Origin of the sequence: Richelia intracellularis HH01, from assembly GCF_000350105.1 — a bacterium.
Lineage (GTDB): Bacteria > Cyanobacteriota > Cyanobacteriia > Cyanobacteriales > Nostocaceae > Richelia > Richelia intracellularis.
In genome coordinates this window covers 1-51301 of record NZ_CAIY01000081.1, presented here as the reverse complement: position 1 = coordinate 51301, position 51301 = coordinate 1, and the positions used below count along the sequence as shown (strand labels likewise).

The window sequence follows — 51301 nt, the reverse complement described above, 5'->3', positions numbered from 1 at the left end:
ACTTAATAAGTATCTCCACTATCTATCATGTTACTAACTATTTAAATATTTTACTGCCTATTTGTAAAGCCTGGATTTTTCTATGAATTACATCATTGTTTTTTTTCGATAATAAGCAATGATAGAAATCAAGTGATTATATTTGAATAATATCAAGAGCTGATCTGGTATTAAACCAATAATAGCTAATATAGTTAATGCCTAATTGATAATAGCATCATTAAGTGGTATTCTACAAACAATAAGTATATTTTATTTCAAATACTATACAAAATATTATTTACTAGTACTTTTATCTGATGTTGAAAGAGAATTACTGGATCAATATAAATGATAAGAGACTTAAGAAGTTTCTATTGGTAAGAAAATAGCATCGATAGGATAAAGATATGAAATTATATAATACTCTATTAAAGATTTTGACTAGATTAAGAAAGTTATAGTCGATTAAAATAAATTTCTTGTGGAAAACTCCTAAAAGGAATTATATTACTACATCAAATTATTTGAGGCTAGCCTCAAATAATTTAAAATAGGGAATACTCATGAAGAAAATTTGAGCAGACTAAAAGACATATTACCAATAATTATATCTGACATATTTTGATTAGAATAGATTATTTTTTGCAATTCAGGATAACCACCATTATATTATGATGCTACTATTGAGTTTTATAATAAGTCTAAGGCTAAAAGAAAGATCATAAAACATAGATTTTGATAAACAATATATATATTATGCAAATACTATTAATTGGATAATATACCATGCGGTAAATTTAGCATATTTAATCATTTAAAGTGGGAATTAGTTACTAAGATTTTTCACCTAATATTGCCTATATAATGGTATTTTTGTATGATAGGATAATAAAGTAAACTTTATATATAGATGATATTCTATCATTATAGTTTAGGCTTGATTCTTGATTTCAAATTAATATATAATGTACATTATTTGAATTTTGATATTTTACCAATTTGTACTCTCTTAATCTAAAATATAATTCCAAAGCAATGATAGATACGGAGTTATAGGGAGTCAAGAAGATTTTTAGATTATCAATTTTGAAATTTTATACCTCAATTCATTAATACCTCCTGATTTTATTAATTGAGTTCAATTGCTTAAATAGGGAATAATGTTCTGCTCAACTAAATGTAAAACATAGTATTTCTGAGGTATTAGCTACCAAAGTAAAGCTGAATTATGATAATCAAATGGGCTTAATTCTCTGGGCATTTTCCCACTTGAATTACTACATTTAAATCAAGCATTACCAGAGATTATTTTAGATAATAGATCTTAGTCTTATACCAAGTGTATGCCTATAAACGTAAAACTTTTATCTTTGAATATAGGTATTTCATCAATTAAATTAACATGAACTACCTATAGAATAGGTACTATAATACCATAGATTTGATAGTTTTCAGGCTTAGTCCCAAACATTATAATACTATAATTTGGCTATATTGCAATCATTTACTATGTTGGTTCATATTATTTGAGTAATTCTTGAATACCTATAATTTTATAATAAGTAACCATCCCAGTAATCACAATATCCACTTTGCTATCTATCTCTATTCAAATTTATTCGGCTGTATTTTGTCGGTCAATTTGGTAACTGGCAGGATTACATAATTTTGTAGTATATATATTTTATATTTACCACTATTTATTCTACTTTAACTATCATAATATTTAACTCCCTCATTACCTAATATCAAAACTCATGGTTTAACACTAGAAAGATAGTTTTTATTAGTTTATATAAACTATCTATTTCTACCTCTAAAAGTATATTTATTCGTATTCTATATTTAACTGAAGCTTCTGGCTCTATTCCCTATATATTAGCTATAATCTTGTCAAAAGTCCCTCTGATTCGAGAATTCTCTTCATTTTTACTCAAGGAATTTTACCAATTAATCCTGTTATATTATCAGTGGTTTATGTTGGCTAAGACTCAACAAATCTGTGAAAGTTGTTTGCAGTAATTACTCTTGAGTTATATGTTGATTCTAGGAGAATATTTACATAGCTATTTAAATTTATAATAGTGTTATCAAGATTAAACCAAATATTTTATTACACTTTTTATTGATAAATAATTAATAAATTTTAAGACTGCTAATTGGTATTTTTATTTGGATTAAATATAAAATATGCACTTGTGTACTGATTTTTACTTTGTTTTTAATATAGTTATCTAGGATTGAGTACAAGAATAATAGTTCCTTATATTGTTATTACCTAAACCTATGTCTTAAAATACTTGCTCCTTGTACCCCATAACTTTTTAGGATAATTCATAAATATATGATTATGCACACTTGAGTATAAGACCAATAAATTTAATAATCTCAATACAAGATGTATTCACTACTGTGTGATTTTGCTTTTGATATAAGAATTATAGGATTTACGCAGAGATTCCCCTCTACCCCCCTGGACTTCTAAGTGCAAGCTTGAAATTTAGGGGGGACTTCTTAGTTAAATTTTGTATAGATGTTTAGACAAAATGCCTTCAATTTAACAACGTCTTTGAAGATTTTTCTTTAATCCTCATATTCTAATTAGTTCCAAAGTTATTAAGCAGGAGCCAAGTACATCAATGAGATTAAAATTATTTAATTATCTGATAGTAGCTCTGGCTACTGTATTAGTACTTTATCCTGCGTTATTAGTATTAGGTATAGTGTGGCAAGAGCATCTACAAATAGTTCTGGGTAAACAAAATAATATTGCTAAATTGGTATGCTGGTTTTTGTTTAGTATTCCTATTCTTTTGGAGTTAATGCTTTTAGGATATGTTTTTTATAAAACATACCAAACTTATATTCTAAACAAGCAAGTAAGATTGTTGGAGAGAATATGGCATAAGACTTAAGTGAAATAGACTAGTATCAGTACACTCCCAGAAATCTTTTTCACTAGTATTCAAGCGATTCATAAATAAATACTAATCAATATGGCAGAACAACAAAAAATCGATCTTACAGAAGAACAACAAAACTTATACTTTAGTCTTATTGATGAACTGTTGAAATGTCCTAATGGTAAGGAACCAGAAATTTTGTCTGCAAAACCAGAATTGCTAGATGCAGGCTTTATACAGACTGTAGTTCAAGTAGCAACATCATTTGCACACCAGGGTAATTCTGATGGTGCAGAATTTTTAGTTCATATTGCTCGAGAATTATCCAAGGAGTTAGGACTTTATCCTTGATAATTTAGGCAGGATTATACAATGCAATATACTGTATTGTTACCAAGTAAAATATTCCAAAGAATAATTAAATATTGGCTGAGTATTATTTACAAATGTTATTTCTTAACTGCTTGGTAAAGCTTATTATCTCGTAGTAATAAACATGACTTGATTTATTTCTTGATGTATTTAGGTCTATTATACCTAATATATAAACCCAGAAATACTCCTAATTGATTAATTCCTGATGGTTGATAAGATTATAGACCTAGCAAATATTCATATACTAGCAATATACAAGATAAGTAAAATTTATAGTAACAATTCAGATCTAAATTTGAGGAGTTGACAACAATAGTATTCACAGTATATCTAATCACTATCTTAATAGATTAGTTAAAAACTAAATCACATAAAATTATTGATATTAATATTTACATATTTAGCTATACCTCAAAACTGCTACATCTATTGAGGGGAATATCATTAACTTGTTTTTTTAACTGCATAAATTAATGTTACTTAAGCTAAAATAATACTAATAATAACCTTCAAATATTCTGAATAACAGCACTAATATCAGGTTTTGCTTTGTGAGATTTATAGAGTTTTGCTGGTTCTTATTACAGTTTGAATCATCTATAATTACTTAGGCATTAATAAGATTTGAGTTTCTTTTATTATCAAATTAAACCTCCTAGAAAATAACTGAAGAGTTTAAAGTTAATAGCCTATTTGTTTATAAGCCTAGCTTCAAGGATATATAACAGCAAATCTGATTGATATATCAATCAGATTTGCTGTTATATATCCAGAGTTATGATTCTTTTCAATTAACTGTTCATATTTTTTTAATTGCTAAAAATAATAGATTCTTTCTTAGAAAGAATGTTTAAAAGCGTATATAATTGTGTTTACAATTTATATAAGAAAAATTTATTTTTTGTATTAATCAAAGTATAGCTGCGTTTAAATAATTTCGTTATTCTATTAAAATTGTATTCTGTAATACTATATATATCTTATAAAATTTTATACATTTATTTTTCTTGTTGATGGCTTGGTAAGACTTAACGAGAAATAACATTTACTTGTTAATTATTATATTGAGTGTTAGAAATGACATTTTTCTCAGCCTATTCAGAGGTATGGCTTAATAATAATTAATGTGAATTGAATTTATGCTTAGCATTGAAAAAAACAAAAATTAACAGTGATCGTAGTTCATAGATAAACATTTTACAAACATCCAAGTTGTTGATAGCTATATGGGCTCATTCCCGTTTGAAGATATTCTATAATCGATTGATTATACTAAATAAGGTATTATTGAAGCCCATTGGAAAGATTTACTCTTAATTTAAATTTGGGTAAATTTAAATTAAGAGTAAATCATTGATCCTTTGAAATTAAGCTCATTTAAATTGTAAACCTTAGTCTGGATCCCTAACCTTAAAATATATCTAATTTTGAGAATATGAACTAGAACTCCACTTATTATCATCCTAATTTTTATGTTGACAAGATTATCAATGATGAATTTGTTTTAAACTTGTAGTTCCTACCATTAGTTTTAAGAGGAATGGGGAATTACTAGTTTTTTTCGTCATGAAAACATGACATTTTCATGTTATAATATAAAAGCAAAGAGTTCTATCAAGAGATGTTTTGTGATGTTAACTGGAGACATCCTAGCTAAAGAATTCACCAGAATTGTTACTCAATATCATCCGAAAATTGGAGAGTTACTAAGTTGCTGTCATGTAAGGGTAATTTATAGTCAGTGGGGAAGACCACCAAAGCATCTCCAATATATAGGTGTTTATTGTTCTGAGGAAATAATGACCTATTTGCAAATTGATCAGAATTTGCTTAGGGAAATTGCAGAAAGCATGGGGTTAGTTCAGGTCGTGTTACTAAATGCAACAAGGCTTTTACGTGATCCAATGTCAAAATTGAAACAGGCTGACCCACGCTTATGGCTAGAACTACATTTACTGGCAGTATAATGGAAAATAGTGACTGACGGCCGTCAATGAAAACAGAAGTTTTTTGTTACTGTGCAAATTACCGTCAAAATATCCAAGTAGCTATCTTTGAACAAGTGACATAGGTAAAACACACAGGGCTCTTGCTTGAGAGAATTACGGTCGTAAAACAATACTTCAATCCAACAGCTCCATTTTGATTCACACTGATATTACTGCCTAATTTTGCCGGTTTTATTTGTATCACTTGTCTTTACCCGGCTGCTTTTTGTTTTGGTCAGTTTTTCGCAATCCCTAAGAATAGAAGAGTGGGCAATAACCTTAGATAATTCTTATGGGATAAAGATTAAACTTTAGGTATTGTAAGATGAGGTTGTTTTATCCTGGATCATAAATTTTTTGATACAAAGCGAAACATTTATTTACCAGGAATCTTGGAAGAGAGTAGACTAGGAAATCTTCGTTTACATTAGAAACATCATTTCAGGGGTAAAATGTTTTTATTATGGCCCATTAACGATGTATTCCTGATTGTTACAGAAATCCGTGTTAGTACATTTAATAACTGAGGAAAACTATAATATTAGACTTGCAGCAAAAAGTTTATTTGGTATAATGGGAAGTCACTACTCACTCTAGAGAGATTGAAAAGTAATGTTGCTAAATATCAGGTAAATAATAGTGACATTGTGTGTAGGATATTAACTTTTGTGCAAAAGAATAGAAATCAAATCAATGGTAGTCACTAGAAGTTATAGCCGTATTGCTCACCAAAATAATAGCGATTAATTCGGCTAGTTTTATAGTTGATTAAGACTATCTGCCAAAAACCTCTATCATTAAATAGTCTGGTTACTTTTCAGGACAAAATTTAAAAGCCACAAGGTAAATTAAACCTGGGTACACTAGTGCTCAAACCTCCGTTTCAACTTCCAAAAAAAGATTTGGAGAGTTTGAAGCCCTATAATCAAGAGGTGCAAACTTATGACTAAAAGAAAACCATTTCTTCCTCCTGATGACATGCCACCAGCAGAAAGAACTGAATTTGATGGTATATTACGTCAGGAACTAGAGCAATCTACTACAAGAAGATTTTATGAAGCTTGTGATCGTATTACACAAACTTTATTATCCATGTGCCAGTGGCACATAACAACGAATTTTGGTCCTTTAATGTTAATCATTCAGTGCCCTGATATGACAACTTTTTGGAATATTATGGGTGACATTTCTCAACTTGGTAGTAGACTGAAAAAATTTGCTAACTATTCTAAAATCCGTGTCTGCCCTCCTCCAGATAATGGTACACCATTTGAAATTAGGGTGAATGAGATTTCCTTGTATCGAGATTGGTTCTAATTCTGCCGACTGGAGTTTAGACTAAATTTTAGGGCTCGAATAAACTTATTCAACAATAATTAGGCCTTACAACCTATATTTCAGGATTCACGGAAAATTTTGGATGTTTAAAGGGGGCTTTAATTTTTCGTGTTCTCTGTTGAGTATGAGTGAGTCAATGATAAACCAAATTGTTTTAAATAGTTATGCAAAAGCAAAATTGTCTTATAGCAACGACCAAGGCAATTGTATTATGTATAGTTAGCTCCAGTTCCTATACAGAAATAGTTTCAATTGATTGAGTTAAGGCAGCAATCTATACTTAGTAAGCTTTTAGCAGTATTGAATTAGTCTAAATTCCAGTATTAATATAACTGCAAGCATTTGCTTTATGTCCTGAAACTCATGCAAATTTTACTACAAATAACAACACTCTGTATAATCCTCTGCTATTGCTGAGTCATTTTGTCGATTTTGCTGGAAGATTTAAGCACTTAATTGATTAATCAAGCTAATGGCTGATATTTTTTCTGAAAAAGGGTTATCTTTGTTTCACAAGCAAATATTCTTTAAAACTTTTATTAACCTAATCAATACTAGAATTTACAGTTGCAATAACATTTTTCTGTGAAATTAGACAAATACTCGATAATTTTAATAAAATTTAAACCCTTATCATATCAAGACAATTATTATTATGTAAATAAAGTTAAATAATAATAATTGTCTTAAGTGAAATTACTTCATTTTGATGCTTACTATGTTTTCTTGGTTAATTATTATTGTATTCATCTCAACTATATGATGTTAGGACTCCATTAGCTATTTTACTTTTAGCTAATCTTTTTTAGTAAGTATTTGATTACTATCATATACTACTTTAAATTTCAATGTATTTTTCTATACTTACTTAGTATATCTAACTTATTTGCAAGATCTATATTAATAATCCAGCTTATTTAAACTTCATGCAGATTTTTTATTTTAAAGTCACTTGACTACTTGCCTAAACTTTAGTATTATTTTTGACTATGTATATAAGTATATTACGCTAATCAACTTTTGCTAAATCTATATAATAAATCCTCTATCGTAAATTCACTGATGCGACACAGAAGTATATTTTATCTGCTTGGCCTGTTGTCTTTTTCATCAACTTTGGTGTTTGCTTGTAGCCTAATTTCTAATACCAACTCCTCTTCAATAAACCAGTCTACTAATTTAACTATATCTGCAGCAGCTAGTCTTAAAACTGCAATGGAAAAAATTCAGTATTTGTATGGCCATACAAAACCTAGGATTAAACTTATCTATAATTTTGGCAGTTCTGGTTCTTTACAAAAACAAATTGAACATGGTGCGCCGATTGATGTTTTTATATCAGCTGCAACTGATAAAATGGATGCTCTGGAAAAACAAGGTCTATTATTAGAAAATACTCGTAAAAACTTATTAAAAAATAATATAGTTTTAATTGTACCTAAAGAAAAAAGAATAGGAATTAAAAGTTTTCGAGATTTAAGCAGCCAATCCATCCGAAAAATTGCTATGGGAGAACCAAAAAGTGTCCCTATTGGGCATTATGCTCAGCAAGTATTAAAAAACCTGAAGATCTTTGAAAAAATCAAACCCAAAGTTGTTTTTGCCAGAGATGTACGTCAAGTTCTTTACTACGTTGAAACGGGTAATGTTGATGCAGGAATTGTTTATGCTTCTGACATGAAAGTCTCGAAAGGAGTGGAACTGGTTGCTGATGTACCAGTAAACAGCCACTCCCCAGTATTATATCCCGTTGCCGCAATTAAAAGTACAAAAAACGCTAAATTAGCCAGAGAGTTGATTGACTTTCTTTTTCAAGAAACGAGTGGAAGGATTTTTAAAAATTACGGATTTGAGTTGGCGGAGTAGATGATTATATAGCAAATAAAGTTAATATATAGAAACAGCCCTACACACATATTAAAAAATAAGAGATTTTACTATAATTTAACAGCGAGAGACGTAGTTACTCTTTTCTTTACATTCTATATATTAACATTGATTAAGAAATATTTTGAATTTCCTAATATTACTAGTTCATATTTATTGTTAATAAATAAGTTTTCTCAGCTTACCAGATTCATTATGTATTTTGATATATCCCCTTTATTCATATCTCTCAAAACAGCTTTGTTAGCAACATTTTTAACATTTTTTATAGGTGTCTGCACTGCCTATTTTATGTTTAAATACCGCGGAAAATTTAAATCATTAATTGAGGGACTATTTCTTTTACCTTTGATTTTACCTCCTACAGTTGTGGGATTTTTACTATTGCTATTATTTGGGAAAAATGGGTTTGTTGGTCGACTTGTCGAGCCGCTAGATATCAGCCTTGTTTTTACTTGGTATGGTGCTGTGATAGCAGCAGTAGTAGTATCATTCCCCATAATGTATAAAACAGCACTAGGAGCATTTACACAAATAGACATTCGATTGATCCAGGTAGCCAGAACTTTGGGGGCTTCTGAATGGAATAGTTTTTGGCGAATTACTATACCTTTGGCACTTCCAGGCATTTTTGCTGGAACTACTTTAGTTTTCACTCGTGCTTTGGGTGAATTTGGTGCAACTCTGATGCTAGCAGGTAATATACCTGGACAAACCCAGACAATCCCCATGGCAATCTATTTTGCAGTAGAATCAGGAGCAATGAATGAGGCTTGGTCTTGGTCACTAGTAATTATAGCCATATCTTTATCCAGTATAATATGGGTAGATTTATGGCAAGAATTATACAATCATCAGAGGAAAGGTAAACAAAAAAAGAATGGAAAACTTAATGAGTATGTTTTGATGAATGCCATTCATTTGCCTAGTAATAATGATGGATTGGTTGTAGATATTGAGAAAAGTTTACCAGGCTTCCACTTACAAGTTTGCTTTGCTACTAATAACCAAACCCTAGGTCTATTAGGAGGTTCTGGTGCCGGTAAAAGCATGGTTCTACGCTGCATTGCGGGAATTGAAACCCCAAGCAAAGGTCATATCATTTTGAACGGCAAAGTACTGTTTGATTCTAAACGGGGAATCAATTTACCCAGTCGTGATCGCTGTGTAGGATTACTAATGCAGAATTATGCTTTGTTTCCACACATGACGGTTAGACAAAATATCGCTTTTGGTTTACCTAAACAATTATCAAAGTTAGCTATTGAGAAAGAAATTACATCTCAATTAGCAACCATGCAATTGGAAGAATTAAGTGATCGTTATCCCCATGAGCTGTCTGGAGGACAGCAGCAACGGGTTGCTTTGAGTAGGGTTTTAGTCTCACAACCTAAAGCACTTTTATTAGATGAGCCTTTTTCTGCTATAGATAACCATTTGCGCAGCAAATTAGAACAGCAAATGATATCCATACTAAGTAATTACCAGGGTATTTCCTTATTTGTAACTCATGATATGGAAGAGGCTTACCGTATTTGCCCCAATCTGTTAGTTATGGAACAGGGGAAAGAAGCACATCATGGTTCCAGATATGAGGTATTCCAACACCCCAATACAGTTAGTGTTGCAAAGCTAACAGGCTGTAAAAACTTCTCCCGTGCTTTCATGACAGAACCACAAATAGTAAAAGCACTAGATTGGGATTGTGATTTACAAATTGGGCAACCAATTTCCAATCCATTTACCTATGTAGGTATTCGCGCCCATCAAATTGTATTAAATGCAACTTTAGATGAAGAAAATACCTTTCTCTGTTGGTTGGTGAGAACCAGCGAGACATTCCATAGGATGACTTTATTTCTTAAATTACATTCTCCCCCAAATAATTATCAGGACTATCACTTAGAAGCAGAAATATTTAAAGAGAAATGGGAGATTATTAGAGAGAAGTCTCTACCTTGGTGTATATCGTTAAAGCCGATGCGACTAATGCTAATGGCGTAATTTCAACATTCATCTTGACAAAATTTTTGTATTATAATATCCACGATAAATTGGAAATGTCATTCTATAAAAAATCTGAAACCCGAAAATCTTAAAATCATATATTTTTAGATGCGGATTGTAACTGTGATAGTAAAGATAAGCAAAAAGCAAGATGTAAAAAAATTATTAGCTTTAGTTATAGACTTTCAATTATTTTCTGACATAAGCAACCGGCGCCGTAATTTGTGAAACTACGTATACTAATTATTTTAAGTAGAATAATACGCCCGTTTTTTAAAAAACGGGTTAACTCTGTCAATAAAATATCTTTATTAGAAATAACACTTACAGACTAGGGGGTATAATTACTTTATTAATGATATGAATTACTCCATTAGAACCCTTAATATTAGGTGTATATACCTCAGCAGTATTATTTATAGTTGATACATTTTTAATGATTTTGATTTTAATTGTATCACCTTGTATAGTTTGAATTTCCCCAGTTTTGAAATTATTGGACTCTATACTACCAGATACAATATGATAAGCTAGTATTTCCACTAGTATTTTTTTGTTTCTAGGTTTTAATAACTCTCGAAGTGCATCTTGGGGCAACTTAGCAAAAGCTTCATTGGTCGGTGCAAAAATTGTAAAAGGTCCTTCCCCTTGTAATATTTCTACTAGTCCTGTAGTTTTTAATGCTTGAGCAAAAGTGCTAAAAGATGCGTTTGACTGAGCTATCGCTACTAAATTCCTCCTGCTAGTAATGATTGCAGAGTTTTTTTTAAGAATCTCCGATTCAGTTGTTGGGTTTTTTGATGTAGTTTTATCTATTATGGATGTCCTATGTGGGACATTAATGGGTATTCTATTGTTACAAGCAGCACGGTTATAAGGACACTCATAAAAAACACTGGGTTTGTGATGCAATGATGAGCTAAGCTGCACTAGTGTTTTTTCCTCAATAGGTTTTTGGTTGCTTGCCTTAATGTGTTGACTGCAGTTGTATAAAACTTCTTGCAAAATCATAGGGTATGGATTTATGGTTTCACTAGCATCAACTGGCATTACAAGGGAATTATTCACATTCATTGCTCCTAAGATTCCCAATAAATTTAAAAGCAAATTTTTTGTATTTAATTTCATAAATTTGGCTTAGCTTTGATTTATACAAATTACATTTTAAGACTCTTAATATTTTGTCAAATGTAAAATACAACCAAGTAAGTAAAATAAAAGTTTCTGTATGGTCCCCAGTATTTTTGGTAATGAGTCTTGAGTTTTAGACTTAAGAAATGAGTTATTGTAAGACGAGTTAGGGTTAAAGTTAAAATTATTTAACTTACATTCGTTTATGAAGTTAATATTGTGCTTTTTTACACAAAATCACTATGAGTTCTTGAAAATGGGCATTTAATACTTGTCAAAATCTTTTATCTCATTATTAAATCACTACCACAGGCACTATGTTATTTCATACTAATCAAGGCATTTTCATAAAAAAACCTGATTAACTCAATTTTTGACCTTCATAAATTTAATGAAATTTCCAGCAAATAAAATGTTGGATAATATTTTGTAATGGGGTAAGGTTTGATACAGAATAAGCAATTACTTAATTATTAAGTTGTAAGTTTCAAATATATATATAATAACAAGCAAGCTTAAATGTGGTCAAAAGTAGATTGGCGTCAACAATACTATGAGTGATACGGAGATACACTATGTACAATAGTATTATGCCCATATTCAAGGTTATAAGTAATTCCGCAAAAATTTCCTGGTCATAATTTGCTTTATTATTATTCTGCCCACTATAGCCGAATAAGGCTGTGACGATTGGTATTTTTGTCAAAATTAAAGGCTGGCCTGAATTTATTTAACTACATACATAAATAACTTGTAATATTCAGAACTGCTATAAAGATTAATGAAATAAAGGTTATACAATCCTCATGGATATATTCAGTACAGGACATTTCTAATGTTAGAATTATACCAATTTAACTATCTCATTATTCGAGAAAAGTACGTTTAATACTTGATTATAAAGGATTAGAATATTGTAAGTATGAAATTTTCCTGGTATTTGACAGTTGGAAATACTACGAATTACTGGGCTATAAGTTCTTTTTTTAAAGAATGGCAACCAATTTATCTGTGATTATACGCGAATAGCAAAGTACCTGGAAATACAATACCCCGAACCTTCCGTAGCACCAATAGATCCTAAAAAAAGGAGTTTATATCTAAAGGTACTACCACTGAAAGTAAAATGTGTTTTAGTATTATTTTCTGAACTAATAGTTTAAGTTAACAAAAGATAAATCAATATTAGGTTAAATTTAAGGGGATGTTATCTCTGAGTATTAGAAATCAGGGAATAGTTTCTGTTAACAAGTTCTATAAATCTGAAAATACAGTAGTGGAGACTATATTTTGGTTGCTATATATTTGGGACCTATCACAGTCTAAAAAATACAATAATCTTCTCATGAAAACTCAAAAATAAAGGTGTTAAATAGAATCAATAGCAAAAGACTAAAAAATTAAAATAGATATTGAGTTAATTATGTATGGTTGTTAAAAATGCACTTGCTAGAGTGCAAACCTATTATCAATTAAGTCTAGTCCATTTTAATCTCAATGAGAATTCTGACGAAAATTATATACTTACTGTTCAATGGTTATGGAACTTGTATTTAACGACAACAAATAATAAGCTGCAGAAGAGGTACATGGGGTTGAATAAATTCAACTTCAGCCCCGAGTTAATTCTAAACAACTCTAATGTTATTTATGAATGGCAAGTTAATTGTATTTGAAGGAGTAGAAGGTTGCGGCAAAACCAGCCAAATAAGGCTTTGTTATGAATGGTTGCAAAGTTTACATATTCCTACTATCACAACTCGTCAGCCGGGGGGTACTAAGTTAGGAGTACATTTGCAAAGTTTGTTGTTAAATAAGATAGGAAACCAACATACCAGTGATCGTGCCGAGTTGTTATTATATGCTGCTGACCGCTCACAACATATAGATCAGTTGATTAAACCTAATTTAGCTTCAGGAAAGATAATTTTATGTGACCGTTACATTTACTCTACTATAGCTTATCAAGGCTATGGTCGTGGTTTGGATATGGATTTAATCAACCAAATAAATTTCATTGCAACGACAGGAATAGCTAGCGATTTAACTTTTTGGCTAGATGTAGATGTAGAGGTGGGATTAAATCGTAAACGTAGAAATGGTGATGAATTTGACCGTATTGAGCAAGAAAATATCGATTTCCATCGACGGGTACAAGAGGGTTATGCTACTTTAGCCAGTTCTAATCCTCATACTATTACCCATATTAATGGTAATTTAACTAAACAAGCTGTACAACAAAAAATTCAAAAAGTGTTGGAAAATTGGTTAGCAGAATGGAGAAAAGAAAATTAATATCTGGATAAAACTTCATAATATGAGTTGTAGGCATCTCTATTAATGCGAGATGCTTTATGGCAGATAATAGCAATAACAATATACTATAACATAAGATCGCTATATCTATCAAATTTGTATGGAGTAGAAAGCGTAATGTTTAATGCAGACTTTATTTGATCAAATAAAGTCTGCATTAAACATTACGCTTTCTAAATTAAATTATTAGTATTTCCATATAAGGGATTATAAATTAGCTATTTATCTTTCACTCATATTATTTTAATACCTCAGACTAAACATAATAATCCGAAAATTTAATCCTATTCAGCCCATACCTTTGAAAGTTAGTGGTATCATCCACAAAAACAAATTTGGTTATAAATATTAACCCTAATTTTCTTTACAATGACTAATACAAATGTATTCAGTATTTCGGCCTAAAAAATTAAGCACGGAATATGCTTTTTAAGTTAGAGATCTTAGTGTATTTGTAATTAACAATGACTAGTTTTTTCTTAAATGCTCTGTGGCTATAATTTTCTTAAGCTATTTACCAAATTTTAGGTGTATTTAGCATTAAGCCTAGTATATGTTCATCTGTCAGTACAATTAGTTTTTCTTATTAGATTTATTTTATTTGATATGCCTTCTCATTAATTGTCTCTGTTGGGTTTTTCGCGATTGTATCGACTATTCACTATTTCAAATCAAATATTAAGTAAAATGACAAATTGGCTAAACTATAAGCTAAATATTCTTATGATTATACTAATCATAAGAATATTTTATAAACTTAAAAATTTGTTTAAACTAAAAAATTTGTACTTTTATTAATAATATACTTTGAGTTTTAATATAAATTCCATAGGAGTTATTAATAATCAGTTATATTTTTCTCGCTCTTTTATTGAGATGGTTATTTTGAAGACAAGTATACTTCCATTTTATGGATTTTTTTTGTATGATGTGAAGGTATTATGGGCATTCGTCTAATTATCTAGTCTAAGTCAATCAGAAAATCTAAAATTTCTTGAATCCATTCAAACAACTGATAGGACAACCACAGGCAGTAGAACTACTTACTCAGTCAGTAATAAAAAATCGTGTTGCTCCAGCCTATTTATTTATAGGAGCTCCAGGTATTGGTAAAAGGTTAGGGGCAAAATGTTTCATTGAATTGATTTTTAATAATGCTAATCAGTATCAAAATATTGTAAATCATCCTGATTTATTGTGGGTAGAACCTATATATCAAGATCAAGGGCAACTGATAACAGTTACAGAAGCTACAGCAAAAGGTTTAAAATATAAAGTCCCTCCAGCAATCTGTCTGGAACAGATCCGGGGAATCATAAAGTTTCTTAGCCATCCACCCTTGAAGGCGCATAGACAGGTGGTAGTAATATCAAATGCGGAGAAAATCCTGGAGGGTGCTGCTAATGCTCTGCTCAAAGTACTTGAAGAACCAGGAAAAGCTACTATAATTTTAACTGCACCTTCCCCAGATTTAATTTTGCCTACTTTGGTATCTAGGTGTCATTATATTCCTTTTTACCGTTTGAATATAACAGCTATGGCACAGGTCCTAAAACAAACTGGCAATCAGGAGATTTTACAACATCCTATGATTCTAAACATTTCTGTAGGCAGTCCCGGAGAAGCAATTACATATTATAAAAAGTTACAAAGTATATCATCCGAATTATTATCAGAAGTTACAAAAATGCCATACGATAATCTTCAGGCTTTAGAAATGGCAAAACAAATTAGTAGAAACTTAGATATAGAAGTTCAATTATGGCTAATTGATTATTTACAGCATTTTTACTGGCGACAAGGTTGTAAGCGAATAATAGTTCAAAACCTGGAACAAGCTCGTAATTCTTTACTTTGTCATGCTCAACCCCGTTTAGTTTGGGAATGTACTTTTCTAAAGATGCTTATTTAAAACCATACTAGCAGTTTTGTGCTATACATTAATCTATAATTCAAGCCTATTTCTTCCAGGCAAAAAAACATATGGGTCCTATTTAGTTTTACTACATACCTACAGAGACTTTTTGGTATTTAATCATGATTCAGACTAGTCAATTATAAAACATACAAAACTATGGACTTGACAAGTACTAGGGGAAAATTGAAGCAGTAAAATTATCAAAATAAACTGAGCCACTTTTTCCCAATGATTTTTGGGTTATTCTAGGCATATATATCCTTATATTAGAAGGAATCTAAATGATACACGGGGGTCAATACGTTTGTGGAAAATACTACTGATTATCAATTATAGATAAATTGCGGGTATTATCGCAGAAATGATTGATAAATGTATACACATCTTCTAAGATTATAGTATATAAATTAACAATAATGAATTTTATCATATCCACAATGGAGGTTATTTCATTTATCAGCTTCTTGACTCCTCATGTGGAATAATCTCTGAATACAAGTCAAATAAAGTTTAGATAGGTAAATATAAAAGTTACGTTAATCCAACTGAAACAAAAGGACTAAACAGTTTTGAGCCTGGCTAATAATGCTCATAGCCTTTTTGATGCTACTGGTACTAGGAAATAGATTAAGATGATGGACCTATACCCACATTAGTTCACTTAATTCTTCATTGTAAATGAATAAGATATTATTAAGTGAAAACTATTTTCAGTAATTTAGTAGCTCATTGCAATTTCAAAACCTTAATGAATAACCCCCAAAAACAATCTTGGAACCTTCAGTATAGGTAATTTAACCACTTACCCTACAAGAAAAACAACAATTGTGACGTGTCCTCTTTTCAGTTACTCAAAGAATTGGTGCGATGAATCATTTAGTTTTTTAGACTACAGCAAAAGAATAGTTAAGACTGGCTCTTAGAAAAACATTGGAAGGAGTGATGACCTGTTTTAGACAGCTTGTTGTACTGCTTTCCCATACACAAATGAGAGGTGTGGGTCGCATTCAACGTCATTATTCTTGGCAGTTTAGGAATCAGGAGGTATAGAGGGTACGTCACTTTCAGATGGAGTGGGGCAGGCAAAATTGGGTAAATCAATAGCATGGTGACTACTATTACGGATTTTAAGTGCCAAACGATAGCTGACACTTTGCAACTCAGCTTGAAGTTGGCGGTTTTCTTTTTGCAGGGCAGCAACTTGTTTCTGCACGGGAACTATGCGCTCTTCAAATTTATTGCGATAAACTTGTGGTAGTTCTTGAACAACCTGTTCTAACATTCTGGTTCGATCAGTTAATTCCTGTATTACCTGTCTTAATTGATAAATCTCCGTGTCCCTACATGTTATCTGTTCCTGATAAAAGGCAGCTTGTTGTTCGCAGGATTCAAGTTGTTCTTTCAGCTTTTGTACTTCTGCCTGGTTACTATCAGATACTTCTGGTTGAGGAAAAAGACTGTTATTATCTTTTAACAATCGGAAAATTTCAGAAGATAATTGTTGTACCAATTGGTCTCGAAGTAGTAGTTCCTGACGTAGTTCTGATACTTCAACCGACAGAGATTGGATCCTAGAATTATAAGTTTGGCTCACAATTATTTATTAGCTTCTAGTTACCTAGAATTCTTGTGTAAATACTCTTCAGTGTACTGTGACTTAATATTATGTTGAAATTGCGGTTTTTTTCAAAAATTGTCTGTCTATTTAGAATTAATAAATTATTTGAGTATAAACATAAGTATAAATAATTTTTAAAATAAATTGCATCTAGGTCTATTGCTGCAATGGCTAAATAGTTAAGTGCTCTTAATAATGATAGTATCTGGATGGTGCAAAATCCGATTTGTGTAGTTTAGGCAGAAGTAGAAACACATGAAACAGGTAATACAAAAGTCTTTAAGCATTATATTTAGGTAATGTTTTGCTATAACAGCCATAATATTTTCCTGTATAAAAGCCTTTATTACTTTATTCAGCTATTTGCAAATTACCCTACCCTAATAAGTTATTGGGGACTTAGTTTATAATTCCATAACTATGGATAGAATGACTTGCACATTGTAAATATGAGGAAGTTGGGTACTAATAATTAATACTTATTCCTTATCGTACCCAAGTCCATAGATAGTAGGATTAAACTGCGGTAGCTGTTATTTCCTCCTCCTGTACTATACTTTCTATTGGTTCTTGTTTAAGAGTAAGGTAACGAATTACTTCTTCACTCAAACGCATATTACGTTCCATAGGAGCAATAATACTACCGGGGGCAGTATAATTCATTTGAATGTAGATACCATCACGATGATTGTTGATTTCATAAGCCAGACGGCGCTTACCACGGTTTTGAATTGTTATATCTTCTGCACCGGCCTCACAAATAAAATTCTCGTATTTAGCAATTATTTGTGCTACCTGCTCGTCTCCTAACTCCGGACGCAGAATATACATGGTTTCGTAAATAACTGTCATTACTAATATGTTCTCCTTTTGGACGAATTGGCTGCTGATTTCAATAGTGATTGTATGTGTTATGAGATACTAGCGATCCCAATCATGAAAAGCAACAAGGAATTATAATCTTACCAGCTTAAACTTTTTATTGTTAACTCTATCCTTGATTAAACTAAATACAAGGTACAAATTCCAGAGTAATTTTGTATCAAGTAGCAATACTTGCCAAACTTCTACACCAATGAAACCACAAACAAGTAATAGTTATACAAGATAAGGAAAATGTAAATTCTGATTTTAGACAAGAGGATATAATTCAAAAATTATGACGCAGCGTTATGTGCGAATTCAAAATCAAGAAGGGGATATTTTCTATGGTCTACTACAGATATCACTAAATGTTCAAGTACTAGACGCACCACCTTGGCTTGGAGGACAACCTACAGATGTATACCTGGAAGCAGAGGATTATATGATTTTAGCTCCTTGTTCCCCCTCCAAGATTGTGGCGGTTAGCAATAACTATGTTAACTATGCAAGAGAGATGAAAACAAAATTACCAATAGAACCCCTGATATTTATCAAGCCCACAACTGCAATTATTGCTTGCAACCACAACATTCATTATCCTCCTCAATCTCAAAGGGTAGATTATGAGGGAGAACTGGCCTTAGTAATTGGTGAACAAGCTTTCGATTGCAGGCCAGAAGAAGCTCATAGTAAAATCTGGGGTTATACTATTGCCAATGATGTAACAGCAAGAGATTTACAGAAAAAGGATATGCAGTGGACAAGGGCAAAAGGATTTGATACCTTTTGCCCACTGGGCCCTTGGATTGTTAGGGAGTTGAGCCCAGGGGCAAGATTACAAACTTTTATAAACGATAATCCTAAACCATCACAATCAGCCCATATTGACGAGATGGTATTTGCTCCAGATGTAATAGTTTCTCATATCAGCAAAGTGATGACTTTACTGCCTGGAGATATAATTCTTACAGGTACACCTGTAGGTACAGGGGAGTTGCGTATAGGTGATCGTGTTCGTATCGAAATAGAAGGTATTGGTCGTCTGGAAAATACAGTAATTGCTATTACCCATGAAGATTTGCCAGTATAGTAAACTAGCGCACCTGCATATGCACAGCATCCGAAATGGCAGGAATTTCTGCGTAACGTCCCATAAGTGACTGAGCTACAGAATAAATTGCTGCAGCTATAATCCCTAGGAAAACAGTGGTAGATAGGGTTTTAACTGCAAAATCGCCAATAGATACTAAACGGATTAAATCCATTAATATCCCAAATAGGAAAATGGAAATATCTAGTAGAATGGCCTGCATTGTATTAAAGCGAATAAAGTGACCAATACGCTCACTTCTGACCACTAATGTAAATAAAGCAAAGAAAACCAGCAGCCCCGCATAACGAACACCATAGTAAACCTTTAATAGGGGCAAAATAGGTAAAAATAAAACTCCCAAAATAGGTAACTGGGTCATTAAAAAAGAGCCATACTTAAAAACTTCTACTAGAGGTAATAAATAGGGTAGACTAGCGAAAACTCGCTCCATAGTTGTTGTAGACCCACGCCAAGTCATACTGTCATATCTCCCATATCTCCAAATCAGTGCTTGAGCTTAGAATCACTCATTTATATGTTATTGCGGATGTTATAACATTTTAGCCATAACATATAGGGAGGGATACACTAACTATCTTGAATTAATATAGATGGACTTTAAGCTGCAGAAAAATAATCTTTAGACTATCTGGTCGGCTTCCACGAACAAATAAAAACAACTGACACATTTAAATATGTTGCAGAATTTTGATTTCAATTAGAACCAATTATAGTAAAAATACTAATGAAAATTTTCATTAGTATTTTTAATGTTTTCTCTGAAATTTATTAATTGAAACATCTCATAATTTGCGTCTGTAAGGTATCCTGCATCCTACAATTATAAATACCCTTGTTCAACTCAAAAAAACTTATTCATTTCTTTTCAATCTAACATGGATTGTATTTACACAATTCTGGTAGAATTCTTAATCATAAACTATGTCTATTTTCACACAAGAGCTCTATGTCATTAAATCTTAGCAAAGTTTTTAACTGTTAATACATCGTTATTGTAGGAATATGTAGCCTGCTAATAATAGCTTATGGTAGCAGTAACTATTGCAAAACTCTACATATAATAATATTGTAGTGCATCAAAATGTTAAATAGATGGCACTAGTAAGTTAAGTTTCGGTATAATTATCCTGGTTGAAATTTTAGTTTGGTACCATCCTAATTGTCTAGATATATAAGAAATCTCTTATCATCTCAGTACTGATAAACTATATTAATAGTATTACATTGTAGTCTTTAAACCTCTATATGAATATTAAATTACTCCTCAACTATTTCAATTGATAATTTGGTGATAGTATTCAGTTTCTAACTCCAAATAGGTTAACTTGTTTTTGCGTACACTCTTGGCTTGATTATCAACCAAATTACTGTGTAAATTTCCTTAAGGATAACTCTAGTGACTAGAAGCAACTCAGAATTTCTTTCATCATCTGATTCTAAAGTATCGGAGCTTATTAACCGAGAACTCCAACGGCAAAGGAATCACTTAGAGTTAATTGCGAGTGAGAACTTCACCTCCCCAGCAGTACTTGCAGCTCAAGGTTCCATATTAACAAATAAATATGCTGAGGGCTTACCTGGTAAACGTTATTATGGTGGTTGTGAATTTGTTGATGAAATTGAGCTTATAGCAATTCACCGTGCCAAAGAATTATTTGGTGCAGCCCATGCAAATGTACAACCTCATTCTGGAGCCCAGGCAAATTTTGCCGTGTTTCTCTCTCTCCTAGAGCCAGGAGATAGGATTATGGGTATGGATTTATCCCATGGGGGGCACCTTACCCATGGCTCCCCTATTAATGTTTCCGGTAAGTGGTTCCAAGCTTACCATTATGGCGTTAGTCAAAAAACAGAACAGTTAGATTATGAAGGAATACGGGAGCTAGCACTGAGAGTACGCCCTAAGCTCCTAATCTGTGGGTGTTCTGCTTATCCCCGTATTATTGACTTTGCCAAGTTCCGCAATATTGCTGATGAAGCAGGAGCTTACTTGCTAGCAGATATAGCCCATATTGCCGGTTTAGTTGCTACAGGTCATCACCCTAACCCCATCCCCTATTGTGATGTAGTTACCACTACTACCCATAAAACATTACGAGGGCCTCGTGGTGGTTTAATTCTCACCCGTGATAACGAATTAGGTAAGAAATTGGACAAGTCTGTCTTCCCTGGAACCCAAGGAGGACCACTAGAACATGTAATCGCTGCTAAAGCTGTTGCCTTCGGGGAAGCACTAAAACCAGAGTTTAAAGACTATTCAGCCCAAGTAATTGCGAATGCTAAAGTGTTAGCAAATCAGCTACAAGCCCGTGGTATGAAAATAGTCTCTAATGGCACTGAGAATCATCTAATACTGATAGATTTACGTAGCATTAATATGACAGGTAAAGTGGCAGATAAACTGGTTAGTAACGTGAATATTACTGCTAACAAAAACACTATACCTTTTGATCCTGAATCCCCATTTGTAACTAGTGGTTTGCGTTTAGGTTCTCCAGCATTAACAACAAGGGGCATGGGAACAACAGAATTTGCCGAGATTGGTAATATTATTGCTGATTGCCTATTAAAATCTGATTCTGAGGAGGTGGCTAAAGATTGTCGTCATAGAGTTGCATCATTATGTGATCGCTTTCCCTTGTATCCTCATTTGAGAACTCCCCTGGTACAGATGATTGAAAATATTTAGATGAGGATAGGAATTTAGGAGTTAGGACTTGGGGGTTAAAAATCATTTTTAAAAGTTTATAGTAGACTTTGTTTTTTCAAAACTTTCCCCCTCATTTCCTCTGCTCTGCTTATGGTCTACTTATAAATTCAGGATATAGTCAAATCCAAAATATTTTTCTTTTGAAAAAAAAGGATTACTTACCTAACTCTTCAGAGCGAATTTTTGCAGCCATGACTGCCTCAATCAGTGCCGAACGAAAAGCTGCCTTTTCCAAATGAGCAATTCCAGCTATAGTTGTACCCCCAGGACTTGTTACCTGATCCTTAAGCACTGCTGGGTGGATTTTGCTCTCATTTAGTAATAGAGCTGTACCTAATACCGTTTGCAGTGCTAATTGATTCGCAATTCCTCTTGGTAAACCAGCAGCAACTCCACCATCAGCCAAAGCCTCTAGCATAAGGGCTACATAGGCTGGACCGCTTCCGGAAAGCCCAGTCACCGCATCTATTAGGGATTCAGAAATCTCCACCACCTCCCCAACGGTTGCAAACAATTTTTTAGCAAATTCTTGGTCTTTGCTTTTTGTATAATCTCCAAAACAAATAGCTGTCATTCCTGCACCAATTAGGGCTGGAGTATTGGTCATTACCCTAATGATTGGTAAATAGGGAAATACCCCTTTCAATTGTCTTAAAGATACACCTGCCAAAACAGAAACTAATAATGGCTGACTTTGATTGTAACCATTATTATCTATGCCACCAGAACACCCATAGTGATTATTTATTTTTGATACTTCTGCTAACTCTTGTGCGATAGTACTGAACACTTGGGGTTTCACTGCTAATAACACAACTTCTTGAGCTTCTGTGAATGCCCAATGATTATCAGACGTCACCGTCACCTGATATTTCTGTTTTAAATAGCTTTGGCGTGAGGGTAGAAGTTCACTGACTATCACCTCCTGAGGTTGATATACTCCCCCAGAGATAAGACGGGATAGTAGCGCTTCTCCCATCACCCCACCACCAATTAAGGAAAATTTAATTTTCATTACTAATTTGGTTGACTTATCACTGGTCATTAGTCATTAGATTAAATCTAATGACTAATAACTAATGACTGGTGTTGAGGTTACTGTGCTACGCGGTTAACATCTTCACCCCATACTGGATTGTTACTAGTGGAATTATTGGGACGAGAAGTATGTAATGGTGGTTGATGTACTTCATGCAGTACGGAACCGCTGGTGCTTACCTGTACACAGCTAGGAGTAAATAGGAAAATACTCTCACCAATACGCTCTTGATGACCATCAAGAGCGTAAGTTCCCCCAGCAACAAAATCTACAGCCCTTTGCGCCTGATCCGGGTCCATAATGGTTAAATTTAATACCACTGACTTTCGTTCCCGTAATGATTGAATTGCCTGAGGCATCTCCTCAAATGTTCTTGGCTCTAGTACCAGAACTTCTGAGATACCATTCAAAGCCCCCGGCATACCAATGACATTACTCACTTCTTTTGTTCCTGTTGCTACATTTTCTTTGTCAATTGTAGACACAGACTCCCGCCATCGTCTATTCTGAGTTGCGGATTCTGGAATTGTAGGGTGAGCATTCTGCTCACCATATAAATTATGGTAGGCGTCTACATCTTGTTCATCTTCGTAGTACTCATATTCTACTCCTTCATTCAAACCAACAAAATCTCTTAACTTAGAAAATAAATTACTCATATTTCTAGTCTCCTAGTGCAAACCACCCTAAATTCACTAAAGATAATCGATGCAGTTAATAATGTAATTAACAAGAAAAATAGCGATCACTAGTGGATATTCTATTCATGTCATCGCTATTTGTAGCATCTACTACGGGAACTGTAAAATAACAGACACCCGAAATTTTTATCTAATTAGACCCCACGCGATAATCGAGTCAAAATTATACAGCAAACAATCTTATATGGGAAGTTGGTAATACCCCTTATTATGTTTGTTAAATTTTTGCTGTAAATACTATAATCTTTTGTTACAAGACATTAATTCCCAAATAGGAAAATGGAAACAAACTATTGAGGAATAAAAAGGGATCAAGTGGAATGGATATGATATTTCTTATTCTTACTGATGGAACAGTAGTATTTGTTTTGACAATTATGATCGCTCACCGAATAGTATGGTCCCTAGGCGTACCATGGTGGTACCTGCTTGAATAGCTAAATGATAATCGCCAGACATACCCATAGACAAGTTTTTCATTTGTATATGAGACCAGTTTTGGGACTGAATTTCTACTGCTAGTTCTCGAGTACGATTAAATATTTCTAAGGTTTGAGTCTCATTTAAACCTTGTGGGGGAATTGTCATTAAACCCTGGATTTTTAGATTCTTGAAGTTATTTAGGGTTGGTAGGTCAGCCATAAGTTGGGGTATGTGCCAACCTGACTTGGTAGGATCGGGGAGAATTTTCACTTGCAGTAAAACTAGGGGGCTAACCTTTAGTTTTACTGCCAATTTATGCAAATGCTCTGCCAATTTTAAATTATCCACAGAATGAATCCAGGAAAAGCATTGCAGTGCTTTTTTGGCTTTATTGCTTTGCAAATGACCGATAAAATGCCAAGTAATATCAGTTAAATCTTGCAAAGCATTCTGTTTTTTAATGGCTTCTTGAATGCGGTTTTCACCAAAATCCCGGATCCCCGCGTTATAAGCAGAGCGAATTACTTCGGAAGTAACTGTTTTTGTGATAGCAAGTAAGTGGACTGATTCTGGTAATTTGGAGCGTATAGCATGAATACGCTCATGAATAGTGTCAATCATTGGAAGGTCAGTTTGAAAACACTCTGAAGCTGATCGTACTCCTGAGTCTGCCCTGTACGACGTAGATAACGCAAACGATTTTCCAACATCATTCTGGCTTCTGCACGTCCTATAGACTGAAATTTCATACCTTTTGGCTCAGAAGTGACTAAAAAGAAGAGACGTTGGGCATAAAGTGTTGTAAAAAGTTCTTGGTTTTGCTCAAACATACAAACTCTACAGAGCAAACCCCAAGTTGGGTGATTTATGTAAGTTTCAAAGCTATCTGATTTCATTTCATACTTTAGTATGAGTACTTAAGGTTTTTTCATAGATAGTAAGCACTCCTGATTTTTAACTGATTAAGGAAATATGGCAAAAAGGAAGGTTTTATGGAAGAAGCCTACCCATAAATTTTCCAAGTTAGTTTTTCATGAAGGGTTTATATATAAACCCTTCATGAAAGATTAAAAAAGCTTTTTGCTTTTATTCCTTGCTACTTTTCGTAGTTATAAGTTTTATCCTATTAGTAGTTAAGCCGCTAACATATATATCTGTCTTTTTCTAAGTTAGTATTTAGGGAGCTCATGTTTCTTTTTATCCTATGGGCTTGTTTATGGTATTTTTGGTAGGTACTAATAATAGTCAAAATAATAGTCAAATTCTTGCTCTCCTGGGTATTAATGTTAAGAATATTGATGTGTTTATGATTAACTGGGTTAAAGCAGCTACCTGTAGCTGCTTGCATAAAAGCGGCGTTACACAACTTTCTGAGTTGATGATTCGACTATACACAATAAGGTTTTATCACTAGGCATGATATTGATAGTTATTTTAATCGAACATCATTGCTAGTGCTGTTAATTGTGTTTTTGCCTTTTATAAAGGTTCATACCATTTTCTCTCTTAGGAATACCATCTGCTAATATTTCAGACTCAACCTGTCCCCCAATAATATTTGGTTTTTGGAGATTCCTGAAAGATTTATCTCTGTAGGAATAATGGTAAATACCGTTTAGAGTACTTTGGAGAGGCAGGGTAATCTGACAAATTTTCTCCTGGTTTTATCTATTTGTTGAACCTTATCAGAGGGTCTTCCGCATCATAGCAGGCTTATTTAACTGATGGAGTAGAAGAAAATGAAGTTTGTGTGGTATATTTCAGAGTTTTAGAAGTATCTTCATCTATTTTTGTATCTTTATTTACAGTAACTATTTATGGCGTTAATAATAAGATTATAATTAAGAAACTTAAGTCTGGGCTGAAAAAGAAATTCAGATACATGCAGAAGCTATAAAACAGGCTGTACCTTATTAGTTCAAATTATCTAATGATTCATATGTAATATATTGTTAGATATTTATATTGTGCAAATGGTGGAAACTAAAACTGCTCCATTAAGGAACTATTTCAATGTGCCTGTTACATTAGTCATAATATCCACAATACTACTATAACCTTTAATAGCAGGTATCTTATCAACTTTGATATTACTCCGGTAACACACTCAACCCAAATCACCATACTCTAGGTCTACTAAAATCATTATGTTTGGTTATTTTCCTAGTATTAACAGGTAACTCCCCTAGCAACTGAGAAGCTTCTTGAGCACTTTTGAGCTACTAATTAATGATCTTCTTTCTGGCAAATGGTTCCGTTTTCAGTTATCTTCATTGTAATTGAACCAGTATCTCAGAAGAAAAACTAATTATCTCCTCCCCTATAAGCATATGACAATAACTTATAGGGGAGGAGAGGGGTTTACACAATCCCAATGTTTATTCTCAGACTTGAAGAAGTTGTGGGCAGATGAGGAGTGGGGGGCAAAAAACGGCCGGGCAGTATTATTATTATTTACCCTTATTGTATTTGCTCATGTGCTCCCAGCTTCCCCAAATTGTCTGATTTCTCGGAACTATTAGCAGACAAATACACAATCTATTATATTAAATAGCAACATACTTAAAACTTAAATAGCAACATACTTAAAACATTGGTTCTCAAATTTTATAGTTTATAGGAATGGGGAAAATTAAACCTGTAAATCTAATAAATTATGAAATCTGGAATTAGTTACCCTCAACTCTGCGACTAATGTGTATTAGACTGCTGAGGGTTTAGGATTATTATCAAAAATGGCCATAGCTTCAAAATTGTTACTCTCAAGTTCTCCAAAACCAGGAAATCACATTGGAAACATTGAAAATTTTGTGCAGATGTTTTTATCTCTTTGAGTCTTTTTACTCAAAAGAAGTAAGCTAAAACAAAACTAACAGTAGTATTAGGTTTATTTTTGGTTTCTATATTAAAGCTCATCCTTCCAAAAATGGAAATTTGTTTGTAGATAGATGAAAATATATTGTAAACCCTAATTTGGAATAATTACTGCAGAAAGAACACTCAAAATAAAAAGCATATCAAGTATTATTAAATAATTATTAGTGCTTATATTATTAAAACTTTTACTTAAATAGTCAATATTGATACTCTTTTCTGATTTCTATAACACTTAGGTTAGTGCTTTATCTATTGTCAATTTACTGATACCAAGTTTGCCCTACAATCATTGTGATTTTACTTAGTCTCCAAATTTTTTTATTTTCTCTCAAGTGATAAATATTTCTAGTAATGGGTTTATCCCAAAACAGCTAATATATAGGTATAATCAGAAGCTTTTTTACTCATTTTGTAGTTTTTTTTAATGAGTGATCATAAGTAAATAATTATTGTTTTCTATTATCAAATTAAATTTCGTTATTCAGGATAAATTGTAGTATATCAAGATAATTTTGTAAGTTTTGTAAGGATAGTCACTCATACCATAATCACATTTGGATATTAGGGGTAAATAGAGTATAGAAGCATTATAATTATTTACCATTAGTTTAGTAAATTCGGGGATAAAATATTTAAAATGGCCACATGTTAAAACGGTTAATATTTCTAAAAGGCTCAACAATTCTTGCTCCTGATTTATTTTTGTCCATGGAAGCTAATCACAAAATATATAGATGGTATTAATATTAAAATCAGTAAAATTTGGAGTTTTAACAGTAGGAAGCTAATACATAAGGCTATATTATATAGATAATAAGTTATGTTTAGCTTCTATTACAAAACTTTCCTAAGACTATTAGCAAAATCACGTGTATGTATATGGATTTTAAATTTGATTGATAATCTATTCCCTTTCCTAGAGTAACTTTGGATAAAGAAGGGAGAATTTGGCTCCAATCACTTATCAGTTGTTGATGAGCAGAAAGTTATGCTTGCAAAGGGTTAGTTATTTTAATGTTTAGTAGAACTAGGTTGGCAAAATGTTTATTAGTTCCTAACCACACTGTACACTAAAATTATGGGGTCTTATATCTAAGCTCACACTACAGGACAACCTTCATCAGTTTTAAACAGAAATGAATCACATTTTGATATATAGTGCAAATAAATTTATCCTCAAGTGTTGTGGGATACACAATTTATATTTACGAGCTTTATTGCAAGCTATTATATTCCCTATCTTGAAGATAAGGTTCTGTATTAATTCTGATTTCACTGCAATTTTACTCTTAATTATTTGAGCAAATAATAGCTGAAAATAAGCTACATTATATTAAAATATGAATAAGATTATCCTATGATAATCTTATTAATTTTGGTGTATGCTCACCTATGATACTTTTACTTTGTATAATTGGCATTGTATGATTTGTATCATGGGGATAGAAAACCTTATAATTCCATGAAAAAGCAATTACTATTGGCGATTGAGAGAAACTACTGATAGGAGCTGGTTTCATTTCTCCTCGCAAATCTAATAATTGTACTAAGACTAAATAAGCGATCGCCAACAAAATAGAAATTACGCCTGTGACAATTGCTACTATTTTTGAGTATTCCATCAGTATAATATTTTGTATGGTTTGTATTCTGATATCCAGTATCCAGACTAATATGCAATTGTTATTCTTACCTTTTAAAGGAAATACATGATACTTAACAATAAGTCAATAAATTATGAAGTGGCTATACTGCGTTACTAATGCAAGTATTTTTATACTACATTTTTAGAGTTACCCTTCAAATTCTGAGAAGCAAAAACAAAACTTATGCTTTCTCCTACTGACTAGCTTAAAAAATGAAATTCACAAATCTAGTTTCAAGATTCAATAAATTATTGATATCTAAACTTTAAATCATCATAAAGAGAAATCAATAAGTACTCCTGATAATAATACTACTGTATTCTTTTATCTATAACTTTAAATTAAGATCCAGAAAAACAAGTTAAAATTACCTTCCAGTTAAGCTAGAATTAAAAAATAATTTTGGGGGGAGACAAATTGAGAATAAATATTCCATTTTAAGTTAGATTTATTTCCACTGTATCTTAATCAAAAGTAGTATGTTATTTTCAGTGTACTATCCTTCGTCTAACACACATATAGAATTAATAATGTTTAAACTGTACTTCGAGTTCAATAAAATTATATAAGAATAGTTCGCTGATAAATAACTTCCACCTCAATACTGTTCTGTTGTCGAATGGTGGTAGCAACAAACGTTCGAGTTAATAGGGTATATTTCTCTATCAAAACAAAATCTGGAATTCGAATCTATACTGATAAGTCTTTTGGGCGCTGACCTTTTTAAGCATAATAGATTTATGGTCCTTAAAATTGTAGATAATAATGATTACATTGGATGAGAATAGACTTATTCATATATTAAATAATTACAATATAAACTAAGTAATTAAATATGCTTATAGTTAATAACTAAAAGATTTCAGACTGATTTATAAAAGTATTGAGATATAAAACTGTAGCGAAAAGTAACAAATAAATTCAGAGGTAAATCATGAATCAGAATAAAAATATTGTCAAAAAGACAAGTCAAACTTCTCATCCCATCAAAGTCCAGCAGTATAATTCTCCATCATTATCGATGAATGAAGATAAACATAACGAGGAAATTGATTTTCTTGAAGATAATCAAGAAATGTTTCTGGATAGGAATGCTAATCGTGGTCGAGTAGCAATTTTCATTGATGGCTCTAATCTTTTCTATGCTGCTTTACAGTTGGGTATAGAAATCGACTATGCAAAATTGCTTGTATTATTAATTAGGGACTCCCGGCTACTCAGAGCATTTTTTTATACTGGAGTTGATCGAACAAATGATAAACAGCAGGGTTTTTTGTTGTGGATGCGCAGGAATGGTTATCGTTTAGTAACTAAGGACGTAGTACAGTTCCCAGATGGATCAAAAAAGGCTAACTTAGATGTAGAAATTGCCGTTGATATCTTAAACCTTGCCCCGTACTATGATACAGCAATCTTGGTAAGTGGAGATGGAGATTTAGCTTACGCTATTAATACAGTGTCTTATAAAGGTGTCAGGGTAGAGGTTCTAAGTTTGCGATCAATGACTAGTGATAGTTTAATTAACGTGGCAGACTGCTTTATAGACATTGATAGTATTAAACAATACATCCAAAAAGATTCCCAATCTGAGTACTGTTATCCAGAGCTATCTAATTTCAGGATATAATATCAATTATGTATTAGTAAGACCAAACTAGAATATCAGAATTTTTACAAGTTATGCTCTTCTATCATAAGCACCTTAATTTTACATATTTCTCTATTAGAATCTAATGTCAATAAATATAAAATAATAGAATGAATTCCTTATAAAAATTGTTCACTGGAAAGGTCAAAGTTACAGTAACTAGTATTTTTACCATAAATTAAATGAGAGTATCATAATGATATGAATATGTCCTAAGAGGCTTTTAGATTTTCCTGTTGCACAACCAATTTTCTCTTTTATTAAGATGCTTCCCATTTTATCTATAAATACTTATGCAAGTATAAAATACTGGTGTAATAATTTACATCCTCAATAACTTAAATGTGTTACTCAATATGGAATAGCACTCAACATAAATCCAATAAATTTAGTGTTTAAGTGTTTAATGGTCTTTCTTGTGTGATGGATGTATTAACTTTGATTTGTAAATCTAAATCTTAAATTTGTGGGTTAAGTAACTTGGTATTAGATTTAGAATCATATAACTGCCCTTTTCCACAAGGTCTACTGTTTGTCTACTGTGAATAGATGGAAAGTGTTATTGTATAAGTGTAAACAAACATGTATGGTAACTGTTAAAATTCTCAATTAAATTGTGCGATACAATATATTAGGGTTTTTGTTAGTTAGTACTTTATTGAAGGAATACTTATGGTATCTAGATTTCAAATTGATGAATCATGGTTCCCTTAATCTATACCAAAATTTTTAGTATTTCCATGCTGTAATTAATTTGTCTTTTAATGAAGTTCCCTTATGTTTTAAATGGTTTCTAAATATATATTTTAGTCTATTTACCTATTCAAGAGATACGATAATATTTGTTTGCAATTAGAGTCTTTAAAATTTTAAAGACTCTAATTGGTATTTAAATAGAATATATTAAAGTATAAAATAAAGTACAAAATATCTCTAGTAGAGCTTCAAAAATTTTCCTGCTCAATTAGTTTATTTAGTAGCATCATCTTCCTCACTAGATTTTTGTCATTCTGGATACTAACTTTCTATTATCTTTTATCTCCCATTAAGCCCATTACATCATCAAACTTTAATCTACTGATATTAATTTCTATGCCAACATCATCTTACTAGTGGGGATTTAAAAATAGATAAGATATAATTGCAATATGTTAGTCGTTTCTAACACTAAAGGTTTAGTCTAAGAGTTTTTAGAATGTCTATTCCCTTATTAACTTACTATCCTTCCTCTCAAAACCAACGTGTTGCTGGCTATGAAATTAGTGGTGACGAACAACCGAGAGTTTATTCTAAAGAAATATTGCTCAATTCCCAAGAGATTGACCAATTGATTTTTGCTGCCTATTATCAAATTTTTCATGAGCAGCAAATGTTAGCTAGTAACCGCCAGACTTTTTTAGAGTCTCAACTGAGGTCTGAGCAAATTACTGTTAGGGAATTTATTCGAGGACTTGCAACTTCGGAGCCATTTAAGAGGTTAAACTACGATTGTAATAACAACTATCGCTTTGTAGACATCTGCATGCAGAGAATTTTAGGTCGTAGTGTATACAATGAGCGCGAAAATCAGGCCTGGTCAATTATATTAGCAACTAAGGGACTCCAAGGTTTTATTGATTCTTTGCTAAATAGTGAAGAGTATCTGGAAAACTTTGGTGAGCAAACAATTCCCTACCAAAGACGGAGGATTTTACCTACACAACTAAAAGGGGAATTACCTTTTGCACGGACATCCCGCTATGACAAGGATTATCGTGATAAACTGCCATTTCCCAGTGGTTTTGGTTATCAACCACTCAATTGGAGGACTTTTAGACAAAGTTCAGATTGGTCTGTCATACTGTTGATGTTGAGTTCTACAACAGGCTTAGCTGCTGTTTTTTGTTGGTTGTCCATACATGGCATTTTGCTGAACTTTGGGGGTTATTAAATTGGAAATTGGGGTTTGATGGTTAAACATCAGATTAGTTTTTCCGGCTTCAGTATATACAAGCAAAATTGGTCGGGGGGTTTTATGTTGTTCTTAATCATGATTGCTTAACCTCTTACCCATTCCGGAGTAGGGTACTCACTTAATGAGACTTATCGTATCTAGTTACACAGTTTAAATCATTTCCTTATCGGTGTTATAGAGATTTACTGTATTTTTTCTTATTTAGATAAGTGTTCATGCACATACATTTTTGAGTATTTTAATTTGTTATTGAATTACAAATCACTCAAATTTGATTAAGAAATCAAGTATCTATGATAAATATCCCAAATGCTCTTTAGACTTTCAGTCTTTTAATTTTAGAATCCAATAATGTTTGAATAAGTACCTTACGAACCTAAATTGAGTATAGGTACTATTTAGTTGTAACTATACTTAGAATTGTTAGTAAATCAGGGAAAAATAGTTAATAATTAACTATACGGTGACAATACCAAATATTGGAGAACTATTGAAGTGAGAACAGGTAATATGAGTAATGAGGGAATACAATAAGAAAAATTTAGATGTTCTATTATCAGACCATATTCTTGTACTGTCTATAAATGAAAAGTGAGTTTCTGAAAATTCCAAGGTATTTTGGAAAAGATACAATGCCTGATTGATTATATAGTAATCTTCAGCTAAAATTGTCTAATATAAATAGCATAAAAATATTAGAACTTATTTATATAAAAGGGAGAAAACAAAGAACTTATATATAAATAATGTGACAATTAGAAAGCAATTGAAGAGTTGAAGTCACTTGAACTCAAAATAAATGTGTGTTGAATATTTCACATTTGCTAAAATAACTTCATAACTTCATAACTTCATAACTTCAATCAAAAGAAAATCTTAAATAGTAGATAATCAAACAATTGTTAGTTTTGATTAAAGCTATAGTTATAAAATCTAAATCATATTCTTAAAAAGATTGACAGTAGTCGTAAGGAAAACACACAACTGTGGAAAACTAAAAACCTTAATCAACTTGTGTATAGATAAAGCAGGTATAGATGATTATTAGTAGGGAATATATCCAGAATAGTTAAATATATTACTAAAAGTTCTTAATAACCAAGTCATAAGAGTTAGATTGTTATGAGATGAGGACAGTTTTGCAAGGAATATGATCAGCAAATCATATCAAGAAATATCTAAATAAAAAAAGTTAAAATGCCTTAAATAAAAACTGCAAGTGCATATGATGATACCCTGACTTGGGTAGGTTAGGTTTTTTAGGGACCAACAAAGATTGCAATAGTATCTTAATACTATATAAAAATCCTCCGTATGTTAGATTTGGTAGATACTGGAATAACACATACTGTGAATTATAAGTCAATTACTTATAGCTTTTAAAGTTTTACTTACTGGACTGAAAAACCATGATGTGGTGAGTTTAATTAGTTGTAATCATTATTTTAGATGAGCTTCATAAGCAAATAGGGTTGCAATAATTCCCATTAGAAATTCTAGTTTATATAATTGCAAATGTATAATGATAGCCATCTATGGTAACAGATTGTAACATATTATCTTTAAGCTTTGAAATGGGGTATTAGTGGCCATACTTGCTGTGAGATTATTGAATGATCGAGGTATTGAATTTTTCTATTATATTTATAGCTCAATGTATAAATATAATAGGTTTGTCATTTACTAACTATAGTAAATAGCTATTTATAACTAGTGATGTCAGAAAACATCTATCATACTTTGGATTGGATTTAGATAGCTAACGCTATTATGATGTAGGGCGAAATTACCTTTACACTTTTTGATATTGTAGATTTCATTTAATATGGAGTATTTTACATTAACTTGATTAATGAAAGTTATAAAATATTTATCACGGTTAAAAACATGGCATATTATTGGTTTAAATCATTTCATATTATTGGTGTAGTAGTTTGGTTTGCGGGTTTATTTTATCTGGTAAGGCTATTTATTTATCACATTGAAGCTGAGCAAGAACCAGAACCGGCAAAAATAATTCTTAAGAAACAATACCAAATTATGGAGAAACGCCTACTAAATATCATAACCACACCAGGGATGTTGGTAACAGTTTTTTGTGCAATTGGTTTGTTAATAACACAACCGAATTATTTCAAGCAAATATGGTTGCATTTTAAATTGGGATTTGTTGTTATATTATTGGCCTACCATTTTTATTGTGCTCGATTGATGAAATTATTAGAAAATGGTAAGTGCAATTGGACTAGTCAACAAATGCGTGCCATGAATGAATTACCTACTTTGATGTTAGTTATAATTGTTATGTTAGCAGTATTTAAGAATAGCTTACCTACGGACATCACAGCTTGGTTATTTTTTGGTTTGGTAATTTTAATGGTAGTTACAATTCAACTATATGCTAGAAAACGTAGATTGGATAAAGAAAAGCTATTAGCACAAATCGAACAAATACCTCAGCAATAAGCTTAGACTATAAGTTGACCAGGTATTTCTCTTCAAGAAAACAGTTAGTTGTAGAACTATTATTTACTCTATGAGAATCATTTTTACGTGGATACAATGCAGCTAGAATTTTAGCCCCATCTTCTCTATCAACGAGGGGAGAGATGATGGGGCTAAGGCAGAGTCTCTATATATGACCTATATCAATGGTATTAAGTATTATGCGGTTCGAAACCGTGCTAACTCTTGACCTGTTTTGGAATCATGGGCATGGACAGTACAAACCATACAGGAATCAAATGAGCGGGCAACGTGTCCAACCTCAACAGGATCGCTTAAATCTCGGATTGGTGTACCAATTAAAGCTTCTTCAATAGGCCCTCGGATTCCTTGACCATCACGAGGACCAACATTCCAGGTAGTGGGTGCTATTACCTGGTAATTCTTTATTTTACCTCCTTCTATTTCTAACCAATGACAAAGAGAACCACGGGCAGCAGCTGTTGCACCCCAACCTTTACCATCTTTCTCTTCAGGTTGGATGTACCAACTATCATTAAGGCGAAATTCTCGCAGACAATGTTCTGCTTGTCGGTAGAGTTTGACTATTTCATGAACCCTAGCCAGTTGTCTGAGGTGGGTGCTAGCACCACCCATTTGTTTAAATACATCAAGGATAAAACCATCATAGTGTTGCCAAGATTCGCCATGTGTGCCCCCTGCTATTAACTGACGGGCTAGGGCCCCCACTTCTAAACGCCCATAATCCTTATGAAGTACTGCTGTCGACCAAGAATAGGCATTATTAAAATCTTTAGTATTATTCTGGGTAGGTCTAGTGATCCGATCAAAAGGATGGATATCCATTCCGCCCTCATCATACCAGGAATGTGCAGTACTTTCCAGAGTGAAAGTATGATCCATTAGGGTGTGGGTATGATTAAAACTATCAAAAACACCACTTTTCATAATCACAGCTGCGTTGCGACCATCAATTGTGGGATGCTGGTATTTATCCTCATGGGGTAAATATCCCCAGGTCATATATTTTCCAACACCAACACCATATTTGTCTAAGCCAATATCAAAACCCATACGCCAGTAAAACCCCAGATCTGAATCCCGGTGATTGGGACTTTCATCTATCCATGCCATCAAATCATCATAAGTCTTGATCTCTTCATAGCGTTCTAAAGAACAACCTAACCATACTGGTTCTAACCAATTGGTACGGAAATACTCCAAAATTGACCAGGCACGGGTGATATCGGTCAAAGTTGGGGCACACATCACTCCACCAGGAACCATATAACTACTGTGGGGCCATTGTCCACCCAAAAGAGCATAAATTTCTAGAGGTTTAGCAGAAATGGTGATACCAAGCTCATAATGTTTACCTGTGAAAGCCGCAAATCTGCGTGTAGCCTCTTCATAGAAATTACTGCTACTATAATTTTTGTGGGTAAGGTCTATGGCGAATAGACCATAAAAATAACGTGGTATACTTTGAATCGTCTCAACAAGTTGACCGAGATTTCTAGCTAAAATTGCATTACGGGGTACTTCTGTTTGCCAAGCTGTATCCAATGCCCAAGATGCACAAGTCAGGTGAGAGCCACCGCAAATACCGCATATTCTAGGTGTAGCAATTAACCCTGCCTGTGGATCTTTTCCCCGTAAAATGACTTCAAATCCTCTGAAGAGTTCTGCTTGAGTCCAAGCGTTCACCACATATCCATTATCTATATCCACTCTAATATCTAAATCGCCTTCCACTCTGCCAACAGGCGAAATATCTAATGTTTTAATTGTCATACTTCTTTCCTATGACTTATGGGTTATTGTATGTGATTTTTTCCATCCTCCCTTGTTACTCCGATAAGGAAAAATTTAGAGGGTGCCAATGTCATTTATTTCATCATTTCTAAAGTTAGGATATTGTCACCTGAAATAAACCTTAGCCCCCCATTAAATCTCCTTTCTTCTCTAAGGGGAGACTCAAGACTAGACTTTAGACTAATTCAAATTACTATCAACTTACCAAGCAAGAATTATTACATTGACTGAATCAGTTGAAAATATATCTTGAGTTAATACTACAAAGTAATATTGTTTTTGCAAGGCTCCTAGGCAAGTTGAGTTTGGTACTACGATACTTAAACTCGATATAAAATCAAGTATCATGTATTATAAATACCTAGCTTATCTATCAGTATTTTGCGTTTTCATTTTAAGCTCTGCTTAATTTTAAGTGAGTTTATTTAAATCCTAAACTCAAAGCAAAATTAAAGATATAAACTACACTATTATTGACTAGCTCATAATAAATACCAATGGGGCTTATTGCAACCTAAACAGTGAAAAACTCTTCTTCTACCCAATCAGGAGCAGTATTTTTTGCTACTACTGTCATTAGAGCATAGTCTTGTCTATTTGCTCCTGTAGGTAAGTCCTTTGGAGCCCCTAGTAACGTTTGTGTTTTAAAGACAGTTCCTGGTTTAAGGTCATAGAAGGGAAATTCTGGTTCTGTACAACCGAGACAAGGCATACCAGCACGTGTTTTGGAGGAAACATGATTCCATAATATCCGGTTACAAGAAGAATGAGTCATGGGTCCACGACAACCCAGATCATAAAAAAGACATCCTGTACGTTCGCCAAATTTTTGGGTAGATGCCTTATAAGCGAAGTGGTCGTTGCGAGTACAACCTGTTTGAGTAAAAGTACTGAAGAATGTTTTGGGACGATGTAGCTCATCCAAAGCTATATCTAAAATACGTCCAGTAGCTACCGCTACTAATATTTGAGAAATCCAATCTGGGTGGGCGGGGCATCCAGGAATATTAATGACTGGTAATCCCCCCTGTGAAACGAAATTTTCTCCTAAGAAGCCTCCTTTCTGACGTTTTAGAAATTGCAATCCTTTCGACTGAGTAGGGTTTGGCTCTATGGCTGGGATACCTCCCCAAGAAGCACAATCACCAGCAGCAACAATAAATTTAGCAACCTTAGAGAGGTCAGTTACCCAATCTTTCATCGGGCGACCAGCAAACCGATTCCATTCCCCAGTGTTGTTAGGAGCATTAACCACCGTACCCTCAAATACTAGGATATCTACTGAAGTTTTTCCTAGAAAACACTCCCATAAAAGTGTTTGTAAATTATTTCCTAGTTCTAATCCTAGTGATGGATGCCAAAGCAGATTAAAGCCAAAGTCTGTGATCAAATCACAGGCTGTAGGGTTTTCTGAGTTGAGAAATGACATGGTGTCTCCAGAACAGGCACCACCTTGTAACCATAATATGTTAGTCATTGGCAGATTTCTCAGCTTTTCCAGATTTTTATTTAAGTGAATCTTGGTAACTTACTTTACTGAGTAACGTTTAGTTTTTGATTCTGACTCTTTTATGATATCTATTATTCATATTTTTTTCCATTATTTAAATAATAATAATAAGATTTTTAAAAAAATCTTATTATTGCTGTTTTGAATATCTTAGGAAATTGATTAAAAAAATAATAATAGACTAGAGAATTATCATTTACCTAGAACAAAAATTCACATGTATGATTGTAATGCAAATGATATGCTCCGGGGTATATTACAAATAGGAAGAAAATAGAATCAAAGCAAGCAATGATTTTGATAGTATTTGATTATAGTACTATATAGTATTGCTCGGATTTTGATTGAAAGCTTCAATTATTAAGGTTTTAGTGAAAATAATTGTGACCTTATGTAAACATGTTGATACGTATATTATTCTGTTACTAATTGTTAACTATATCTCCTGTCGTGTAGATATAGTTAACAAACAGTTAGTGGTTGTATATATGGCAAACTTCCTTTAACAATCCTGGAAAAACCCTGCATGTATTTCACCCTTACATGGTAGAAGTGCTTATTGGGGAATAAGACAATTTCACTATGCAAATAGACGAATGAATTAAAGTCTTAAGTATTAGCATGCTAATACCGAACAGTATTAAATTCTCATTATGGTATTTAATTTAGTGGTAAAACACTGGCAATTAACTGCTCTGCCAGTAATGTCATATTCATACGACATGATATGTTAACCACGAAGACTGAATTAATAAGAGTTTACGGCACTGTGCAGGGGGTAGGTTTTCGTCCTACAGTTTGTCGTTTGGCAAAAATTTATGGTTTATTTGGTGATGTTTGCAATGATGGAGAAGGGGTATTAATTAGGGTATTAGGAAATGAGTCAGCAATTACTGATTTTTTAAACAAATTATGGCAGGAATGCCCACCTCTAGGAAAAATAATCAAGGTAACACGCCAACCCTACCAAGGTGAGTTAAAGTGTGATAATTTTGCAATTACTCAAAGTTTCAATAGCCAAGTTGAAACGACTCTTCCTCCTGATACGGCTACTTGCCCCAAATGCCAAGAGGAAATATTTAGCCCCTACAGTCGCTACTATCGTTATCCTTTTACAAATTGTACCCATTGTGGTCCTCGCTTCAGTATTATTTATGCTCTTCCCTATGATAGGTACAGCACTAGTATGGGTGCTTTTTCTATGTGTGAGGAATGTTGTAAAGAGTACAAAAACATTGAGAATCGTCGCTTCCATGCCCAATCAATAGCATGTCATATTTGTGGACCCAAGGCCTGGTTAGAAAGGGCTGATGGCAAGTCAGTTACAGCTTATATGTTTTCAATGTTAGATGATATGGATGCTGTATGTACCCTTTTGCAAAAGGGTGAAATAGTTGCGATTAAAGGAATTGGTGGTTTCCACTTAGCTTGTGATGCGACCAATGATACAGCAGTGCAAAAACTGCGGGAACGCAAACGTCGTCGTCGTAAACCTTTTGCAATAATGGCACGAGATACTAATATAATTAAACAGTACTGTTATGTTTCTCTTCAAGAAGAAGAATTATTGGTAAGTTCTGCAGCACCTATTGTATTACTACAAGCAAAACAATTTCAGCCTATTCATACAACAATTAATAAAAAGCTTGAAATTCACCCCCTTTCTTGTTTAATTGCACCAGGGCAAAATAGTCTTGGTTTTATATTGCCTTACACACCCCTACATCATCTAATTTTCAGGCGTATACATCAGCCAATAGTATTAACTAGCGGCAATATTTCTGATTATCCACAATGTATCGATAATGATGAAGCTAAAGAGAAGTTAAGTAAAGTTGCAGACTATTTTGTCTTCCATAACCGGGATATAGTTAACCGAGTAGATGATTCTGTAGTGCGGGTGGTTAATAACAAATTACAAACGCTCCGGCGTTCCAGGGGATATACACCAGAACCAATAAATTTACCACCAGGATTTACTAATATTCCTCAGGTATTAGCTATGGGTGGTGAGTTAAAAAATACCTTTTGCTTGTTAAAAAATGGACAGGCGATATTATCTCAACATTTGGGTAACTTAGAACATGCTGCTGCTTTTGATACTTATCAAGAAACATTAAATTTATATTTAAACTTATTTGAGCATCAACCAAAAGTAATTGCTGTTGATAAACATCCTGAGTATCTTGCAAGTAAACAGGGAAATAAAATGGCGGTGGCAAATCAAATTAGCATCGAATACATTCAGCATCACCATGCCCACATTGCTGCCTGCATGGCGGAAAATCATATTCCTTTAAACTCTCCCCCTATCCTTGGTATTGTTTTCGATGGCTTGGGTTATGGTGAGGATGGAACCTTATGGGGAGGAGAATTTATGTTAGCAACCTATCAGCAATTTCAACGATTAGCAACATTTAAGCCGATACCAATGATTGGTGGAGAAAAAGCTATTAAAGAACCATGGCGCAATGCTTATTCTCATTTAATATCCGCATTGGGTTGGGACAAACTCATACACAGATATGGTGAACTAGCAATACTTAAAGTTTTAAAAAGCAAACCATTAACTCTACTAAATCTGGCTATAGAAAAACAAATCAATTCCCCCTTAACTTCATCTGTAGGACGTTTATTTGATGCTGTAGCTGCAACAATAGGTATATGTTCAGAAGAAATTAGTTATGAAGGGCAAGCAGCAATAGAAATAGAGGCCTTAGCACAAAACCATATTTCAAGTAATAGTGAGGAAAAACTAAGTTATGTCTTTACTACTAAAGTTTTAGATAAAATGCGCCATATAGATTCACGACCCATGTGGCAATCTTTACTCGATGATTTACAAAATCAAGTTCCCATGGGTGTTATTGCTGCAAAATTTCATAATGGATTAGTAAAAATCATCGTGAAACTGGCAGATCACTTGTGTCAAGAATATGCCGTTACAAAAGTTGCATTCACAGGAGGAGTATTTCAAAATTCTATTCTTTTAGAAAGAGTCAAAACTGGTCTGGAAGACATGGGTATAGATGTCATTGATCATAGTCTAATTCCACCTAATGATGGTGGTTTGTCACTAGGGCAAGCAATTATCGCTGCTGCCAAATTCATTAAATCTAGGTAAAAAATATGTGTCTGGGAGTTCCTGGCAGAATCACTGAAATTATAGATCCTAATAAAAAACTAGCAATTGTTGATGTTAGCGGTGTAAAACGCCAGGTAAATATTGCTTGTATTGTAGACGATCAAAACCCTCCAGAATCTTGTGTTGGCAATTGGGTATTAATCCATGTAGGTTTTGCTATGAATCGTATTGATGAACGAGAGGCAGCCGAAACATTAAAGCTACTTGAAGAAATCATTATTGCACAGGGAACAATGAGCAATTATGAATAGGTAATTTGTATTTTTACTATTCGAAGACTTAATTATTTATGATAACTAGGCAAGAATGTAATGCTTTTGTATCTCATGATGAAAACTACAATTAAAAGTTTGACAATAAATTATTATTCTAAAGCTATTATCTTTTTTTAGTTCCCGGGTAAAACAATGAAAATTATCTTCCTAACAATCAACCATGAAATACATTGATGAATTTAGAGAACCTCAAAAAGCTAAGGCGCTAATACAAGAAATTACTAAACTCAGTGATAGTTACCCACTGAAGATTATGGAAATATGTGGTGGACATACTCATTCAATTTTCAAATATGGAATAGGAGGGATTCTACCGCACAATATTGAGTTAATACATGGTCCTGGTTGTCCAGTATGCGTAATACCTAAAGGTAGATTAGATGATGCTATTTATATTTCCCAACAGCCTAATGTTATTCTTGCTACATTTGGAGATCCTATAAGAGTTCCCAGTTCTACTGTAAGCCTATTACAAGCTAAAGCTAATGGTTCAGATATTCGTATAGTTTATTCACCCTTAGATAGTCTAAAGATTGCCAAGGATAACCCAGATAAGCAAGTAGTATTTTTTGTTTTAGGTTTTGAAACCACAGGCCCTAGTACTGCATTTACAATCTTACAAGCTGCAACAGAAAATATTCGTAACTTTAGTGTTTTTTCCAATCATGTCCTTGTGATTCCTGCATTACAATTTTTATTAAAAAATCCTGATTTTAAAATAGATGGATTTATTGGCCCCGGTCATGTGAGTATTGTTATAGGTACAAAGCCATATGAATTTATTACCCAAAAATATCACAAACCCATAGTTATTTCTGGGTTTGAGCCTTTGGATATTTTGCAATCTATTTGGATGTTAATACGGCAGTTGGCAGAGAGCCGCTGTGAAGTGGAGAATCAATATAACCGATTAGTAAAACCAGAAGGAAATAAAGTCTCTTTAAAAGTAATGCACCAAGTGTTTGAAGTTCGGGAAAAATTTGAATGGCGCGGCTTAGGAGAAATTTGTAATTCAGGGTTAAAAATTCGTCCGGAATATGCCCAATTTGATGCAGAAGTGAAATTCAACTTACCTAATGCAAAAGTGGCAGATTATAAAACTTGTAAATGTGGAGAAATACTCAAAGGAGTATTAAAGCCTTGGGAATGTAAAGTCTTTGGGACTGCTTGTACTCCTGAAAATCCTATAGGTGCGTGTATGGTTTCTTCTGAAGGTGCTTGTGCTGCTTATTACAAGTATGGGCATTTTGCCAAGAATTTTCCAAAAAATACTGTTGAAAAATCGATAGTAACAGCATAATTTTTCTGAGTTTATTAACTAGCTAAATAAGGAAAAGATTATAGTAACCATTAGTTAATAGAATAATAGCCGGGGATTATTTCATCCATGAAAAGCGAAGAATTGCTCGAGTCGTTGATACTACTAGAATAGTATCAACGACTCGAGACAAAAAAACTAGCTATTAATAATAGCCAATTGAAATCAGAGAACTTGAATTCATGGGTAAAGTTGATAGAAAATTTCTTGGAAATTCTTAGGCTATTAGTATCTAATAGAAACTACATGGGAAAAGTGATTAGTATATTGCAAAACATTAAAGTAACAGACAATATTAATTGAGAGGTGAACATCATCTATATGGAAAATTTATGAAAATAAAATACAAAATAAATTGGGATTATGAATCGGGAAATATCATCGATCATAGAAAAGTATTCTCCCTAAGAGAAAGTAGTTTATTAAGTTTTTATAGATGAAAATGTTTATGGCATTTATATCCTAATAGTGCATATTTTGAATTTTTATAAGTTCGTAAATAATTGATTTAAGGATAAGCTAAATTTAAAAATTTTTCTAGTAAAGTACAACTTATTAATAATAATTAAAACTAATAAAGTAATTCACTTTACATGGTTAATAGTCCAAAAACTAAAATTCTATGCAAAATTCTCCACAAAATTCTATATTCCAAAAAATGAAAAAAATACGTCATCACTGGGGAAAAGTACGAGATTCTAATATCAACTTGACACATGGTAGTGGTGGCAAAGCCATGCGAGATTTAATCAACGATATTTTTGTAAGTAATTTTGATAATCCCATTCTCTCCCAACTAGAAGACCAGGCAAGTTTTGAGTTATCAAATTTGTTGCAATATGGAGATAGACTTGCGTTTACAACTGATTCTTATGTTATCGATCCTCTCTTCTTTCCTGGGGGAAATATTGGAACATTAGCTGTTAATGGTACAATCAATGATTTGGCTGTTAGTGGTGCTAAGCCCTTATATCTGACTTGTAGTGTTATTTTGGAGGAAGGTTTATCCATCTCTAACTTAAGAAAAGTTGCCCAGAGTATGCAGGTGGCTGCACAAAATGCTGGAGTGCAAATTGTTACAGGGGATACAAAAGTTGTAGATAAAGGCACAGCAGATAAACTATTTATTAATACAGCAGGTATTGGAGTAATTCCTACAGGAATAAATATTTCTGCTCATAATATTCAGCCTGGAGATGTAGTAATTGTTAATGGGGAACTAGGCAATCATGGCACAGCAATTTTAATTGCTAGGGGAGAACTGGCTTTAGAAACGAATATAGAAAGTGATTGTCAACCTTTACATAGTTTGGTAGAAAAAATCCTCCGAGTTTGTCCACAAGTTCGGGCAATGCGGGATGCAACACGAGGTGGCCTGGCAACAGTTTTGAATGAGTTTGCTGTTAGTTCAGATGTTGGTATTGTCATACAGGAACAGTCTTTACCAATACAGAAAAAGGTAAGAGGAGTATGTGAAATATTAGGTTTAGATCCACTCTATTTAGCTAATGAAGGGAAGTTATTAGTAACAGTGCCACAAGATTATGCAGAAAAAGTTATATTAGAAATGCAAAGCCACCCTGCAGGTAGAGATTCTTGTATAATTGGCCATGTGACCAACTCCCATCCTGGCATAGTCCTACTCAAAACTATTTTCGGTTCTGAGCGGATTGTGGACATGTTAGTAGGTAGTCAATTACCAAGAATTTGTTAGAAGCAACATGGTAAAATAAAAGAATGTTAGAGTTTATTATTTTATGACACTGTGTTGGGTATAGTTGTTCCTCAGCATGTATCAACTTATTTAAATTGTCAAGGGTGTAAAAATCTAATCTATACCTGCTTCATCCAAGATATTTAGTCTGGTAGTGCATTTAAGAAGTTGAGTATATGCTAAAAAAGTTTTTTAGCATTAAATGTTATTAGGTATGAAAAAGTACGGTTTTTACTAGTATAAGGAAAATCAATCTTAATAAACCTGATATATACAAAATATAAACTTACCAGCAATTTTATTAATAAAATTAAACTATTTGGTTGCAAATATAAAATCCATATATAGCCAGTCGAGAATATAATTTTTGATATTTTTTTTTATAAGACTTAAAATAGCAGGGTTATCCTAAGATTTGTCTATCGTAGCACAGAGTGCAAATAAATATTGCCATAACTGATTTACACTATATTACTTAAATGAATATCTATCCGCGATACTTTAAGAGATTTAATCTCAATAGAAGCCGGATTTAATAATCTATCTAAGTGGGTAATCAATAGTAAAAGTATTAAAGATGCAATGATAGTAGGATAAAATAGTTGATTCTGATTGTGACAAGAATACAAAGATTTATCAGGAGTTACATCTTTGTATTAGTAATACAGTTTCTTATAACAGGTAAGTGAAGCGGGCAAGGATTTTTGGGCTCAAAAACTTCCTCTTTTAAGAAGTATTTGTTTCTGACTCTAGCTTTGATGGAGAAAATTTTCATATAATGGATGGCAGGTATTTATCGTTATATTATCCAATTCGTTTTAAGACTTAGATAAACTCAGGGCATTATATAATCCAAAAATTCCTGTCTAGTAGAACATAATTCCATTTAGTTTCTGGTATATCAGCAATTACTTTAGGAACATGATTTATTGTAAAACATACATATTGGAGACTTTTTCCATTTCATGATAATCCGTACATATAGCTAAAGTAATTAGTATGCTTTTTTATTGCTGGATCGCTTCTCAAAAATTTTCTCAAATTGGTTATGCATGAATTGACTATTACTCGAAATATTGTAGCGATTGTATCTGAACATGCTCAGGGTGCAAAGGTAAAAAGAGTATTATTAGAAATAGGTCAGCTTTCAGCAATTATGTCTGATGCGGTACATTTTTGTTTTGATGTATGTTCTCAAGGTACCGTTTTAGCAGAAGCAAAATTAGAAATTATTGAGATTCCAGGATTGGGTAAATGTTGTCAATGTGGTATGGAAATTCCTCTTATGCAGCCCTTTGGTAAATGTCTGTGTGGAAGCACACAATTAAATTTAATAGCTGGTGAAGAATTAAAAATAAAAGAGATAGAGGTAGAATAATTATGTGTATAAATTGTGGATGCTCTGATGATAATACTAACTTTACTATCTTAGATACTAATTCCTCAATAGTAGTGGGAAGTAACTTAAATTCAAATAGTTATAATTATGTTTTGTCAAATAAGGTGGCCAATACCAATAGTAATAATAAAAATGGTCATGAAATATTGGAAAGTCATACCGATTTTTATGGTAGCACTATACCTCTAGAATATACTATTTTATCTAAAAATAACTTGATTGCTTCTAAAAATCGTGGTTGGTTAAAAACACATAATATTATTGCTATAAACTTGATGAGTTCTCCTGGATCTGGTAAAACTACATTATTGACTCGAACAATTAATGACTTAAAAAATACGTTGGTTATTAATGTAATTGAAGGTGATCAAGAAACTATTAACGATGCTAAAAAAATAAAAGATACAGGCTGTGAAGTTATTCAAATTAATACGGGCCAAGGCTGTCATCTAGATGCTTCTATGATAGAAGGGGGTTTGGAAAAACTCAATCCTTCTCCCAATTCTTTGGTAATGATTGAAAATGTGGGAAATTTGGTATGTCCAGCTTTATTCGACTTAGGAGAAAATCTCAGAGTAGTAATTTTATCTGTAACAGAAGGGGAAGATAAACCAATCAAATACCCCCATATATTTCGTACCAGTAACATAATGATTCTCACAAAAATTGATTTACTACCTTATGTACAGTTTGATATACAAAAATGTATTGATTATGCCCAAAATGTAAATCCTCATATCAGAATTTTTCAAGTTTCTAGTCAAACAGGGATAGGTTTAGATAGTTGGTATAAGTTGTTATGTAATTTATTTAATTGCACTCCTAATAACACTATAATAAATACCTAAATCTTAAGTATAATAAGACAATATAATCTGCCTATATCAGGTTCTTATCCTGTGCTCAAAAATAATCATGAGAAATAAACCATTTTTATAGAGCATTCATTAAGATAACTTGTTTTCAACTGTTTGAAAATGGATGTATACGTGGAGAGCAAGTTGCTTTTATACTAATTAATAGTTATCCAAGATACATAGTCAATTAACTAGAAACCTATTATCCAAGATCTGGAGATTATAGCTGGTAAAAATTGGTTAGTATAATGTCGTGGGGAATTAAATACTTACAAATATGATTCGTTTAACTAACTATCATCAACATTCAGATATTGCAGTATTTACCAGAAGTACGGAGCAGACAGTATAAGTAGTGAAAATATGTAACAAGTATTCTACTCCATTTATTGTCATTAGCTCAGGTACTGGCTTTTCTAGCAGGGCTTTACTTACAAAAAAATAGTTCTTATTATCATTTATTTGATGCAAAAAATACTTGTCAAATATTTAGATAATCAATTTTTAGGAAAACTTGAGGTAGTTAACAATTGGATAACATAAGTAGTCATCAATTCCAATTTTTACTGTGCTCCTGATCCTTGTAGTTAAATTATCTGTTCTATTGGTGGGAATTCTACAGAAAATTTCGGAGGTGTAAATTTTTTAAAATATAGTGTAATAACTAAACATGTAACCTGTTTGAAAGTAGTTTTACTAGATCCTGGAATTATTGATTTGGGTGGTCAAATATCAGAAATACCGGGTTATAATCTAAGTGGTGTCTTCCTAATTTCTAAATAAGCTTTAAGTCTTTCCACAGAGATTACTTTATGCATTCTCAAAATATCCGAGTCTACTTGTTTACTATTGATAAACTTCAGTATTATAGAGTCTGCAGGAGCAGCAGTTTCTGAAATTATCAGTGCTGGGATAATTCCTAACAGTATGGAAATGATAGATGATTTTAGTATCAATGCAGTAGTGTATTAAAAATCAGCTGCTATGCTAAAGATACTGAGGCAATTTTGTTAGTGGAAATAGATGCTTTGTTAGTGCAGGTGGGAGTAAGTAAACGGCGAATCGAATAAATATATCAGTACAATGCTACAAGGAATATGAGTTCTGCCAGTGATTACGAACAAATACTAAAATTATAGAAAGGTAGGAAGACAGAACTTGCAGCTATGTACATAATTACCTTGTGTCTTTAAAGGAATTGGAGTATGAGGGGAAAAATATGGTTATCAAATAGCCAATGTTTTTCACCCTGGAGATATTAACTTAAACACTTTGGTCTTATTATGATAATCCTGTGACAGGGGTATTAGGAAAAGTGGAAGAAGTCAGTGGGAAAATACTCAAATTCTATGTGAAATGAGGTTGTAGTATTTCTGGTAAGCACGGCATTGGTGTAGATAAAAGATGTTGTGTATTAGAAATGTTTAAATTTGTTGATTTAGCCATTGCATGGTTTCTAAATCAACAAATTTAATCCTAGGGTTTTAGTTAATCCAGGAAAAATGTTTCTAAACCTTTGTACTTGTGGGAAAAGTGCAAGAGGAATGGGTAAACATGTCGAAAAAATAGAAGTTGGATTATTTTCATCTAAGGTAGATTCATTATAATTTTTCACTGAACTTAATATAGTGGTAGTTGTAATATTTCCACTCAATATTCATCTGAAGTCCTTAGACTAAGGTAATCTTAATGTAAGACGGATTTACAAACTAAGTATTCCAAAACCAGTAAAAGCGCCAGTATATGTTTTATGGTATAAGGTATTTGTAGCTTTTTCTGATAATTGGCTATTGATTCGGGATAATACGGCAATTAGAATATATCAGAGACTTTAGCCTATGTTTAGATAAGAGATAATCCAAAAAGCAATTGCAAATAAAATCAGGACTCTTCCTCAAATGATACAAGTAATATTCAATGTTATAGCTTGTAAGGCTGAAAATGTATCGGTGAAATCAGAGTGTGAAACTAGTGGAAAAACCAAATGGTTGCATATAGTTTTACACAAAATACTAGCCTGATATTGAATTACAACAAAATATAGATGACAATGAGAATATTTAACTATTATTTGGTGATGTGGGTTTGCACTATTAAGTAAATTTGAAAGATAAATAGTAGGAAGTAAAAATGATTAGCCGTCAGTTCTAGCTTTTAACTAAACTCCGAAATGATTAAATATTTCCATAATAGTGAACAAGAATTGGACTCGGCACTATTAATTAGTAAATTTTATTTACAGCACTATATGATTCTCAATAATTTACATATTTCCAAGACACTGGGTTATCTTTGATAATTATCCAGATACATAAATTGTGAAAAATATCAATTATCATAGGGATATTAGAAATATGCAGAGAAGTAACTGGCATCATAGGAAATAATGTATAATCCTACATTAATTATTCATATACCTGAGCTACCCACAAGTAAGTTCCAAAATTCTATATCTATATTTATTGAGTAGGATCAAGCCATTTTAATAAATTTAAGTATCAAAACCATGTGGATAATCTAACAAAAATATTTATTATCTATTATGGTGGTTTATTTATCAAAACAGACTATCCAATAAAACGCTCACTGAACAGAATAAACCTCAAAACTTCCCAAATCACCTGAAAGATTTTTGGGCCCAAAAATCTTTCAGGTGATTTGTCTGATAAAAACCTATGCTAACTATTAAATATCAATAGAAATAAATCATTAACTTTAGTATTTTTGCCACTGAAATATTTTACATATTGAATTACCATAAGCATATTTTTAATATCCAAATCATGAGCATGATTACCCCAGATATATTCTGATGAGGTATTGTGACTAATAAATAATACAGAATTTTTGAATATACCTAGGTTTAGGATAAGCTATGACCAAAATGCAAATTTAAAATTGTGGGCTATTTTTTTATGATTTAAGGAAGTAATGATTGATGGGGTATATCCTCCTACTCAATGAGTATAAAACCCAAAATAATTGAAATATCAGGTTAAAAATTAAATTTATAAGCCCAAATAATTGGTAGTATTATCTAATATAATTTTGTTGATTATAATTACTTATTCTCTATATAAATTCGATGTTTAACTATCTTAATATTCAGCAAAAATATTTAGATATTATATTGTTGCATTTTAACGTTAGAATATGGAGATTAACAATAATCTATTAAATAGAATTAGGCAAATATTAAAGCTTAACTTCTTCACAAATAAATACTTGAAACTGCTAATTTTGGTATTACTGAAGGTTAAAATTCTGATAATTAAGAAAAGATAATAATTCCATGTGGTAGCCATAATGATGGATGCTTCCCTGGTGAAATATCCTGGAATCAAGAGTGGGAAATAAAAGCCGGATTTCTTGTTAAGAAGCCCGGTTCTTCTATTGTATGCTGCAATTATAGTATTTTAAGAAGGCCATTCAAAATCAGCTTTTTCTGTCGTATTGATATAACGTGATGGTGTTTCACGTTCGAACTTTATATGGATTGAGCGAGTTTGTTCACCATCAGCAGCCACAGCCAGAATTGGGTAGTCAATTAAGCCATCTTGGAAAGACATTTGGAGGCGGAATGTACCGTCTTGATTTAGCTTTATAGGACGACCGCCAATAGTAACAGTGGCATTAGGTTCTGTTGCACCATAAACGATTAACTCAGCATCAGCAATTAGCCAAAACTGACATGGATGGATTGGTGGTAAAGAGGCATAACAGCTAACTCCAGACATATTGATGCCCGATGTAGTAGGAAGAGCCCACATACCCATATCAGAGGGGAAGATATAAGAACTAATGACTTGTTTTATTTTTGTTGAATCATGAAAATGTTGTATTGAACCGAAGGGAAAACCAGCTACCCCCATTATCTCAGTAGACTCTGCTGTATCAAATATCTGGTCGTAAATGTTGTTTACATACGTTTTTGCCGCTATTTTCTTTTCTGGAGGAGTCAAATTTTGGACAGTTTTATCCCGTAAATCTTGCTTGAAGTTGATATTGACAAAAATATCTTCGATCCAGCCAGAAGGATATACAGGGGGTATATGTACTTTCTTAGAACGAGCTAACACCAACCAACGACCATCACCACAACGGTAACCTATGTCAATGATATAATCGCGGTCGCTAACTGGGATATTTAAATACCAGTCCCGAGCTAATTCATCACAAGGATATTCTTGCAAGCTATGAGGACTTTGGTAATCCAAGTCTATATCGGTGGAATCATAAATCCTCAGTGCTATTTGTTGCCCTCCTTGCTGGCGGAGCTTTTCTTTGTGTTCATTAGTTATATCCCAGTAAGTATAAGCCCATTGAGGATCCCGGGGCATCAGGACAATACGATTATCATCAT

At 32.7% G+C, this 51301-nt stretch carries 35 protein-coding genes; 23 read left to right on the top strand and 12 right to left on the bottom strand.

Annotated elements, in window-relative coordinates:
• The first annotated feature begins 2621 nt into the window (after positions 1 to 2621).
• From RINTHH_RS11110 to modB, 6 genes are all read left to right on the top strand, one after another.
• The gene (locus RINTHH_RS11110) at positions 2622 to 2897 is read left to right on the top strand and encodes a hypothetical protein (RefSeq protein WP_008235636.1); all 276 of its coding nucleotides are present in this window, start codon (positions 2622 to 2624) and stop codon (positions 2895 to 2897) included.
• 81 nt (positions 2898 to 2978) lie between these two features.
• The gene (locus RINTHH_RS08985) at positions 2979 to 3236 is read left to right on the top strand and encodes a hypothetical protein (RefSeq protein WP_008235635.1); all 258 of its coding nucleotides are present in this window, start codon (positions 2979 to 2981) and stop codon (positions 3234 to 3236) included.
• 1655 nt (positions 3237 to 4891) lie between these two features.
• Positions 4892 to 5227 (top strand): hypothetical protein, encoded by a 336-nt coding sequence (locus tag RINTHH_RS08980; RefSeq protein WP_008228629.1) that lies wholly within the window; start codon positions 4892 to 4894, stop codon positions 5225 to 5227.
• Positions 5228 to 6190: 963 nt separating this feature from the next.
• Positions 6191 to 6565, top strand: coding sequence for a hypothetical protein (locus RINTHH_RS08975; protein WP_008235632.1), 375 nt, complete (start codon positions 6191 to 6193; stop codon positions 6563 to 6565).
• Positions 6566 to 7684: 1119 nt separating this feature from the next.
• On the top strand, positions 7685 to 8452 hold the full coding sequence (modA, locus tag RINTHH_RS08970; protein WP_231291184.1) for a molybdate ABC transporter substrate-binding protein: 768 nt from the start codon (positions 7685 to 7687) through the stop codon (positions 8450 to 8452).
• Positions 8453 to 8668: 216 nt separating this feature from the next.
• A complete protein-coding gene (modB, locus tag RINTHH_RS08965) occupies positions 8669 to 10477 on the top strand; it encodes a molybdate ABC transporter permease subunit (RefSeq protein WP_044304957.1) in 1809 nt (602 codons plus the stop codon).
• Between the two features lie 327 nt (positions 10478 to 10804).
• Here modB and RINTHH_RS08960 read toward each other — a convergent pair whose 3' ends face one another.
• Positions 10805 to 11548, bottom strand: a complete 744-nt coding sequence (locus RINTHH_RS08960; protein ID WP_196794903.1) for a fasciclin domain-containing protein — start codon at positions 11546 to 11548, stop codon at positions 10805 to 10807.
• A gap of 951 nt (positions 11549 to 12499) precedes the next feature.
• On the opposite strand from RINTHH_RS08960, the gene RINTHH_RS11600 reads away from it, so the two are divergent.
• From RINTHH_RS11600 to RINTHH_RS08945, 3 genes are all read left to right on the top strand, one after another.
• Positions 12500 to 12601, top strand: coding sequence for a hypothetical protein (locus RINTHH_RS11600; protein WP_331270897.1), 102 nt, complete (start codon positions 12500 to 12502; stop codon positions 12599 to 12601).
• Between the two features lie 660 nt (positions 12602 to 13261).
• Positions 13262 to 13906, top strand: a complete 645-nt coding sequence (tmk, locus tag RINTHH_RS08950; protein ID WP_008235628.1) for a dTMP kinase — start codon at positions 13262 to 13264, stop codon at positions 13904 to 13906.
• Positions 13907 to 14921: 1015 nt separating this feature from the next.
• Entirely contained in the window at positions 14922 to 15839 is a 918-nt protein-coding gene (locus tag RINTHH_RS08945; RefSeq protein ID WP_008235627.1) for a DNA polymerase III subunit delta', read from the top strand.
• A 1036-nt stretch (positions 15840 to 16875) separates the two neighbouring features.
• Here RINTHH_RS08945 and RINTHH_RS08940 read toward each other — a convergent pair.
• Both RINTHH_RS08940 and rpsF read right to left on the bottom strand, forming a co-directional pair.
• On the bottom strand, positions 16876 to 17439 hold the full coding sequence (locus RINTHH_RS08940) for an Npun_F5560 family protein (protein ID WP_008235626.1): 564 nt from the start codon (positions 17437 to 17439) through the stop codon (positions 16876 to 16878).
• Between the two features lie 540 nt (positions 17440 to 17979).
• Positions 17980 to 18315 (bottom strand): 30S ribosomal protein S6, encoded by a 336-nt coding sequence (gene rpsF, locus RINTHH_RS08935; RefSeq protein WP_008235625.1) that lies wholly within the window; start codon positions 18313 to 18315, stop codon positions 17980 to 17982.
• Positions 18316 to 18622: 307 nt separating this feature from the next.
• Between rpsF and RINTHH_RS08930 the strand changes: the two genes are divergently transcribed.
• Positions 18623 to 19417, top strand: coding sequence for a fumarylacetoacetate hydrolase family protein (locus tag RINTHH_RS08930; RefSeq protein ID WP_044304955.1), 795 nt, complete (start codon positions 18623 to 18625; stop codon positions 19415 to 19417).
• Positions 19418 to 19421: 4 nt separating this feature from the next.
• Here RINTHH_RS08930 and RINTHH_RS08925 read toward each other — a convergent pair whose 3' ends face one another.
• Positions 19422 to 19898, bottom strand: a complete 477-nt coding sequence (locus tag RINTHH_RS08925) for a Tic20 family protein (RefSeq protein WP_008235623.1) — start codon at positions 19896 to 19898, stop codon at positions 19422 to 19424.
• Between the two features lie 939 nt (positions 19899 to 20837).
• On the opposite strand from RINTHH_RS08925, the gene glyA reads away from it, so the two are divergent.
• Entirely contained in the window at positions 20838 to 22130 is a 1293-nt protein-coding gene (gene glyA / locus RINTHH_RS08920) for a serine hydroxymethyltransferase (RefSeq protein WP_008235622.1), read from the top strand.
• A gap of 175 nt (positions 22131 to 22305) precedes the next feature.
• Here the strand turns inward: glyA and proC are convergent, their stop codons facing one another.
• The 4 genes from proC to pipX form a co-directional block, all read right to left on the bottom strand.
• Positions 22306 to 23166 (bottom strand): pyrroline-5-carboxylate reductase, encoded by an 861-nt coding sequence (gene proC, locus RINTHH_RS08915; RefSeq protein WP_044304959.1) that lies wholly within the window; start codon positions 23164 to 23166, stop codon positions 22306 to 22308.
• Positions 23167 to 23246: 80 nt separating this feature from the next.
• A complete protein-coding gene (locus RINTHH_RS08910) occupies positions 23247 to 23849 on the bottom strand; it encodes a cell division protein SepF (protein WP_008235618.1) in 603 nt (200 codons plus the stop codon).
• A 417-nt stretch (positions 23850 to 24266) separates the two neighbouring features.
• Complete coding sequence (locus RINTHH_RS08905; RefSeq protein ID WP_008235616.1) at positions 24267 to 24935, bottom strand: YggS family pyridoxal phosphate-dependent enzyme; 669 nt, start codon at positions 24933 to 24935, stop codon at positions 24267 to 24269.
• Positions 24932 to 25210, bottom strand: coding sequence for a transcriptional coactivator PipX (pipX, locus tag RINTHH_RS08900; protein WP_044304954.1), 279 nt, complete (start codon positions 25208 to 25210; stop codon positions 24932 to 24934). The genes RINTHH_RS08905 and pipX overlap by 4 nt, the downstream gene beginning before the upstream one ends.
• Before the next feature lie 308 nt (positions 25211 to 25518).
• Between pipX and RINTHH_RS08895 the strand changes: the two genes are divergently transcribed.
• Positions 25519 to 25728: a hypothetical protein gene (locus RINTHH_RS08895; RefSeq protein WP_044304953.1), complete on the top strand. Its 210-nt coding sequence runs from the start codon at positions 25519 to 25521 to the stop codon at positions 25726 to 25728.
• A gap of 916 nt (positions 25729 to 26644) precedes the next feature.
• A complete protein-coding gene (locus RINTHH_RS08890; RefSeq protein WP_044304952.1) occupies positions 26645 to 26836 on the top strand; it encodes a hypothetical protein in 192 nt (63 codons plus the stop codon).
• 1710 nt (positions 26837 to 28546) lie between these two features.
• Here RINTHH_RS08890 and RINTHH_RS10540 read toward each other — a convergent pair.
• On the bottom strand, positions 28547 to 28813 hold the full coding sequence (locus tag RINTHH_RS10540) for a hypothetical protein (RefSeq protein WP_008235610.1): 267 nt from the start codon (positions 28811 to 28813) through the stop codon (positions 28547 to 28549).
• 958 nt (positions 28814 to 29771) lie between these two features.
• Between RINTHH_RS10540 and RINTHH_RS08880 the strand changes: the two genes are divergently transcribed.
• The 3 genes from RINTHH_RS08880 to hemJ all read left to right on the top strand — a co-directional run bounded on the left by RINTHH_RS08880 (position 29772) and on the right by hemJ (position 34905).
• Positions 29772 to 30464 carry a LabA-like NYN domain-containing protein gene (locus tag RINTHH_RS08880; protein ID WP_008235602.1) on the top strand — a complete coding sequence of 231 codons (693 nt, stop codon included), beginning with the start codon at positions 29772 to 29774 and terminating at the stop codon, positions 30462 to 30464.
• Positions 30465 to 31680: 1216 nt separating this feature from the next.
• Positions 31681 to 32415, top strand: coding sequence for a phycobilisome rod-core linker polypeptide (locus RINTHH_RS08875; protein WP_008235600.1), 735 nt, complete (start codon positions 31681 to 31683; stop codon positions 32413 to 32415).
• Positions 32416 to 34326: 1911 nt separating this feature from the next.
• A complete protein-coding gene (gene hemJ / locus RINTHH_RS08870; RefSeq protein WP_044304951.1) occupies positions 34327 to 34905 on the top strand; it encodes a protoporphyrinogen oxidase HemJ in 579 nt (192 codons plus the stop codon).
• A 198-nt stretch (positions 34906 to 35103) separates the two neighbouring features.
• Here the strand turns inward: hemJ and RINTHH_RS08865 are convergent, their stop codons facing one another.
• On the bottom strand, positions 35104 to 36699 hold the full coding sequence (locus RINTHH_RS08865; RefSeq protein ID WP_008235596.1) for a nickel-dependent hydrogenase large subunit: 1596 nt from the start codon (positions 36697 to 36699) through the stop codon (positions 35104 to 35106).
• A 535-nt stretch (positions 36700 to 37234) separates the two neighbouring features.
• On the bottom strand, positions 37235 to 38197 hold the full coding sequence (locus tag RINTHH_RS08860) for a hydrogenase small subunit (protein WP_008235594.1): 963 nt from the start codon (positions 38195 to 38197) through the stop codon (positions 37235 to 37237).
• A 760-nt stretch (positions 38198 to 38957) separates the two neighbouring features.
• Between RINTHH_RS08860 and hypF the strand changes: the two genes are divergently transcribed.
• The 7 genes from hypF (at position 38958) to RINTHH_RS11770 (ending at position 47910) form a co-directional block, all read left to right on the top strand.
• Positions 38958 to 41354 carry a carbamoyltransferase HypF gene (hypF, locus tag RINTHH_RS08855; protein WP_008235593.1) on the top strand — a complete coding sequence of 799 codons (2397 nt, stop codon included), beginning with the start codon at positions 38958 to 38960 and terminating at the stop codon, positions 41352 to 41354.
• Positions 41355 to 41359: 5 nt separating this feature from the next.
• Positions 41360 to 41626: a HypC/HybG/HupF family hydrogenase formation chaperone gene (locus tag RINTHH_RS08850; protein ID WP_008235584.1), complete on the top strand. Its 267-nt coding sequence runs from the start codon at positions 41360 to 41362 to the stop codon at positions 41624 to 41626.
• A gap of 184 nt (positions 41627 to 41810) precedes the next feature.
• Positions 41811 to 42950, top strand: coding sequence for a hydrogenase formation protein HypD (gene hypD, locus RINTHH_RS08845; protein WP_008235583.1), 1140 nt, complete (start codon positions 41811 to 41813; stop codon positions 42948 to 42950).
• Between the two features lie 640 nt (positions 42951 to 43590).
• A complete protein-coding gene (gene hypE, locus RINTHH_RS08840) occupies positions 43591 to 44682 on the top strand; it encodes a hydrogenase expression/formation protein HypE (RefSeq protein ID WP_044304950.1) in 1092 nt (363 codons plus the stop codon).
• 1048 nt (positions 44683 to 45730) lie between these two features.
• Positions 45731 to 46060, top strand: coding sequence for a hydrogenase maturation nickel metallochaperone HypA/HybF (locus RINTHH_RS08835; protein ID WP_008235581.1), 330 nt, complete (start codon positions 45731 to 45733; stop codon positions 46058 to 46060).
• A gap of 2 nt (positions 46061 to 46062) precedes the next feature.
• Complete coding sequence (gene hypB, locus RINTHH_RS08830) at positions 46063 to 46929, top strand: hydrogenase nickel incorporation protein HypB (protein WP_008235580.1); 867 nt, start codon at positions 46063 to 46065, stop codon at positions 46927 to 46929.
• An 858-nt stretch (positions 46930 to 47787) separates the two neighbouring features.
• The gene (locus tag RINTHH_RS11770; protein ID WP_008235579.1) at positions 47788 to 47910 is read left to right on the top strand and encodes an FAD-linked oxidase C-terminal domain-containing protein; all 123 of its coding nucleotides are present in this window, start codon (positions 47788 to 47790) and stop codon (positions 47908 to 47910) included.
• A 2444-nt stretch (positions 47911 to 50354) separates the two neighbouring features.
• Here RINTHH_RS11770 and RINTHH_RS08825 read toward each other — a convergent pair.
• Positions 50355 to 51301, bottom strand: a 947-nt coding sequence (locus tag RINTHH_RS08825) for a DUF4912 domain-containing protein (protein ID WP_044304949.1), incomplete at its 5' end; no start/stop codon positions are given.

Excerpts from the sequence above, each read along its gene's own strand:
- RINTHH_RS11110 (WP_008235636.1), top strand. The coding sequence starts at position 2,622 with ATGAGATTAAAATTATTTAATTATCTGATAGTAGCTCTGGCTACTGTA.
- RINTHH_RS08985 (WP_008235635.1), top strand. The coding sequence starts at position 2,979 with ATGGCAGAACAACAAAAAATCGATCTTACAGAAGAACAACAAAACTTA.
- RINTHH_RS08980 (WP_008228629.1), top strand. The coding sequence starts at position 4,892 with ATGTTAACTGGAGACATCCTAGCTAAAGAATTCACCAGAATTGTTACT.
- RINTHH_RS08975 (WP_008235632.1), top strand. The coding sequence starts at position 6,191 with ATGACTAAAAGAAAACCATTTCTTCCTCCTGATGACATGCCACCAGCA.
- modB (WP_044304957.1), top strand. The coding sequence starts at position 8,669 with ATGTATTTTGATATATCCCCTTTATTCATATCTCTCAAAACAGCTTTG.
- tmk (WP_008235628.1), top strand. The coding sequence starts at position 13,262 with ATGAATGGCAAGTTAATTGTATTTGAAGGAGTAGAAGGTTGCGGCAAA.
- rpsF (WP_008235625.1), bottom strand. The coding sequence starts at position 18,315 with ATGACAGTTATTTACGAAACCATGTATATTCTGCGTCCGGAGTTAGGA.
- RINTHH_RS08930 (WP_044304955.1), top strand. The coding sequence starts at position 18,623 with ATGACGCAGCGTTATGTGCGAATTCAAAATCAAGAAGGGGATATTTTC.
- RINTHH_RS08925 (WP_008235623.1), bottom strand. The coding sequence starts at position 19,898 with ATGACTTGGCGTGGGTCTACAACAACTATGGAGCGAGTTTTCGCTAGT.
- proC (WP_044304959.1), bottom strand. The coding sequence starts at position 23,166 with ATGAAAATTAAATTTTCCTTAATTGGTGGTGGGGTGATGGGAGAAGCG.
- RINTHH_RS08910 (WP_008235618.1), bottom strand. The coding sequence starts at position 23,849 with ATGAGTAATTTATTTTCTAAGTTAAGAGATTTTGTTGGTTTGAATGAA.
- RINTHH_RS08905 (WP_008235616.1), bottom strand. The coding sequence starts at position 24,935 with ATGATTGACACTATTCATGAGCGTATTCATGCTATACGCTCCAAATTA.
- pipX (WP_044304954.1), bottom strand. The coding sequence starts at position 25,210 with ATGAAATCAGATAGCTTTGAAACTTACATAAATCACCCAACTTGGGGT.
- RINTHH_RS08895 (WP_044304953.1), top strand. The coding sequence starts at position 25,519 with ATGGGCTTGTTTATGGTATTTTTGGTAGGTACTAATAATAGTCAAAAT.
- RINTHH_RS08890 (WP_044304952.1), top strand. The coding sequence starts at position 26,645 with ATGACAATAACTTATAGGGGAGGAGAGGGGTTTACACAATCCCAATGT.
- RINTHH_RS10540 (WP_008235610.1), bottom strand. The coding sequence starts at position 28,813 with ATGGAATACTCAAAAATAGTAGCAATTGTCACAGGCGTAATTTCTATT.
- RINTHH_RS08880 (WP_008235602.1), top strand. The coding sequence starts at position 29,772 with ATGAATCAGAATAAAAATATTGTCAAAAAGACAAGTCAAACTTCTCAT.
- RINTHH_RS08875 (WP_008235600.1), top strand. The coding sequence starts at position 31,681 with ATGTCTATTCCCTTATTAACTTACTATCCTTCCTCTCAAAACCAACGT.
- hemJ (WP_044304951.1), top strand. The coding sequence starts at position 34,327 with ATGGCATATTATTGGTTTAAATCATTTCATATTATTGGTGTAGTAGTT.
- RINTHH_RS08865 (WP_008235596.1), bottom strand. The coding sequence starts at position 36,699 with ATGACAATTAAAACATTAGATATTTCGCCTGTTGGCAGAGTGGAAGGC.
- RINTHH_RS08860 (WP_008235594.1), bottom strand. The coding sequence starts at position 38,197 with ATGACTAACATATTATGGTTACAAGGTGGTGCCTGTTCTGGAGACACC.
- hypF (WP_008235593.1), top strand. The coding sequence starts at position 38,958 with ATGTTAACCACGAAGACTGAATTAATAAGAGTTTACGGCACTGTGCAG.
- RINTHH_RS08850 (WP_008235584.1), top strand. The coding sequence starts at position 41,360 with ATGTGTCTGGGAGTTCCTGGCAGAATCACTGAAATTATAGATCCTAAT.
- hypD (WP_008235583.1), top strand. The coding sequence starts at position 41,811 with ATGAAATACATTGATGAATTTAGAGAACCTCAAAAAGCTAAGGCGCTA.
- hypE (WP_044304950.1), top strand. The coding sequence starts at position 43,591 with ATGCAAAATTCTCCACAAAATTCTATATTCCAAAAAATGAAAAAAATA.
- RINTHH_RS08835 (WP_008235581.1), top strand. The coding sequence starts at position 45,731 with ATGCATGAATTGACTATTACTCGAAATATTGTAGCGATTGTATCTGAA.
- hypB (WP_008235580.1), top strand. The coding sequence starts at position 46,063 with ATGTGTATAAATTGTGGATGCTCTGATGATAATACTAACTTTACTATC.